At 71.0% G+C, this 57,318-nt stretch carries 45 protein-coding genes and 1 pseudogene (1 of these 46 only partly in view); 21 read left to right on the top strand and 25 right to left on the bottom strand.

Annotation, left to right across the window (positions count from 1 at the left end; translation table 11 throughout):
* A protein-coding gene (locus tag AB0E94_RS35975) for a histidine kinase (protein WP_360335768.1) crosses the window boundary here: on the bottom strand, window positions 1-817 show its 5' portion. 344 nt of this gene lie to the left of the window's left edge; only the first 817 of its 1,161 coding nucleotides appear in the window; the start codon lies at window positions 815-817; its stop codon lies off the left edge, out of view.
* A 166-nt stretch (window positions 818-983) separates the two neighbouring features.
* Here AB0E94_RS35975 and AB0E94_RS35970 point away from each other — a divergent pair, with 166 nt between their 5' ends.
* Window positions 984-3,170, top strand: a complete 2,187-nt coding sequence (locus tag AB0E94_RS35970) for an MMPL family transporter (protein ID WP_360335766.1) — start codon at window positions 984-986, stop codon at window positions 3,168-3,170.
* On the opposite strand, the gene AB0E94_RS35965 is transcribed toward AB0E94_RS35970, so the two are convergent.
* Entirely contained in the window at window positions 3,135-4,166 is a 1,032-nt protein-coding gene (locus AB0E94_RS35965) for a helix-turn-helix domain-containing protein (RefSeq protein ID WP_360335764.1), read from the bottom strand. The two genes, AB0E94_RS35970 and AB0E94_RS35965, sit on opposite strands and share 36 nt — an antisense overlap.
* A 93-nt stretch (window positions 4,167-4,259) precedes the next feature.
* Between AB0E94_RS35965 and AB0E94_RS35960 the strand changes: the two genes are divergently transcribed.
* Window positions 4,260-6,944, top strand: coding sequence for an AAA family ATPase (locus AB0E94_RS35960; protein WP_360335762.1), 2,685 nt, complete (start codon window positions 4,260-4,262; stop codon window positions 6,942-6,944).
* On the opposite strand, the gene AB0E94_RS35955 is transcribed toward AB0E94_RS35960, so the two are convergent.
* A complete protein-coding gene (locus AB0E94_RS35955; protein WP_360335760.1) occupies window positions 6,941-7,735 on the bottom strand; it encodes an alpha/beta fold hydrolase in 795 nt (264 codons plus the stop codon). The genes AB0E94_RS35960 and AB0E94_RS35955 overlap by 4 nt on opposite strands.
* Before the next feature lie 221 nt (window positions 7,736-7,956).
* Between AB0E94_RS35955 and AB0E94_RS35950 the strand changes: the two genes are divergently transcribed.
* Window positions 7,957-9,108, top strand: a complete 1,152-nt coding sequence (locus AB0E94_RS35950; protein ID WP_360335758.1) for an endonuclease — start codon at window positions 7,957-7,959, stop codon at window positions 9,106-9,108.
* A gap of 609 nt (window positions 9,109-9,717) precedes the next feature.
* Here AB0E94_RS35950 and AB0E94_RS35945 read toward each other — a convergent pair.
* Entirely contained in the window at window positions 9,718-10,692 is a 975-nt protein-coding gene (locus AB0E94_RS35945; protein WP_360335756.1) for a helix-turn-helix domain-containing protein, read from the bottom strand.
* Window positions 10,693-11,222: 530 nt separating this feature from the next.
* Here AB0E94_RS35945 and AB0E94_RS35940 point away from each other — a divergent pair.
* Window positions 11,223-11,522, top strand: a pseudogene (locus tag AB0E94_RS35940) (hypothetical protein); the annotation flags it as partial.
* A 276-nt stretch (window positions 11,523-11,798) separates the two neighbouring features.
* On the opposite strand, the gene AB0E94_RS35935 reads toward AB0E94_RS35940, so the two are convergent.
* Window positions 11,799-12,563, bottom strand: a complete 765-nt coding sequence (locus AB0E94_RS35935) for a PP2C family serine/threonine-protein phosphatase (RefSeq protein ID WP_360335754.1) — start codon at window positions 12,561-12,563, stop codon at window positions 11,799-11,801.
* Between the two features lie 46 nt (window positions 12,564-12,609).
* On the opposite strand from AB0E94_RS35935, the gene AB0E94_RS35930 reads away from it, so the two are divergent.
* From AB0E94_RS35930 to AB0E94_RS35920, 3 genes are all read left to right on the top strand, one after another.
* Window positions 12,610-14,580 (top strand): serine/threonine-protein kinase, encoded by a 1,971-nt coding sequence (locus tag AB0E94_RS35930; protein WP_360335752.1) that lies wholly within the window; start codon window positions 12,610-12,612, stop codon window positions 14,578-14,580.
* A gap of 113 nt (window positions 14,581-14,693) precedes the next feature.
* Window positions 14,694-15,011, top strand: coding sequence for a hypothetical protein (locus AB0E94_RS35925; RefSeq protein ID WP_360335750.1), 318 nt, complete (start codon window positions 14,694-14,696; stop codon window positions 15,009-15,011).
* Window positions 15,012-15,073: 62 nt separating this feature from the next.
* Window positions 15,074-16,420, top strand: coding sequence for a DUF6745 domain-containing protein (locus AB0E94_RS35920; protein WP_360335748.1), 1,347 nt, complete (start codon window positions 15,074-15,076; stop codon window positions 16,418-16,420).
* A 94-nt stretch (window positions 16,421-16,514) separates the two neighbouring features.
* Here AB0E94_RS35920 and AB0E94_RS35915 read toward each other — a convergent pair whose 3' ends face one another.
* The 10 genes from AB0E94_RS35915 to AB0E94_RS35870 form a co-directional block, all read right to left on the bottom strand.
* A complete protein-coding gene (locus AB0E94_RS35915; protein ID WP_360335746.1) occupies window positions 16,515-17,582 on the bottom strand; it encodes an STM4011 family radical SAM protein in 1,068 nt (355 codons plus the stop codon).
* On the bottom strand, window positions 17,579-18,880 hold the full coding sequence (locus AB0E94_RS35910; protein WP_360335744.1) for an STM4012 family radical SAM protein: 1,302 nt from the start codon (window positions 18,878-18,880) through the stop codon (window positions 17,579-17,581). Before AB0E94_RS35910 ends, AB0E94_RS35915 begins: the two co-directional genes overlap by 4 nt.
* The gene (locus AB0E94_RS35905; protein ID WP_360335742.1) at window positions 18,877-19,674 is read right to left on the bottom strand and encodes an STM4013/SEN3800 family hydrolase; all 798 of its coding nucleotides are present in this window, start codon (window positions 19,672-19,674) and stop codon (window positions 18,877-18,879) included. Before AB0E94_RS35905 ends, AB0E94_RS35910 begins: the two co-directional genes overlap by 4 nt.
* Window positions 19,662-20,924, bottom strand: coding sequence for an STM4014 family protein (locus tag AB0E94_RS35900; RefSeq protein ID WP_360335740.1), 1,263 nt, complete (start codon window positions 20,922-20,924; stop codon window positions 19,662-19,664). The genes AB0E94_RS35905 and AB0E94_RS35900 overlap by 13 nt, the downstream gene beginning before the upstream one ends.
* Window positions 20,924-21,847 (bottom strand): STM4015 family protein, encoded by a 924-nt coding sequence (locus AB0E94_RS35895; RefSeq protein ID WP_360335738.1) that lies wholly within the window; start codon window positions 21,845-21,847, stop codon window positions 20,924-20,926. Before AB0E94_RS35895 ends, AB0E94_RS35900 begins: the two co-directional genes overlap by 1 nt.
* A 363-nt stretch (window positions 21,848-22,210) precedes the next feature.
* Window positions 22,211-23,848, bottom strand: a complete 1,638-nt coding sequence (locus tag AB0E94_RS35890) for a sodium:solute symporter family protein (protein WP_360335736.1) — start codon at window positions 23,846-23,848, stop codon at window positions 22,211-22,213.
* Window positions 23,845-24,042, bottom strand: a complete 198-nt coding sequence (locus tag AB0E94_RS35885; protein ID WP_317792654.1) for a DUF3311 domain-containing protein — start codon at window positions 24,040-24,042, stop codon at window positions 23,845-23,847. Before AB0E94_RS35885 ends, AB0E94_RS35890 begins: the two co-directional genes overlap by 4 nt.
* A 149-nt stretch (window positions 24,043-24,191) precedes the next feature.
* The gene (locus AB0E94_RS35880; RefSeq protein WP_360335733.1) at window positions 24,192-24,542 is read right to left on the bottom strand and encodes a hypothetical protein; all 351 of its coding nucleotides are present in this window, start codon (window positions 24,540-24,542) and stop codon (window positions 24,192-24,194) included.
* A gap of 214 nt (window positions 24,543-24,756) precedes the next feature.
* The gene (locus AB0E94_RS35875) at window positions 24,757-26,172 is read right to left on the bottom strand and encodes a HAMP domain-containing sensor histidine kinase (protein WP_360335731.1); all 1,416 of its coding nucleotides are present in this window, start codon (window positions 26,170-26,172) and stop codon (window positions 24,757-24,759) included.
* A complete protein-coding gene (locus AB0E94_RS35870; RefSeq protein ID WP_360335729.1) occupies window positions 26,165-26,842 on the bottom strand; it encodes a response regulator transcription factor in 678 nt (225 codons plus the stop codon). The genes AB0E94_RS35875 and AB0E94_RS35870 overlap by 8 nt, the downstream gene beginning before the upstream one ends.
* 190 nt (window positions 26,843-27,032) lie before the next feature.
* Between AB0E94_RS35870 and AB0E94_RS35865 the strand changes: the two genes are divergently transcribed.
* The gene (locus tag AB0E94_RS35865; RefSeq protein WP_360335727.1) at window positions 27,033-31,247 is read left to right on the top strand and encodes a SpoIIE family protein phosphatase; all 4,215 of its coding nucleotides are present in this window, start codon (window positions 27,033-27,035) and stop codon (window positions 31,245-31,247) included.
* Window positions 31,247-31,549, top strand: coding sequence for an STAS domain-containing protein (locus tag AB0E94_RS35860; protein ID WP_360335725.1), 303 nt, complete (start codon window positions 31,247-31,249; stop codon window positions 31,547-31,549). The genes AB0E94_RS35865 and AB0E94_RS35860 overlap by 1 nt, the downstream gene beginning before the upstream one ends.
* 159 nt (window positions 31,550-31,708) lie before the next feature.
* On the opposite strand, the gene AB0E94_RS35855 is transcribed toward AB0E94_RS35860, so the two are convergent.
* From AB0E94_RS35855 to AB0E94_RS35845, 3 genes are all read right to left on the bottom strand, one after another.
* Complete coding sequence (locus tag AB0E94_RS35855) at window positions 31,709-32,281, bottom strand: hypothetical protein (RefSeq protein ID WP_360335723.1); 573 nt, start codon at window positions 32,279-32,281, stop codon at window positions 31,709-31,711.
* Between the two features lie 918 nt (window positions 32,282-33,199).
* Window positions 33,200-34,960: a serine/threonine-protein kinase gene (locus tag AB0E94_RS35850; RefSeq protein ID WP_360335721.1), complete on the bottom strand. Its 1,761-nt coding sequence runs from the start codon at window positions 34,958-34,960 to the stop codon at window positions 33,200-33,202.
* A 242-nt stretch (window positions 34,961-35,202) separates the two neighbouring features.
* Window positions 35,203-36,219, bottom strand: coding sequence for a LacI family DNA-binding transcriptional regulator (locus tag AB0E94_RS35845; RefSeq protein ID WP_360335719.1), 1,017 nt, complete (start codon window positions 36,217-36,219; stop codon window positions 35,203-35,205).
* A gap of 161 nt (window positions 36,220-36,380) precedes the next feature.
* Between AB0E94_RS35845 and AB0E94_RS35840 the strand changes: the two genes are divergently transcribed.
* From AB0E94_RS35840 to AB0E94_RS35815, 6 genes are all read left to right on the top strand, one after another.
* Window positions 36,381-37,685, top strand: a complete 1,305-nt coding sequence (locus tag AB0E94_RS35840; RefSeq protein WP_360335717.1) for an ABC transporter substrate-binding protein — start codon at window positions 36,381-36,383, stop codon at window positions 37,683-37,685.
* Window positions 37,685-38,599, top strand: a complete 915-nt coding sequence (locus AB0E94_RS35835) for a sugar ABC transporter permease (RefSeq protein ID WP_360335715.1) — start codon at window positions 37,685-37,687, stop codon at window positions 38,597-38,599. The genes AB0E94_RS35840 and AB0E94_RS35835 overlap by 1 nt, the downstream gene beginning before the upstream one ends.
* Complete coding sequence (locus AB0E94_RS35830; RefSeq protein ID WP_360335713.1) at window positions 38,596-39,423, top strand: carbohydrate ABC transporter permease; 828 nt, start codon at window positions 38,596-38,598, stop codon at window positions 39,421-39,423. The genes AB0E94_RS35835 and AB0E94_RS35830 overlap by 4 nt, the downstream gene beginning before the upstream one ends.
* Window positions 39,424-39,428: 5 nt before the next feature.
* On the top strand, window positions 39,429-41,636 hold the full coding sequence (locus tag AB0E94_RS35825) for a family 78 glycoside hydrolase catalytic domain (protein WP_360335711.1): 2,208 nt from the start codon (window positions 39,429-39,431) through the stop codon (window positions 41,634-41,636).
* A gap of 91 nt (window positions 41,637-41,727) precedes the next feature.
* Window positions 41,728-42,198 (top strand): SRPBCC family protein, encoded by a 471-nt coding sequence (locus AB0E94_RS35820; protein WP_360335709.1) that lies wholly within the window; start codon window positions 41,728-41,730, stop codon window positions 42,196-42,198.
* The gene (locus AB0E94_RS35815) at window positions 42,195-42,536 is read left to right on the top strand and encodes a metalloregulator ArsR/SmtB family transcription factor (RefSeq protein WP_360335707.1); all 342 of its coding nucleotides are present in this window, start codon (window positions 42,195-42,197) and stop codon (window positions 42,534-42,536) included. The genes AB0E94_RS35820 and AB0E94_RS35815 overlap by 4 nt, the downstream gene beginning before the upstream one ends.
* Window positions 42,537-42,544: 8 nt before the next feature.
* Here AB0E94_RS35815 and AB0E94_RS35810 read toward each other — a convergent pair whose 3' ends face one another.
* Window positions 42,545-43,600 (bottom strand): hypothetical protein, encoded by a 1,056-nt coding sequence (locus AB0E94_RS35810; protein ID WP_360335705.1) that lies wholly within the window; start codon window positions 43,598-43,600, stop codon window positions 42,545-42,547.
* Between the two features lie 301 nt (window positions 43,601-43,901).
* Here AB0E94_RS35810 and AB0E94_RS35805 point away from each other — a divergent pair, with 301 nt between their 5' ends.
* Genes AB0E94_RS35805 through AB0E94_RS35795 form a run of 3 tightly spaced genes read left to right on the top strand, consistent with a single transcriptional unit; the run spans window position 43,902 to window position 48,390 of the window.
* Window positions 43,902-46,682, top strand: a complete 2,781-nt coding sequence (locus AB0E94_RS35805; protein WP_360335703.1) for an FAD-linked oxidase C-terminal domain-containing protein — start codon at window positions 43,902-43,904, stop codon at window positions 46,680-46,682.
* 24 nt (window positions 46,683-46,706) lie between these two features.
* Window positions 46,707-47,837, top strand: coding sequence for an MFS transporter (locus AB0E94_RS35800; protein ID WP_360335701.1), 1,131 nt, complete (start codon window positions 46,707-46,709; stop codon window positions 47,835-47,837).
* A complete protein-coding gene (locus AB0E94_RS35795) occupies window positions 47,830-48,390 on the top strand; it encodes an AAA family ATPase (RefSeq protein WP_360335699.1) in 561 nt (186 codons plus the stop codon). The genes AB0E94_RS35800 and AB0E94_RS35795 overlap by 8 nt, the downstream gene beginning before the upstream one ends.
* 180 nt (window positions 48,391-48,570) lie before the next feature.
* On the opposite strand, the gene AB0E94_RS35790 is transcribed toward AB0E94_RS35795, so the two are convergent.
* Complete coding sequence (locus tag AB0E94_RS35790; RefSeq protein ID WP_360335697.1) at window positions 48,571-48,903, bottom strand: hypothetical protein; 333 nt, start codon at window positions 48,901-48,903, stop codon at window positions 48,571-48,573.
* 94 nt (window positions 48,904-48,997) lie between these two features.
* Here AB0E94_RS35790 and AB0E94_RS35785 point away from each other — a divergent pair, with 94 nt between their 5' ends.
* On the top strand, window positions 48,998-49,564 hold the full coding sequence (locus AB0E94_RS35785; protein ID WP_360335695.1) for a hypothetical protein: 567 nt from the start codon (window positions 48,998-49,000) through the stop codon (window positions 49,562-49,564).
* A 54-nt stretch (window positions 49,565-49,618) separates the two neighbouring features.
* On the opposite strand, the gene AB0E94_RS35780 is transcribed toward AB0E94_RS35785, so the two are convergent.
* The 3 genes from AB0E94_RS35780 to AB0E94_RS35770 are packed head-to-tail and all read right to left on the bottom strand — an operon-like array spanning window position 49,619 to window position 52,658.
* Window positions 49,619-50,785, bottom strand: coding sequence for an ABC transporter permease (locus AB0E94_RS35780; protein WP_360335693.1), 1,167 nt, complete (start codon window positions 50,783-50,785; stop codon window positions 49,619-49,621).
* Window positions 50,782-51,411 carry an ABC transporter ATP-binding protein gene (locus AB0E94_RS35775; RefSeq protein ID WP_360335810.1) on the bottom strand — a complete coding sequence of 210 codons (630 nt, stop codon included), beginning with the start codon at window positions 51,409-51,411 and terminating at the stop codon, window positions 50,782-50,784. The genes AB0E94_RS35780 and AB0E94_RS35775 overlap by 4 nt, the downstream gene beginning before the upstream one ends.
* A 32-nt stretch (window positions 51,412-51,443) precedes the next feature.
* On the bottom strand, window positions 51,444-52,658 hold the full coding sequence (locus tag AB0E94_RS35770; RefSeq protein WP_360335691.1) for a hypothetical protein: 1,215 nt from the start codon (window positions 52,656-52,658) through the stop codon (window positions 51,444-51,446).
* A 91-nt stretch (window positions 52,659-52,749) separates the two neighbouring features.
* On the opposite strand from AB0E94_RS35770, the gene AB0E94_RS35765 reads away from it, so the two are divergent.
* Together AB0E94_RS35765 and AB0E94_RS35760 are read left to right on the top strand one after the other, a co-directional pair.
* Window positions 52,750-53,436 (top strand): response regulator transcription factor, encoded by a 687-nt coding sequence (locus AB0E94_RS35765; RefSeq protein WP_360335689.1) that lies wholly within the window; start codon window positions 52,750-52,752, stop codon window positions 53,434-53,436.
* The gene (locus AB0E94_RS35760; RefSeq protein WP_360335687.1) at window positions 53,433-55,196 is read left to right on the top strand and encodes a HAMP domain-containing sensor histidine kinase; all 1,764 of its coding nucleotides are present in this window, start codon (window positions 53,433-53,435) and stop codon (window positions 55,194-55,196) included. The genes AB0E94_RS35765 and AB0E94_RS35760 overlap by 4 nt, the downstream gene beginning before the upstream one ends.
* Here AB0E94_RS35760 and AB0E94_RS35755 read toward each other — a convergent pair.
* Both AB0E94_RS35755 and AB0E94_RS35750 read right to left on the bottom strand, forming a co-directional pair.
* Entirely contained in the window at window positions 55,183-56,337 is a 1,155-nt protein-coding gene (locus AB0E94_RS35755) for a DUF6596 domain-containing protein (RefSeq protein WP_360335685.1), read from the bottom strand. The two genes, AB0E94_RS35760 and AB0E94_RS35755, sit on opposite strands and share 14 nt — an antisense overlap.
* A gap of 26 nt (window positions 56,338-56,363) precedes the next feature.
* Window positions 56,364-56,735: a YciI family protein gene (locus tag AB0E94_RS35750; RefSeq protein WP_360335683.1), complete on the bottom strand. Its 372-nt coding sequence runs from the start codon at window positions 56,733-56,735 to the stop codon at window positions 56,364-56,366.
* Window positions 56,736-57,318 lie beyond the last annotated feature (583 nt).

Below are 57,318 nucleotides of genomic sequence, written 5' to 3'. Positions count from 1 at the left end.
TCGTGTCCAGCCCGTCGAGCAGGTCGCCGAGCCGGTCCAGGCCGGGCGCCGGTTCGGTCGGGTCGGTCTCGTTGGGGTCGCGCAGCACGCTGATCACCGATTTGATCTCTTCGAGGACGGTGTCGGCGGCGCCACGGATGTGTTCCAGGACCGGCCACACCTCGTCCGGCCGGTCGCGCAGCGCGTGCCCGGCGGCGCCGGCGTGCACGCTGATCACCGCGATGTGGTGCGCCACCACGTCGTGCAGCTCCCGCGCGATGCGCAGACGTTCATCGATCACCCGCCGTCGTGCCTCCTGTTCGCGGGTCTGTTCCGCTTGGCGGGCCCGTTCGGTGACCTCGGTGATGTACGCCCGTCGCATGCGCGCCGAATCTCCCGCGCCGGCCCCGCCGAAGATCCACGCGAACAACCCGAACTGGTCCGGCCCCCACCAGTCCCCGAAGTTCATCACCGACCCGGTGATCACGACGGCGCCCCACACCAGTGCCGCGTGCCGCCACGGCCGGCGGCGCGGACTGAGCAGCGCGGCCGAGAACGTCAGCACCCCGAGCGTGATGAACCAGCCGGCCGCGCTGGTGCCGGTGATCAGAGTGAGCACCGCGACTCCGGTGGCCGCCCACAGGACCCGCTCCGGCCATCGGCGACGGGCCAGCACCGCGACCACGGCGAGGGCCGCCAGGACGACGTCCACCGGGTTCACCTTCGGCTCCATCTTGAGGATGAGAACCACCTGCGCGGCGGCGAGCAGCACGTCCCCGATCCAGGCCCGGTGCCGGTGCTGTTCCAGCCACGGCGGCAGCCACACCTCTTCTCGCATGGTCACGACGGTAGGTGCCCGGGCGGCGAGTCTCGTCCTGTTCCCGCGGTATCGGGGCCGGTGCGGGATACCACGTTCGCAGTACGCCGGTGTCTGCCCTGGCAGGACGACTCCACCACCGATTTTCGGGACCGTGATGGGGTCCCCGACGACATGGAGGAGTCACGTGGCGACCCTGTTGTACCGGCTGGGCCGGTTCTCGTTCCGGCGGCGCCGGTTCACCCTGGCAGCGTGGGTGCTGGTGCTGGCCCTTTTCGGTCTCGGCGCCTCGACCCTGTCGAAGCCGACCACCGGAGCGTTCGAGATCCCCGGCACCGAGTCGTCGCAGGCGATGGCGGTGCTGGCGGAGAAGTTCGGCGCCGGCGGCTCGGACGTGGCCACCGCCAAGGTGGTGTTCACCGCCGCGGACAGGATGACCGCGAAGAGCCTGGCCGGGGCGGTCACCGAGCTGAAGCAGGTCCCGCAGGTCGCCTCGGTCGCCGACCCGGTGTTCTCGGCCGACCAGCGCACCGCCTACGCGACGGTCACCTACACGGTCGCGCCGGCCGACGTCACCACCGCCTCGCGGGACGCGCTGCTCGCGGTCCGCGCCGGCGACGGGGTGGGCGTGGAGTTCTCCGGCGAGGTCACCCGGAACGCCGAGGAGAGCCACGCGGCCGAGGCGATCGGCATCGGGGTGGCCGCCCTGGTTCTGATGATCACCTTCGGGTCGCTCGTGGCCGCCGGGTTGCCGCTGCTCACCGCCCTGGTCGGAGTGGGCCTGGGGATGCTCGGCATCCAGATCGCCACCGGCTTCTTCGACCTGTCGTCGTCGACCGCCGCGCTGGCCACCATGCTCGGCCTGGCCGTCGGCATCGACTACGCGCTGTTCGTGATCTCCCGCTTCCGGCACGAGATCACCCGGACCGACGACCCGGAGGAGGCCGCCGGACGTGCGGTCGGCACCGCCGGATCCGCTGTCGTCTTCGCCGGCCTCACCGTGATCATCGCGCTGGCCGCCCTGTCGGTCACCGGCATCCCGTTCCTGACCGCGATGGGCCTGGCCGCCGCCGCGACCGTCGCCGTCGCCGTCCTGGTCACCCTCAGCCTGGTCCCGGCCGTCATCGGATTCGCCGGCCACCGGATCCTGCCCCGCCGGGCCCGCGGAGCCGCCGCCGCGACCGGAGCCGCCGCGACCGAAGCCGGAGCCGGGGCCGCCGCATCCGGAACCGGAGGCAGCGGCGGCCGGCCGGTTCTTCCCCGCCGGGGCAGGCGGGCGGCGGGCACTCCGTTCGGTGAGCGGTGGGCCCGGGGCGTGCTCAAGAACCGGGCGCTGGCCGTGGTGCTGCCGCTCGGCCTGATCGCCGCGGTCGCGCTGCCCGCCCTCGACCTGCGCCTGGCCCTGCCCGACGACAGCACCGCCGCCGTCGACACCACCCAGCGCAAGGCCTACGACCAGCTCGCCGCCGGTTTCGGCGCCGGGTCCAACGGGCCGCTGATCATCGTGGTCGACGCCGGGGCTGCGGCCGCCGCGCAGAAGGCGATCATCGGGCTGCACGACGTCGTCATGGTCACCCCGCCGGTCACCGACCCCTCCGGCGAGACCGCGATGCTCACCGTCATCCCGGCCAGCGCGCCCACCAGTGAGGCCACCCAGCAGCTCGTGCACGACATCCGGGACCTGGGCATCGCCTCCCTGGCGGTCACCGGCGCGACCGCGGTCAACATCGACGTCTCCGACAAACTCACCGGCGCGCTGGTCCCGTACCTGGCCATCGTCGTTGGTCTTGCGTTCCTGCTCTTGATGTTGGTGTTCCGCAGCGTGCTGGTGCCGATCAAGGCGACGCTGGGTTTCCTGCTGAGTGTGGCGGCGTCGTTCGGCGCGCTGGTCGCGGTGTTCCAGAACGGTCATCTGGCCGAACTGCTCGGCGTGCAGACGACCGGGCCGATCGTGAGCGTGATGCCGATCTTCCTGATCGGGATCCTGTTCGGCCTCGCCATGGACTACGAGGTCTTCCTGGTCACCCGCACCCGGGAGGAGTTCGTGCACGGCGCCGCCCCGAACGACGCGATCATCACCGGCATGCGGCACGGCGCCCGGGTGGTCACCGCGGCCGCCCTGATCATGATGAGCGTGTTCGCCGGATTCATCCTGGCCGACGACACGATCATCAAGAGCCTCGGCTTCGCGCTGGCCTTCGGCGTGGCGGTCGACGCCTTCCTGGTCCGGATGACGATCGTGCCGGCCGTGCTCAGCCTGCTCGGACGCTCGGCCTGGTGGCTGCCGCGCTGGCTGGACCGGCTGCTGCCGAACGTGGACGTCGAGGGCGAATCGCTGTCACGCAAGCGGGAGCTGGTGGCCGTCGGCGACTGAGCCGCCGGTGATCGAGCGGGCGTAGAGATGCGCCAGCTCGGCGACGAAACCCAGCTCGACCAGGGTCTCCATGCCGGGTGCGGCGAGCAGGTGGACCGCGCGGCGTGCGTCGGGGGACAACCCGGCGTACGCCGACGCGTATCGCCGCCAGACCGACAGGTCCCCGACGCTGAGCAGCGCCAGCCGCCGATCACTTTCGGCCAGCCGGCCGGCCAGATCGGCCATCGACCAGGCCGGCCGGACCGCCAGCCGGTTCGCCGCGGCCCGCAGTGCCAGCGGCAGATGCCCGCAGTGCCCGGCGACCGCCCGGACATGCCCGGAGTCCGGATGGCCGGTGATCGCGGTGAGCAGCCGCACCGACTCCGCCACCGTGAACGGCAGCAGCCGGATCGCGGTCCCGAGCCCGGGCAGCGGCCGCCGGCTGGTGATCACCACCGCCTGTCCGGCTGCCGTCGGCAGGCCCGCCGGATCCGCCACATCGTCGAGGATCAGCAGGTCACAGCGGTCGCCGACGCGGGCGATCCGGTCGGCGACCTCGTCCGGGGCAGCCGGTTCCGGGGTGCTGCCCCGGCAGTCCACGAAACACGCGCGGCCGGCGATCCGGGTCGCGGCGTGCACCACGAGCGCGGTCTTCCCGACCCCCGGCGGTCCGTGCACCACGGTGCGCGAACCGGGCCGCCCGGCCTCGGCGAGCAGCGCCAGCTCGGCCCGGCGTCCGGTGAAGTCGGGCAGGTCACGGGGGAGGGCACAGACCCCGGACGGCGCGTCGCGGGCCGGGCGGGCGGCCTCGGCCAGCGCCGATCGCCGGTCCGGGTCCAGGCCCAGGGCATCGGCGAGGGCCTCGAGAGTACGGCGTTGCGGCACCGCGCTGACCCCGCGTTCCATGTCGCTGATCGCCCGCACGCTGACCCCCGACTTCACGGCCAGCTCGTGCTGGGTCATCCGGGCCCGTCGGCGGTGGTCACGGAGCAGTGCGGCGAACAGCTGGCTGGTCATGGCGTCCAGCCTCGGCGACGGTCACCGCGACCGGCTTGAGTCGAACGACTGCGCGTCGCGAATGCGGTAACAGTCGAATGGCAGGATGCACGGGTGCATGCGGGGGCGGGACTGTTCGGGCGCGACGGCGAGGTGGCGCTGCTCGGCCGGTTGCTGGACCAGACCGCCGCCGAACGCGGCAGCGCCCTGGTCGTCCGGGGTGAGCCGGGGATCGGGAAGACGGCACTACTGAACTGGCTGGCCCGTACCGCTGAAAAGCGTGGCATGCGGGTCCTGACCGCGGCGGGTGTGGAAAGCGAATCGCGGTTGCCCTATGCCGCGCTGCACCAGCTGCTGTATCCGCTGTCGGCGGCGATCGGCGGCCTGCCGCCGGCGCACCGGGCCGCGCTGCGGGCCGCGTTCGGTCTCGAGGAGGGCCACCCCGACCTGTACGCGGTGGCGCTGGCCGCCCTCGACGTGATCGTCGACGCCGCCGTCGAACGGCCGATCGTGCTGGTCATCGACGACCTGCACTGGCTCGACAAGGCGAGCGCCGACGTGATGGCGTTCGTCGGGCGGCGGGTCGGCGCCGACGCCGTCCTCGCCGTCGGCGGCACCCGGACCGTCGCCCTCGACGACCCGCAACGCCGCGCCGACCTGCCCGATCTGGAGCTGGGCCGGCTCGCCGCCGCCGACGCGGCCGCCCTGCTCGACACACACGCGCCACAGCTGTCGCCGCCGGTCCGGGAACGGTTCCTGGCCGAGGCCGCCGGCAACCCGCTCGCCCTGGTCGAGTTGCCGCGCAGCGCCCCGCCGATCGCCACGGCCGGTCCGCTTCCGCTCAACAGCCGGCTGGAGGCGGCGTTCGCGGCACGCGCCGGCAATCTGGGCGTACGCGAGAGTGCGCTGCTGTTGACCCTGGCCGCGGACGCGGCGCTGGACGTCCGGCGGCTGCTCGCCGTCGCGTCGGAGGTGGCCGGCGAGCCGGTGACGCTCGGTGACGCCCAGCGGGCCATCGACGCCGCCCTGATCGAGGTGGCCGGGTCGTCGGTGCGGTTCCGGCATCCGCTGATGAGGTCGGCCGTCTACCAGCGGGCGCCGCTGACCGCCCGGCTCGACGTGCACCGGCGGCTGGCCGGCCAGCTCGCCGACTTCCCCGGCCGGCGGCTCTGGCACCTCGCGTCAGCCGCTCTCGGACCCGACCCGGACCTGGCCGCCGAGCTGGAACGGCATGCCGAACAGGCCCGGCAGCGCGGCGCCACCATGTCGGCCGTCGCCGCCCTGCACCGGGCCGGCGAGCTGACCGACCAGCCGGCCGCCGCGACCGCGCTGGTGCTGCGCGCGGCCGAACTCGCCAGTGAGGTCGGCGCCCGCCACGAGGTCGAACGGCTACTCACCGAGAGTGACCTGTCGGCCCTCGGCCCGATCGAGGAGGCCCGCCTCGCGAACGTGCTCGAAGTGGTCCGGTTCGGGCAGTACCGCGACCCGGCGGCCCGGGTCCGCGAGCTGATCGACAAGGCTGTCGCCGCTCGGGACGCCGGCAGCCGGCAGGCCTGCCTCCAGCTGCTGTGGCGGGCCGCGTCCCGCTGCTTCTTCCAGGCCACCGGCCCGGAGACGGCCGGCGCGCGGGCCCGGATCGCGGAGCTCGCCAGTGCCGAGGGCGATGATCCGCTCGCCCTGGCGCTGATCGCCTACACCCTCCCGGAGGAGCGCGGCGCCGAGATCCTCGAGCGGCTGCAACGCCTCGCGGCCACCGGCGGCGGACCGGACACGCTGCGTTTCCTGGGCAGCGCGGCACTCGTGCTCGGCGACTTCGACCGTAGTTCGGCGTGGCTGGACGCGGCCATCGCGGACGCCCGCGCCCAGGGCCGGATGGCCGTCATCGTCCGGCTGCTGACCAGCGCGAACTGGGGACGGCTGTGGCTCGGCGACTGGGACCAGGCGATCGCCGAGCTCACCGAGTCGGGGGTGCTCGCACGGGACACCGGCGAGGCGTTCTACGCGGTCGCCGCCCGCACCAGCATCGGCGCGATCACCGCGATGCGCGGCGACCTCGACACCGCCGAACGGCTCCTCGACGCGGTCGCCACCAGCCCGCTCGCCGCGGGCATGAGCTACATCCACTCCGCGCGGGTCCAGGCACGCGGTCTGGTCCATCTCTTCCGCGGGGAGAATCAGCAGGCGTACGCCGTACTGGCGCGCGCTTTCGACCCGGCGTCGCCCACCTACCACCGGTACATGCGGTGGTGGCTGGTGCCGGAGTTGCTCGACGCCGCTCTGGCCGCACAACGGGGCGCGGATGCCCGTACCCTCATCGCGGGTTTGTCTGATCTTTTCCCCGCGCCGATCGTGGCGGTCGCCGCCGAGTATGCCGCCGTCGTCCTCGACGACGCGCCGCTGGGGCCGGCCGTCTCCCGGTGGCCGCTCTACCGGGCGCGGTTGCAGTTGCACCGCGGCCGGGTGGAACGCCGCCGCCACCGCATCGCCCAAGCCCGTGACCTGCTGCGATCGGCGCGGGACACGTTTGACACGCTGGGCGCCGTGCCGTGGGCCGAGATGGCGCGGGCCGAGTTGCGGGCCACCGGCGAGAGCAGCAGCCGGCGGGTGTCGTCGGCCCGCGAGCAACTGTCCCCGCAGGAGCTCCAGATCGCCACGCTAGCGGCCGAGGGGCTGACCAACCGGCAGATCGCCGAGCGGCTGTTCCTGTCCCATCGCACGGTCGGCTCACACCTGTACCGCATCTACCCGAAACTCGGGGTGACCCGGCGAGCCCAGCTCGCCGGGGCCCTCCAAACCTAGGCCGCGTGGCGCAGGGCCCACTCCAGGGCGTAGTCGGCGACCGCCTCCCAGCCCGGCTCACCACAGGTCCAGTGTGAACGCTCCGGGAACTCGTGGAACTCGGTGACCGTGCCCGGCGCCTTGTAGTGGTTGGCGTTCGACCTGTTCACCGACGGCGGCATGATGTGGTCCTTCCCGCCCGCGATGAACAGCAGCGGCGCCCGGTCCGCGTTGTGGAAGTCCACCCAGGTCTCCTGCTTACCGGGCTTGAAGTTGGCGATCAGCCCGTAACTCCACACCCAGCTGCCCGGGGCCGGGATCGCGTACCGCTCGTACGCCTCCTTCGCGGCGTCCTCCGGCAGCGTGTTGGTGAACGCATAGTGGAACTGCTCCTGAGTGAAGCCGGCCGCCTGGTGCCGCTTCGCCGGGTTGTTCAGGATCGGGAACAGCGACTTCAACTGCGACGGTGGCGTCACCCGGATGCCCTCCGGCGGCGCCGAGTCGATCACCACACCGGCCGCGCCGTGCCCGCGGTCCAGCAGCAGCTGGGTCAGCGTGCCACCGAACGAGTGCCCGATCAGGATCGGCTTCTCCGGCAGTGCCGTGATCACCTTCTCCAGGTGGGCGACCGTCTCCGGGACGGTCAGCTCGGCGATCACCGCCGGGTCGGCCCGCAGAGCCTCGACCTCCACCTCGAAACCGGGGTAGGCCGGCGCGATCACCGTGTGGCCTTTGGCCTGGTAGTAGGGGATCCACTCCTCCCAGCTGCGCGGGGTGACCCAGAGTCCGTGAATGAGGACGATCGTGCTCATGTGCGTGTGCTCCCTTGTCGCGTTCTCCTCATCGAAACAGCGTTCCTTTGCCTGAGCCAGGCAGAACATCCGGCAGAACTTCACAGGATTCTGCGTATGACCGAAGTGGTATGAGACCGCCCGAAGCCCGTTCGCTCACACTGAAGCCTGTCTATACAGCCCGGCGAACGGAGCCCCCCATGCCCGGTCCCGCACCTCGACATCGGCGCATCGTCGCGCTGATGATTCCCGCCCTCACCGGCATTCTCGTCGCGACCATCACGGTCTTCGGGTTCCCCCAGCCCGCAGCCGCCGCCACTTTGACCGTCGCCCAGGCGATCAGCAGCCAGACCGGGGCCAGCGCCACGGTCAGCGGCTACATCGTCGGCGAACCCACCGCCACCGACACGGTCCGGTTCAGCAGCTTCACCGGGGACACCGCACTGGCCATCGCCGACAGCGCGTCGACGACCAGCACCGGCAGCATGCTGTACGTCCAGATCACCAGCTCGTACCGGGCGTCGTTCGGGCTGCTCACCAACCCGACGCTGATCGGCAAGAAGCTCACCGTCACCGGGACGCTCACCGCGTACTTCGCGCACGCCGGTCTCAAGTCGCCGACGTCGATGAGCCTCGGCAGCACCTCCACCACCAGCCCGACCGCCACCAGCACGGCAACCGCCTCGCCGACGGCGTCCAGCACCACCGACACCTACTACGCGTCGGCGCTCGGCAAGACCGGCACCAGCCTCAAGTCGGCGCTGCACACCATCACGTCGAGCGGTGTCACCAAGCTGTCGTACGACGGAGTCTGGGACGCCCTCAAGGTCACCGACCAGGACCCGTCCAACTCGTCGAACGTCAAACTGTTCTACTCCGGGATCAGCCGCTCCAAGACCCTCAACGGCGGCAGCTCCGGCAACTGGAACCGGGAACACGTCTGGCCGCAGTCCCACGGCGACTTCGGCACCAGCGCCGGACCCGGCACCGACCTGCACCACCTGCGGCCCGAGGACGTCACCATCAACGCGCTGCGTGGCAACCTCGACTTCGACAACGGCGGCAGCGCGGTCTCCGGCGCATCCGGCAACTACTCGGACTCCGACTCGTGGGAGCCCCGCGCCGCGGTCAAGGGCGACGTCGCCCGGATGCTGTTCTACATGGCGGTCCGCTACTCCGGCGACGACGGTTTCGCCGACCTCGAGGTCAACAACGTCACCGGTAACGGCAGCGTTCCGTACACCGGCAAGCTCTCGACCTTGATCGCCTGGCACAACGCCGACCCGCCGGACAGCGCGGAGAAGGCCCGCAACCAGCTCATCTACTCGTCCTACCAGCACAACCGGAACCCGTTCATCGACCACCCGGAGTGGGTCGCCTCGATCTTCGGCTGACCCGGCCCCCCAAGCGCGGCCACCGCCATCCCCGCGGCGGTGGCCGCGCCGTTTCCACTGGCCGCCCCTTTCCTCCCCGTTTCCGCTGGCCGCGCCCTTTTTCGCCGCGGTTTCCGGTGGCCACTCCCTTTCCGCCGTGTTTTTGGTGGCTGCGCCGTTTCTCGCGGCGTTTCCGCTGGCCGCGCCCTTCCCGCCGCGTTTCCGTTGGCCGTGTCCTTTTCCGCCGCGTTTCCGCTGGCCGCTCTCTTTCCGCCGTGCTTCTGGAGGCTGCGCCCCTTTTCTGCCGCGGTTTCCGGTGGTGGCGGTGCCCTCTCCGCCGCTGTTCCTTGCGGGAAGCGGCGGCCAGCCGAGACTTGCGGGAGGCGGTAGCTGACTGCTTGCGGTTTGCGGGAACGACGACGGGAGCACACGTTCGCCGATTGTGTGCGTTCATCCTCGCCGCCGCGTAGGTCAGGTCGCACGATCGGCGTTACGTGGACGCTCATCACCGCCATCGCGACGACCAACGCCCACGATCGCGCAATGTGTGCTCCCGCCGTCGCGACGACCAACGCCACGTTCCGCCGGACCGGACCAGGCCGACCAGCCTTCACCTGGGGTGGCGCAACCTCACAACATCGCCTGGCGGGGAGTGCGGCCGCGGAAGGTGGCCCGGTAGGTGTGCGGGCTGGCGCCGACGATCCGCTTGAAACGGTCACGGAACGCGGTCGGTGAGCCGAATCCGACCTGCCTGGCGATCGACTCGACAGGCTGATCGGTGGCTTCGAGCAGATGCTGCGCCCGCCGGACCCGGGCCCGGAGCAGCCATTGCAGCGGGGTGGTCCCGGTCTGTTCGCGGAAGCGCCGGTTCAGGGTCCGGATGCTCATCCCGGAACGCGCCGCCAGATCGTTCAGCGTGAGATCGACGCTGGTGTTGTCCTGCATCCACTGCAGCAGAGGTTCGAGGCCGGCCCCGCGCGGGGTCGGCGGAGCGGACGGAATGATGAACTGCGCCTGCCCACCCTCACGCTCCAGCGGCATCACCGACAGCCGCGCGGCGTCGGCGGCCACCGCCGAACCATGGTCCCGCCTGATCAGATGCAGACACAGGTCGAGCCCGGCGGCCGCCCCGGCGGATGTCAGGAACTGGCCGTTGTCGACATAGAGCACATCCGGGTCGACGTCGATCTCCGGGTGCCGGGCGGCGAGCTCGGCGGCGCCCAGCCAGTGGGTGGTGGCACGCAGCCCGTCGAGCAGCCCGGTGGCGGCGAGGACGAACGCTCCGGCACAGACGGAGGCGATCCGGGCACCGCCGGCGGCGGCTTTCCGCAGATGATCGACAACCTCCTGGGGTACGGCCACCCGCACATCCGCACACCCCGGCAGGATGATCGTGTCCGCGTCGAGCAGCACGTCGAGTCCCCAGGGCGCCCGCAGGGTGAACGCCCCGGCGTCGACCTCCGGAGCAGCGGCGCAGACCCGGACCTCGTAGGGCGTGCCGCCGTCACCGAGCCGAACCCGGCTGAACACCTCGATCGGCGTGGACAGGTCGAACGGGATCACACCGTCGAGGGCGAGCACGGCGACCAGGTGTGCCTTCTTCATGACCGGCACCCTACGTCGGTAGCTGGCCGGAATCCGTTGCAGGTGGGCAATCCTGCCAGTTCCAGCGGTTCAGAATCGGGCATAGCGTGCCCGACGTGACGAAGCTCCTGCTCTCCCTGCACGTCCTGGCCGCCATCATCGCGATCGGCCCGGTAACCGTGGCAGCCAGCATGTTCCCAGCGGTGGCCCGCCTCGCCGACCGCCCTCCCAACACCCGGACGGCACCCAACTCTGAAGCCCCTCCCACCGACGGGATGGCGTCGAACCGTGATGCCCCTCCCGTCGACGGGAGGGCGTCGAACTCCGAAGTGGCTCCCACCGACGGGATGGCGTCGAGCTCCGAAGCCGTTCCCGCCGCCCGGATGACACTCAGTCCTGAAGCCGCTACCGACGACCGGATGGCACCCAGTTCTGAAGCCGCTCCCGCCGCCCGTGCCGTTCTTGATGCCGGCTCCCGTGACGTGGCCGGGTCACACGGTGAGACCGGATCTCACGCCGAGTCCGTCACCCGGGACGGGGTCGCCGAGCGGTTGCGACTGCTGCACCGGATCTGTCGTGCCTACGCTGTGGTCGGGGTGGCTGTGCCGGTGTTCGGGCTGGCCACGGCGAGCAGTCTCGGTGTTCTCGGTGATGCCTGGCTGCTGACGTCGATCGCTCTCACGGTCGTCGCCGCGCTGATTCTGGGGTTGCTGATCATTCCCGGTCAACAGCGGGCGCTTGTTGATGGTCAGGCGGGTCGGCTCGGCATGTACACCGGGATCTTCAACCTGTTGTGGGCGACCGTCACGGTGTTGATGATCGTGCGGCCCGGCTCGACTGCGGGAGCATGACGGTGCGTCCGGCCGCATGGGTTGAGCTGGCTTCACTGTCAATACTGTTGATCAACCTGTACACCGTCCATATTGACGAGATCACGTCAATATGTGGACCTGTGCACGGGTGTGCGTACCTCATCGTCTTGATCTTGACCTTGAATCGGACGACCCTGCCGGTGCGCACGCGGCTACTCGGGTTGATCCCCGGAATCGGCGGGATGCTCGTGCTGCGGCAGATCAGTTGACCGGGCCGCCCGCGTTCCGGTGGACGACTTGACCTCGGCCGGTGGATCAGCTGACCTGGATGATCACGGCGGTGGCGTTGTCGTCGCCGCCTCCGTCCAGCGTCTCGGCCAGCAACTCCACCACGGTTGTCCGCTCGGTCAGGGCATCGGCCAGACGGCGGTCGTGTAGCTGGTCGGAGACTCCGTCCGTACACAATAGAAATCGGTCACCTGGACGCAGGCTGACGTTGAGCAGATCAGGCTCCGGCATGCCGGGATGGCCCGCGTAGCGGGTCAGGTGATGCCGATCGCGATAGGCCTCCCGCGAGTCCGGCGCATACCATCCGTTGAGAATCCCCAGCCAGGCCGCCGTGTGGTCGGACGTCAACAACTCGAACACGCCGTCGCGCAGCCGGTAGGCCCGCGAATCGCCGAGCTGCACCAGCCACGCCGAACCGTCGACGTCACCGGCAAAAGCGGTCAGCGTGCACCCCGTCAGCCCGGCGATGTCCCGGCCCGCCGCCCGGACCGCCCGCTGCACCTCGGCCACCGCGGACCGCAACACCGCCGGTCCGGTCCAGGCTGTCGGTGTTGCGCCGGCTGCCGAGAGAGTGCCGCCCGCCGTCTCCCGGACGAAGACCTCCACCGCCGTGCGCCCGGCCGCCGTGCTGCCCGGCCCGTCGCCCATCCCGTCCGCGACCACCGCGAGCGGCCGGCCCTCGTCCAGATGCAGCACGTCGAAGTTGGCCGGGTAGCGGTTACCGACGATGGTTGCCGCCGTTGCGCTGAGCAGTCGCTGCCCGAGAACCCAGTCCGATGCCGTGACCTCCATGACCGAAGGTTAGATCGCCGGCCGATGTGCGGTAGGTTGCCAACCCGTGGCAGATCCACTGCGACCCACCGATCCACGGTCGATAGGCCGTTATCGGACACTGCGCCGGCTCGGCGCGGGCGGGATGGGATCCGTGTACCTGGCCGAGGACCCGGCCGGGCGGCTCGTCGCGGTCAAGGTCATCCGCCCGGAGTACGCGCACGAGCCCGAATACCGCGCCCGGTTCCGCAGTGAGGTCAACCGGGCCCGCGAGGTGCCGCCGTTCTGCACGGCCGAGGTGATCGACGCCGACCCGGATCACGAGACGCCGTACCTGGTCGTCGAATATGTCGACGGTCCGAGCCTGGACGAGGTCGTCGGCGACCAGGGGCCGCTGACCGGAGGCAGCCTGCATGGGGTGGCCGTCGGCGTGGCTGCCGCGCTCGCCGCCATCCACGGCGCCGGTGTCGTGCACCGCGACCTGAAACCCCGCAACGTGCTGTTCGCGCTCGGCACTCCCAAGGTGATCGATTTCGGTATCGCCCGGCCGCTGGACCCGACGAGTTTCCACACCCGCGCCGACCAGGTGGTCGGAACGCTCGCCTACATGGCCCCGGAACGCCTCGACGCGGAGACCGACCGGCTGCCCACGCCCGCGGTCGACGTGTTCGCCTGGGGCGCGGTGGTCACGTTCGCCGGCACCGGCCGTACCCCGTTCGGTGGCGACAGCCCGGCCGTCACCGCCGCCCGTATCCTCACCCAGCCGCCCCGGGTCGGCGACCTGCCGCCCTACCTGGCCGAACTCGTCGCCGCCGCCCTGGAGAAGGAACCGGAGAACCGGCCCACCGCCCCGGAACTCCTCGACCGCCTGCTCGTCACCGGGGCGCCCAGCGCGCCGCCGCTCCCGGTCGAGTTGCAGCGTTCGGCCGAGGCCGCCCAGCAGTCCGGACGGTTCGACACCGGCCCCCGCAAGCGCCCGGCCCGCCGCCGGCTGGCGATGGTCGCGGCCGCCGCGGCGGTCGTCTCGGTGGCCGTGGCCGGCGGGATCCTGCTGCGCCCGACGTCCCCCGAACCGGAACCGCCCGCCGCGCCGCAGGTCGTCACCGGCCCGGCCGTGTTCGACGCGCTGCGCACCGACAGCCTCTTCACCGCGGAGAAGACCCAGGACGGGCGCTGCGCCTACGACGACGGGCTGCGGGTGACGGCGAACTCCGGCAACACCATGATGTGCGGCGAGTATCAGCGGATCGTCTTCCCGCCCAGCCAGAACGTCAGTGTGCGGGCCGTTCTCGGCGACCGGAGGTCCTGTGCCGTGATCGGCTTCCGGGCCGAGAGCGACGAGTTCTTCCCGGACGCCTACCAGGTCACCGTGTGCCCGGCCAGGGTGGGCCTGGCCGCGAGTCTCGACGGCGAGGCGTCACCGATCGCCGGTCTGGAGCGGGCCACCACCGCCGGGGCCGAACATCTCATCCAGGTCGTGGCAGGTGAACGGGAGGCCACCGTCAGCATCGACGGCGAGGTCGTCCTGACCGGGCCGCTCGACGAGACGTCGCTGGTCAGCGGGCGGGTGCTGCTCGGCGCCTCCGGTGGTTCGGTCACCTACACCGACGCGCAGCTGCGCTCCGGCGCCGACCCGGCGACACCGCGGGCACCCGAGTTCCTCACCGGCGACGCCGAACTGGTCGCCGCCATGCACATGGTCTACGACAAGGGCCGGGTCGCGATCGCCGAGCCGGCCGAATTCCCGACAGGCGCCGAGTACTGCCGGCGGCTCGCGCTGAACTCCGCCAAATGCGACAGCAAATACGTCCCGGTGGGCAGCGGCCTCCAGGCCAGCCTGCCGATCGCCGCTCGGCCGAAATATCTGGACTTCCGTCCCGACCAGCGGAAATGCACCGACCCGGCGACCCTGGCCGGGACCTGCCAGGTGAGTTTCAGCGACTTCTCCACCGTCTACGACGAGCCGTCGCCGTTCCCGGCCCTGGTCACCATCCGCGGCGGCAAGGTCACCGCGGTCGCCCGGATCAACCTGCACTGACCCGCACGGCCTCCGGAGCCGACTTTCCGCAGGTCAAGGCGCTGCCCGCCGAAACTGTCATACCCCGGCGATAGCGTTTCGCGCATCAGGGTCGGGCAGTGAGGGGAGGCCGGATGTACCGGCAGGGTGACGTGCTGATGATTCCGGTGACGCCGGCTGAGGTGCCGGCGAGCGCGCCGGTTCCCCGTGACCGCCGGGGGCGGATGGTGCTGGCCCGGGGCGAGGCGACCGGTCATGCCCATGTCGTCGGCGGGCCGGGGCTGCAACTGGTCGCCGACCTCGACGATCCGGATGCGATGTTCATCGAGGTGCCGTCGCACGGCCGGGTGACCCACGAGGAGCACGGGCCGATCTCACTGCCCGCCGGCCATTACCGGGTGGTGCGCCAGCGGGAGTACATCCCCGGTGCTTTCCGTCCGGTCGCCGACTGACCTGGTGTTTCTGTGAATCGATCGGTTGCGGGTTTCGGTTGCGGGTTGAAGGGGAGCGGGAGATGAAGCTGAGTCACGCCCAGGAGGCGATGGCTGCCGCCATCGAGGACCAGTGGCTGGCCGCCGCGGTTCAGACCGGCGATGCGGCACGGGCGTCTGCCGAGGCTGGCGTACGGGACTCGTATCGCCTGGCCGGACTTGAGGCCCCGGCCCGGATCTACTGGTTCGGTTCACCGCGCGCCGGGGCGGTGGCGGTGGCGCTGCTCTCCGGCCGCCTGCCGATCCCCGCAGCGCCCCAGCCGGGCGCGGACGCCGCTGATGCCCTCGCCGGTGGGGCATCGGTGCCTGACGTGTCGCCCGTTGACGGCGGGGCATCTCCCGGAGTGGGCCGCTCCGGATCAGTGGCGGCTGGCCCCGGATCAGTGGCAGCCGGCTCTGGATCGGTGGCGGCCGGCCTCGGATCAGTGGCGGCCGGCGCCGGAGTTCCGGAGTGGGTCGCCGAGGTGTGTGCCGAGCTGCGGCTTCAGGGCTGGTCGCCGGGGGAGACCGCCGGCCCGTCACTGCGGCGGCGGGTGCGGACGGAGCCGTGGGCGGCCGCGCGCAAGGCGGCCGTGGAAGCGCTCGGCAACGACGGGTGGGCGCAGCTCAGCGCCGCCGCCGGCCGCCGTTCGTGGGCCCTGGTGATGGACCTGATCGCCGGGCGGCTCCGGTCGCGTCTGGGTGACGACCTGGCGGCAGCCTTCCCCGGTGACGACAGCCGCGCCGCGCGGATGCCTGTGCTCGACGCGATTTACGGGCAGCACGACGGCACCTGGCTGTCCACCTTCGAGGCGGCTGACCGGCTGTGCCCGGATGCCGGGCTGATGACCGGCCTGACCGGCCTGGCCGAGGTGGCCCGGCACGCCGGCTGGTGGTGGGCGAATGAGAAGATCGCCGTTCTCACCGAGCGCCCATCCGCCCTGAACAGGGACAACGTCGGCCGGCTGCACAGGGGCGAGGGCGCCGCCCTGGAATTCCCGGACGGCTACGGTCTCTGGGCCTGGCGCGGCATGCCGATCCCACCCGAGCTGGCGTCCGAGCTGCCGACCCTGACCGTCTCCCGGATCCGTGAGGAGAACAACGCCGAGATCCGGCGGGTGATGCTGGAGCACTACGGCTACGACCGCTACTTGCGCGACGCCGGCGCCCGCAAGATGGGTTCCGACGAGACGGGCACGTTGTGGTACCTCGATCTGCCTGGCGACGAGCCCCTGGTCATGGTCGAGGTGGTCAACTCCACCCCCGAGCCGGACGGCACGAGCCGCATCTACTGGCTGCGGGTCCCCCCACGGACGAGGAGCGCCCGCGAGGGTGTGGCCTGGACGTTCGGCCTGACCGCCGAGGAGTACAAGCCGCTGATCCAGACCTGACCGCCCGCCCCGCCCTGGCCTGGCCCGCCCTGACCGGCCGCCCTGGCCTGGCCCGGCCGCCCGGCCCGCCCTGGCCTGACCCGGCCTGCCGTGGTCAGGGCCAGGCTGCGGGGATGCGTTCGAGGAGCCCGTCGGCGTAGACGTCCCGCAGACCCAGCGGTTTCAGGTGGACATAGCCGATGTGGCAGTCGCAGATCGCATTCGTGCACGGGCGCGGCCGGAGCGCCGTCCGCCACGTGCCGTCGTACAGGTTGCCGATCGGGGTCTTGATGAAGTGGCACCGGCGGACCGTGCCGTCACCGAGGACCGAGATCGCACTCTCCCCGGCGTGGCAGGGCAGTCCGAGCGACGGGTGCGGCCGGACACTGTCGCCGAACCGGGGATCCAGAGCGGTCCACAGCCGCTCCTCCTCGGAAGTGTAGACGTGCCCTTCGGCGGCGTTGACCCACAGATACACCTCAGGTGGCAGCGCGTCCCGCAACGCCACCGCCTCCGTGTGGTGTTCCGGCAGCCCGACCACGCCGACTGAGAAGCGGATGCCCAGGTCGAGGAGTTCCCGGCACCGGGCCAGGAACCGCTCCCGGGTCACCTGTCCCGGGTGGTAGGTCGCCCACAGCGCCGCCACCCGGGGATCGGCGGCGGCCAGCCAGCCGGTGCGGGCCGCGAGGTTCGTCTGGATCGCGACCCGGGCGACGTGTGGCAGGTGCGACAGCCGGACCATGGCATCCCGGTACCAGGACCGGGTCAGGCCCTCCCCCCACGGCGTGAACAGCACGGACAGCCGCCGGTCGGTGGTCGCCGCCACCCAGCCGGTGAAGCGTTCGAGGTCGGCCCGGTCAGCCCGCAACAGCTCCGGCGGATCCACCCGCTTCGCGAACGGACAGTACGGACAGTCGTAGTTACAGCTGGCCAGCGGCCCGCGATAGAGGACGTAGAGATCGTCGAACCGGCCCGGCACCGGCCGATGGCCCGGCAGTGGCCGATGGTCCGGCAGGGGCCGATGGTCCGCGACCGGCTGGTTGCCCGGCACCGGCAGACTGTCCGGCACCGGCAGACCGGCCGGCAGCGGCTGACGGCCCGGCACCGGCGGGACGGTCGGTACTGCCGCGCTGTCCAGCATCGGCAGGAGTGGGCGGCCCGCGGGGTCGAGGTGGCCGGTCATCGTGGGACGTATGTTCCCATCGCCTCGCGGACCTCGCCGGAGACCAGCCACGGGCCGATCGCGTCCGAGTGATCCAGGCCGGCCGGGGTGAGCACGGTCCGGGCGGCATCCAGCCAGCCGCGATCGACAAGTTCGCTGAGCTGGGGAAAATCGCCGGTGTGGTCGGTGCCGAAGCGGTCCCGGTAGGCGCCCGCATCGACACCCTCAGCCCGCAACAGGGACTTCAGCAGCCAGCGGCGCCGCTGCTCGACCTCATCCAGGTGGAAACCGAATTCGGCGTACCGGAAATCGTCTGAAGGCCGCGCCAGGTAGTCGGTGAGAACCGCGCGGACCTCGGGCACCGCCACCGCGTAATCGAACGAATAATGCAGGGTCGTCGTGTACGACCGGGCACCGCAGCCCAGCCCGACCATGCCGTCGTCCTGACAGCAATAGTCGGGGCCGTCCGGAACCGGCGCGTCGGCCCGGCGGAACTGGCGCATCGAATGCCGCACATAACCGGCGGCGGTGAGCACGTCGACCGCCTGCCGGTACAGGCCGAGGCGCTGCCGGTCCCAGTCGGCGCGGGCGTGGGCGCGCCGGCCCAGCCCGGTCAGTGGCCGCACATACAGCGGATACAGGTACAACTCCTCGGGCCGCCAGCGCAGCGCCTCGTCGAGTGAGCGCTGCCAGGTCTCCGCGGTCTGCCCGTCGATGCCGTAGATCAGGTCGATGTTGAGGACCGGGATCCGGGCGTCGCGGATCGCCTGGAGCGCCGCCATCACCTCGTCGAGCCGTTGCGGCCGGCCGGCGGCACGTGCCTCGGCATCCAGGAAACTCTGCACACCGATGCTGATCCGGGTGGTCCCGTGCGCGGCCAGCACCGCCAGCCGGTCCGGGGTGGCCGTGGCTGGCGACGTCTCCACCGACAGCGGAACCGGGCCGGCCCCGAACACGCCGGTGACGATGCCGAACAGCTCCTCCAACTCGGCGGCGGTCAGATACGTCGGGGTGCCGCCGCCGATCGCCAGGCGCGAGAACGACGCCTCCGGGCGGAGCGAGTCACGGATCGCGGCCGCCTGGCGGCGCAGCTGGGCCAGGTAGGCGGTGACCTGCTCGTCGGGCGGGTTGGCCCGGGTGAACAGGTTGCAGAAACCGCAGCGCATCTCACAGAACGGCAGGTGAACGTACCCGAAGAGGGAATTTTGTGGCTCGTCTGCCCAGACGTCCCGCAACAGCGGTCGAGGCTCGAGGCGGCGATAGGCGGTCTTGTGCGGATAGGCGTAGAGGTAACCCTGATAGGGGGAGTCGAGATTCACCGGGCGTCCAGGATGAAATCGGCGTACGGGACCGTCCACACGGACTCGTGGGCGACACGATGGCCGGTGTGGCCGTCCTCGCCGTAGAGCGTGCCGTGATCGGAGCAGAGAATCACCTGGCAGGGGCGGCCCCGGCTGGTGACCAGGGTGAACAGGCGATCGAGGAGGCCGTCGACGTACTCCAGGGCGGCCGCGTGCGTGGTCAGGTCGTCGTCGGTGGCGCCGGGCCGGTAGTGCCGGTTCGGCTGGTGCAGAGCGGCCACGTTGACGAACGTGAACAGTGGCCGCTCGGCCGGCAGCCCGCCGACGATCGTTTCGAGGCGGTCGATCTGGGCGCCGAAACAATCAGGCGCGGTCACCCCGAACGCCTTCTCCCAGTGCGCCTCGGCGAACAGCCCCGGCAGCACCCGGCCCAGCGGCGCGGCCGGATTGAAGAACCCGACCCCACCCAGGCAGACCGTGTGATAGCCGGCCGCGGCCAGCCCGGTGGGCAGGTCCGGCGCGTCGAACACGAACGTTGCCGGCCCGCTGGTCTCGCTGCCCCCGAACCGGGCCGCGAACATCCGCTCGTGCGGCCCCGGCGTCACCGGTGTCGGCAGGAACCCGGCGAAGAACGCATGATGGGCGGCGTAGGTGAAACTCGCCGGGGTGTGCCGCCGCTCCCACATCCCATCGGGCAGAACCTTCGCGAGGTACGGAGTACGCCCGCCGACCAGGCACTCCACTGCCACGTCGTAGCGCAACGTGTCGAGCGTGACGAACAGCAGGTCGTGACTCCCGATCAGCTCCCGCACGGCACACCCGCCAGATCCGGGTGGGCGACGGGTGACCAGCCGCCGGTGAGGGCGGCGATCTGGGCGCCGTAGGTGTCGAGACCGTCGGCCAGGACCCGGGGGAGCAGGTCGCCGAACGCGTTCACCTCGGCGACCGCGTGCTCGCGCCAGCCGGTGCGGAACATCAGGTCGACGCCGGCGTGCAGGGTCCCGGGGAAGCACGCCGCCACCCGCGCGCACGTCTCCATCGCCGCCGCCCAGGACCGTGCGCCCGCCGCGGCCCGGACCGCTGCCACATCGCCGCGGGCGTTGCCGAGGTGCAGATTCGTCATCGGGGAGCGGCTGGTCCGGACCACCACGTGCCGGGGCTCGCCGGCGATCACGACGACCCGCAGATCGAGGACCCGATCGTTGAGGGAGGCTTTCGGGAACCACCGCTCGACGTGCAGCCCGTCCGGCCCCAGGCGGTCGACGATCGCCCTGATCGAGGCCTCGTCGTCATAGCGGCGGACCCGGAGATTGTTGAAGAGCCGGTCACCGCTGAGCTCGACCGAGGTGACCGCGGACAGCCGCCGGCCGGCGACCGCGAAGGCGACCACACCGGAGGCGGACGAACCGTGGGCCGGTTTGACGAACACCCGGTTCCACCCGGCGTCGGCCATCGCGGCCCGCAGTGACTCGTAGCCGTGCACCTGCCGCAACGCGGGCGGCACCGGAACGCCCGCGCCGGCCAGCCGGGCGTGGCAGCGCGGTTTGTCGCTCATGGTGAGGATGTCGCCCGGCTGGTTGAGCAGCCGGCCACCACCGGCCACGACCCGGTCGAGGGCTATGCGGAGACCAGCGAACGCGGCCGCTGTCCCGACGATCTCGCCGTGCTCGGCGGCCACTGCCGGCCGCCCGCTGCCGAGCTCCCGCAGCAGCCGGTCGACCTCGGCATCCTCCCCGGGCGACTCGATCCGAACCGATATCCCCGGCCCGGGAACAGACCCGAGATCACCACGCTCCCGGACGGCGGCGCCCGGCGCGAGAGGACCGTCTGCGGTGAGGGCTCGGCCGGCCGGGCGAGTTGCCGCCGGTCGGCTCGGGGCGTCTCGCCGGTCCGGCCGGAGTCTCGCCGGCCTTTGCGTGGTCGGGGTGGGCCGGGGCAGGCTCGGCGACAGCACGTCGCGCCACGGGTAGACGACCGGGTCATCGAGGCCGGCCCGGCGGGCGGCCTCGGCGAACATGGTCACCCGGCGGTTGTCCGGGTTTCCGACGACGGCGAGGCGCACTACTCGGACACCGCCGTGTAGCGGCCCCACTCCTCTTCCTTCTGTGGGCTGGAGACATCCACCTCGACGCCGGGCAGCTCGTCGACCACCCGCTGCGCCGTCTCAGCCGACATGAAGTGGTGGCTGAGGTCGAGTTTGCGCAGGTGGGTGAGCGGCTGACCGGCCAGCAGGGTCTCCGCTCCGGCATCGCCGAGCACGCCCAGCGACAGGTCGAGGTCGGTGACGCGGGCGACGATCGGTGCGGCCGCGACAGCCGTGGCGATCTCCTCGGCGATCTCGGCGTTGCGCAGGCCCAGGTAGGTGAGTGCGGGCAGGGCACGGCCGGCCAGGATCGGGGCCAGGTCGTCGGCACGGGCGTCGCCGCCATACTGGTCGACGCCCAGCCACAGCTCCAGGTGGGTCAGGTTGGGCAGGTCGCTGGCGGCGACGGCCCGGACCACGTCGGCCGGGAGGCCGCCGGACTGGAAGACCAGCTCACGAAGACCCTCGTGGCGCACCGGCCGCAACTGGAGATCCTGGGCGCCGCGGACCCACAGCAGCTCCAGGGCCGGGAACGCCTCGATCAGCGGGGTGATGTCGGCCTGGTTGATCCAGGAGATCTCACACTCCTCGCCGGTGAGCTCGCCGATGAACAACGCCCGCAGCCCGCTCAGCCGGGCCACGTTGTCGGTGAGCAGCTGGTACGGGAAGGCGGTGTCGTAGGCAGACCCCCACTCGCCGACGATCAGCGCCGTCGGCCCGGCCGGCCCGGTGCGCTGGAGCAGCTGCTCGAACGCGGCCTCGAACTCCTCCGGCGGCGCCTCGAACTCCTCCATGCTGATCCGCCAGGCCACCGCAGCCGGATCAGCGACGGCGGTCTCCTCGTCATCGGCCGCGATGACGGGCAGCCCCGCGAATTCGTCCACGTGCTCGTAAATGCCCACAGGACTCCCCTAGTCCGTAATCGACGCTCACCGGAACAGTGCCGAGAACCTAGCAGCCCCCACCGACACTTTCGCGCCCCGCGTAACCCCGCAGGGCGACCCGCTGCTCACCCCATCCGAGGCACCAGAAGCGGCGGACCGCAGGAGCCGCGGGTGACTCGCGGCGGAGCCACCCGGGCGGTTGGCGCGGGGGCGGAGGAGCCGCGGGTGACTCGCAGCGAAGCCACCCGGGCGGTTGGCGCGGAGGGCCGGAGGGGCCGCGGGTGACTCGCAGCGAAGCCATCCGGGCCCTTGGAACGGTGGGCCGGAGGAGGTCGCGGTCCGGGTCGGCCGGGACCGGTGGAGGCAGGCCCGGCCGCATCCTCAAGGGACTCGCTGCCGGGTGCTCGGGGCGCCGGAGCTCCCCGTGGGGAGGCCGTCGATCAACTCGTCGAGGCGTTTCAGATAGGGGTCGCCCGCGTCGGCGTGGTAGTCGTCGGGGCGGGTGCCGTCGTTGCCGTCACGGACGCCGGCCGCCCGCACCAGCAGGGTGAGCAGAACCGTGACGATCAGGTTGACGCCGAGGGCGACGACGCCGACGTAGACGCTGCGGCCGTCGCCCAGCGACCAGCTGGAGCCACCGAAGTGTTCGGCGAGGACCCGGCCGCTGCCGTCGAGCTTGGGGATGTCCCAGAGCATCACCAGGCCGGTGACCAGGCCACTGATCAGGCCGGCGGTGAGCGCGGCCCGATGGAACCACGGGGTGAGCAGCCCGAGGAAGACGGCCGGGATGGTTTGCAGGATCAGCACCCCGCCGATCAGCTGAAGATCCACGGAGAAGGCCGGGTCCACGGCGAGGATGAGGGCGGCCGCGCCGAACTTGACGATCAGCGACACCCACCGGCTGGTCCACGCCTCGGCCTCGGGAGTGGCGTTCGGCCGCAGGTAGGTGCGGTAGAGGCTGCGGGTGAACGTGTTGGCCGCTGCGATCGACATGACGGCGGCCGGGATCAGGGCGGCGATGCTCAGCGCCGCGTACGCGACCCCCGCCGACCAGCTGGGGAAATACTCGTGAATCAGCCGTGGCACCACGGTGTTGAGATCGCCGTCGGCCGGTGTCACGCCCCGGGCCAGCGCGAAGACGCCCAGCATGGCCATCAGGCCCAGCGCCATGCAGTAGACGGGCAGCGCCGCGGCATTACGGCGGACCGTGTCGCGGTCCTTGGCGGCGAGCATCCCGACGAGCGCGTGCGGGTAGGCGAAGATGGCCAGCGCCGACCCGACGACCAGGGTCAGGAAACCCAGGTGACCGGTCTCCGGCAGCAGCAGCCCGTCGGCCGGGTTGGGGGTGGCGGCGAACCGTGTGGCGGCGCCGCGGAAGGCGCTGCCCCAGCCGCCGTACATGGCCACCATCAGCGCCGCGGTGATCAGCATCCAGGCGAGCAGCACGTCCTTGACGATCGACAGCAGGGCGGGCGCGCGCAGCCCGGAACGGAACGTGCAGATCGACACGAGCGTCACCGCGGCCAGCAGCGGCCACTCACCGCCGAACCCGACCGTCCGCAACACTGCCTGCAACGAGATGAGCTGCACCGCGACATACGGGATGGTGGCCAGGATGCCGGTGACCGCGACCAGCGCGCCGAGGCCCGGCGACCCGAATCGGGCGGCCGCGAACTCGCTGTGGGTGAGGAAGCCGTGCCGTCGCGCCACCGACCACGCCCGGGTGGTGAAGATGAAGGTCAGGGGCGTGGTGACGATCGCGAACGGCACGGCGAACCACCCGATCGCGCCGACGCCGTAGGTGAGCGCCGGGACGGCGATGAACGTGTACGCGCTGTACATGCTCCCGCCGAGCAGGAACCAGATCGTCCAGTTGCCGAACGCCCGCCCGCCGACACTCCACTCCTCGAGGTGGTAGGGGTCGGCGGGCCGGCGCCAGCGGGCGGCGCCGAAACCGAGCAGCACGACGCCCGTCATGAGGACCAGGAAGACGCCGACCTCGACGTCTCGATCGGTCATGGCCGGCCCTCGCGGGTGGCGAGGTAGACGACCGTGATGACGACCATCGCCAGCAGCGCGCAGGCGAACTGGTACCAGAAGAAGAACGGCACGCCGAACAGGGTCGGCTCGATCCGGTTGGCGAACGGGGTCAGCAGCGGCGCAGCGGTCGGTATGACCAGCAACCACTGCCAGTGACGGGAGCGGGGCGACATCTTCGTCTCCTGCTGTCGTGGGGTGCGGCGGGAGCCGCCGGAGGCCGGCCACGGCGAGGAGAACGCGGAACTTTTAGCACTGCTAGTGCCGAAACCGTGAAGATTGTTTTACCGCTCGATCTCCAAAGAGGAAAGACCCTGATAAAAACTCAGTCGTCGTCGCCGTCATCGTCCGTGTCCGCGGTTTTGGTCACGACCTGGAAGGAAGCGTCCAGATCGACATCCCACTCCTGACCGGCCGGATCACGGACCTCGGCCTCGTAGGCGACGCCCTGGTCGTCGGAGGCCTCCACCTCCAGGACGGTGCCACCGGTGACGGCCGCCCGGACGGCATTCTCCGCGGAGGTGCGCTCCTCGGCGCTCAGCACCCGATCATCCGGGTCCGGCCGGCCGCCCGCGTTGGCCGCCGTCGCCCACACGGTGCCGCCGGCGCCGAGAGCGGCCACGAGGGCGATCCCGCCGATGACGGTGCGCTTGCTGCGGAGCTTGCTGGTGTCCATGAGCTGTGCCTTTCTCGAAGGGAACAACGAGTACGGCGACAGCTTGCGCCGAGGTCCCTGAATCTCCCCTGAACGCACCTGAAAGGCCTTTCAGAAACCCCCGACGCCCGGGAAGGCCCGCGGCGACGCGGTCCGTCAGGCCGCCAGTGGACGGCGATCCGCCGGGCCGCCGGTGGAAGTGTGGTCCGTCAGGCCGCCGGTGGAGGGTGGTCCGTCAGGCCGCCGGCAGATGCACGACGAAACACGCCCCGCCCAGCACCGACGACGTCACCACCACCGTGCCGCCGTGCGCCGCCACGATCTCCTTGACGATGGCCAGTCCCAGCCCGCTGCCGCCGGCGTCCCGGTCGCGGGCCTCGTCGAGACGCACGAACCGCTCGAACACCCGCTCCCGCTCGCTCTCCGGGATCCCCGCGCCGTCGTCCTCCACCACCAGCTCGATGCCGTCCCGGTCCGGCCGGACGGCCACCGCAACCCTCGCACGGGCATGCCGGGCCGCGTTGTCGGCGAGATTGCGCACCACCTGGGCGAGCGCTGTCGCATCCCCCCGGACCCGCCCCGCCCCGACCCCGGACGTGTCGACGGTGAGCCCGGCCCGCCGGACCCGCCGAGCCTCGGCCAGCGCCAGATCGTCGACATCCACGTCGCGCAGTTGCCGCGCCCCGGCCCCACCGGTGCGGGTGAGCAGCAACAACTGCTCCACCAGCCGCTCCATCCGCGCCGACTCCTCGAGCACCGCCTCGGCCAGCTCACCCTCGGACAGCGCGCCCGGATGCGACCGGGCCACCTCGGCCGCCTGCCGGATCCCGGCCAGCGGCGACCGCAACTCGTGCGAGGCGTCGGCCACGAACCGTTGCTGCCGTTCCCGGGCGTCCTGAAGACGGCCGAGCATCCGGTTCATCGTGGCCGCCAGCCGATGGATCTCGTCGCGGGCCACCGGCTCCGGAACCCGCCGGTCCAGCCGCTCCCCGGTGATCTCCTCGACCTCCCGGCGGATCCGCTCGACCGGCGCCAGCGCTCCCGTCACCACCGCCCAGGTCACCCCGCCGACCAGCACGAGCGCCCCCGGCACCCCCATCAGCAGGGGGGTGGCCAGCGCTTTCGTCGCGTCGTCGACCTCGTCGAGCGAGGCGAAGACCACCACGGTGTACGGCCCGGCCTTCTCGGTGACGCGCAGAGACCTGTCGTCGAGCGGCTCCGACGCCCGCACCACGGTGCCGCCGGAATCCCGGATCTCCCAGGCGAAGTCGTCGTCCGCCTCGTCCTCCTCCTCAGAGGAAGACGACGACGGGAAGCCGGGAAGGGAGAGCGGCGAGGACGCCGGCGGGAAGGTGGGCGAGAGGGAGGACGGGAAGGCGGGCGGGAGGGATGCCGGCGAAGTGGGCGAGAGGGGGGACGGGGAGGTGGGCGAGGAAGACGGCGGTGAGGCGGAAGCAGCAGCCGGCAGGCCCGAGGACGAGATCTGGGCGGCGAGCACCTCGGCCCGGCTCTCCGCCGCGTCCTTGATGCCGCCCTCCAGCGACGCCCGGGTCAGCAGGACCAGCGTCACCGCCCCGATGACCACGGCCACCGCCATCACCAGCACCGCCAGCGCGGTGGTCCGCAACCGGATCGAGGCCCGCTCAACCACCGTCGCCGCCAAGCCGATACCCGGCCCCGCGCACGGTCTGGATCGCCTCCCGCCCGAACGGCCGGTCGATCTTGTTGCGCAGGTGTCGCACGTACACCTCGACGATGTTGGGATCGCCGTCGAAGTCGGCGTCCCACACCGCCTCCATGATCCGCTGTTTCGACACCACGTCGCCGGTGTTGCGGGCCAGGAACACCAGCAGCGCGAACTCCCGGGCGGTCAGGTCGACAGGCGTCTCGCCCCGCCACACCTTCCGGGACGCCGGATCGATCCGCAGGTCACCGGCGGTCAGCTGGACCGGGCGCTCGCGGGCGCCGCGCCGGGCCACCGCCCGCAACCGGGCCACCAGAACCGGATACGAGAACGGTTTCGTCAGGTAGTCGTCGGCGCCGGTGTCCAGGCCCTCGACCTGATCCCACTCGCCGTCCTTGGCGGTGAGCATCACGATCGGTGTCCAGTTCTCCTCGGCGCGCAGCGCGGCGCAGACCTGGTAGCCGTTGAGCTTGGGCAGCATCAGGTCGAGCACGATCGCGTCGTAATCGTTCTCCCTGGCCAGCCACAAGCCGTCGACGCCGTCAGGTGCGACGTCGACAGCGAAGCCCTCGGCCTCCAGACCCACCCGCAACGACCAGGCGAGCCGCTTCTCGTCCTCCACGACGAGTATCCGCATGCCGCCATGATTGCCCACCCAACCTGAAACCACCCTGAACGCCGAAGGAGCAACGCCGAAGGAGCAACGCCGCGGGAGGAACCGCCGGAGGAGCAACGCCGGGGGACGCCCCGCCCGACAGCCACCCCGCGCCGATGGTTAACGTCGTCGGTGGTTTCGACGACCAGTGGCAGGGGGACAAGCGGACGCGATGAACGCGTACTTCTCCGCCGACCCCGAGGTCGGCGCCGACCTCGCCGCGGTCGACTGGGAAGCGACCCCGCTCGGGCCGCCGGACAGCTGGCCGCAGAGCCTGCGGACCGCGGTGAGCATCCTGCTGTCCTCACGTTTCTCCATGTGGATGGCCTGGGGCCCGGAGCTCACCTTCTTCTGCAACGACGCGTACCGGCGCAACACGCTGGGCCGCAAGTACCCGTGGGCGCTGGGCCGCCCGGCCAGCGAGGTGTGGGCGGAGATCTGGGGCGACATCGGCCCCCGCATCGACACTGTGCTGCGCACCGGCGAGGCCACCTGGGACGAGGCGTTGCTGCTGTTCCTGGAGCGGTCCGGTTATCCCGAGGAGTCGTATCACACGTTCTCCTACAGCCCGCTGCGCGACGACGACGGCGCCCTCGTCGGGATGCTCTGCGTGGTCAGCGAGGAGACCGATCGGGTGATCGGTGAGCGGCGGATGGCCACGCTGCGTGAGCTCGGTTCGGACCCGAGCGTGGTCCGCACCCAGGAGGAGATGCTCGCCTTCGTCAGCCAGCAGCTCGACCGCAACCGGCGAGACCTGCCGTTCACCCTGACCTACCTGTTCAGCGAGGAGACGAACGGCGGCGCGGCAGCGAACGGCGGCGCAGCAACGAACGGCAGCGCGGCAGCGAACGGCGGCGCGGCAACGGAGGACGGCGCGGCAGCGACGGGCGGCCCGGCAACCGACGGCGGCGCGGCAGCGACGGGCAGCGCGGCAACCGACGGCGGCCCGGCGGCGAAGGACGGCGAGAGGGCGGACGGCACGGCCTGGCTCGCCGCGTCGACCGGGATCGACGCCGGGCACCCGGTGGCGGCGCCCGAGGTGTGGCCGGTGACCCGGCTGGCCGCGGGCGAACCGGTGCTGGCCGGCCTCGACAGCTGGGACGGGCTGCCCGGCGGCGACTGGCCCGGCCCGCCCATCCAGGCGCTCGCGGTGCCGCTGCTGCGCCAGGGCGGCACCCCGTACGGCTTCCTGGTCGCCGGGCTCAACCGGTACCGGCCGCTCGACGACGGCTATCGCGGTTTCGTCGAGCTGACCGCCGGTCACGTGGCGGCGGGGCTGGCCGGCGCCCGCAGCTATCTGGCCCAGCAGCGCCGGGCCGAGGAGCTGGCCGAGCTCGATCGCGCGAAGACCGCCTTCTTCTCGAACATCAGCCACGAGTTCCGTACCCCCCTGACGTTGATCATGGGTCCGGTGGAGGATCTCCTGGCCGCCGCCGGTCCGGAGACCCGGGCGGACCTGGAGGTCGTGCACCGCAACGGGCTGCGCCTCGGCAAACTGGTCAACACGCTGCTCGACTTCTCCCGCATCGAGGCCGGGAAGATGCGGGCCCGTTTCGAGTCGGCCGACCTGTCCGCCGCGACCGCCGAGCTGGCCAGCGTGTTCCGGTCGGCGATCGAACGGGCCGGGCTCACCCTCGACGTCGACTGCCCGCCGATGCCGCGGCCGGTCCACCTCGACCGCGGGATGTGGGAGAAGGTCGTCCTCAACCTGCTCAGCAACGCCCTCAAGTTCACCTTCGACGGCGGCATCACGGTCACAGCGCGTGCCGGCGGTGCCGACGCGGTGGTCACGGTTGGTGACACCGGGGTGGGGGTGGCCGAGGACGAGATGCCACGGCTGTTCGAGCGTTTCCACCGGATCGAGAACTCCCGCTCGCGGTCCAACGAGGGCAGCGGCATCGGCCTGGCCCTGGTCCGTGAGCTGGTCGGCCTGCACGGCGGCACGATCACCGCGGAGAGCGCGGCCGGGCGCGGCACGACGTTCACCATCCGGCTCCCGTTCGGCAGCGCGCACCTTCCGGCGTACCATCAGAGCTCTTCTGTCGAAAGCCATGCCGACTCGTATCTGCAGGAGGCCTTGCGCTGGTTGCCGGCCGGCGACGAGCCGGCGACGGCGGCCGAGCCGGAGGCCGTGCCGGACGGTGGCGCCGATCTTCTCGTCGCCGACGACAACGCCGACATGCGCGACTATCTGACCCGGCTGCTGCGTTCCGCCGGGCACCGGGTGACCGCCGTCGTCGATGGGCAGCAGGCCCTGGAGACCGCCCGGGCCACCTCGCCGGACCTGATCGTCAGCGACGTGATGATGCCGCGTCTCGACGGGTTGCAGCTGGTCACGGCCCTGCGCGCGGATCCGCGGACGGCGAGCACGCCGGTGCTGCTGCTGTCCGCCCGGGCCGGCCAGGAGGCCTCCATCGAGGGCCTGGAGGCGGGCGCCGACGACTACCTGTTCAAGCCGTTCTCCGCGGCCGAGTTGCTGGCCCGGGTGCGCGCCAACGTCGAGCTGGCCCGCCTGCGCAACCATCACGCCCGCTGGCGGAACGCACTGATCGACTCGTTGCAGGAGGCGTTCTTCGTCTGCGACGAGAACGGCGCGGTCATCGAGATCAACAGCGCTTTCACCGACATTCTCGGGTACGGGCCGGACGAACTGCCGTACCTGCCGACCCATCCGTGGTGGCCGGACGCCACGACCGACGCCGACGCGCACCGGGTGGTCGTCAACGCGTTCGCGATGCTGATGGAGGAGCCGCACGGCACCTACACCATCCCGGTCGTGCACCGGGACGGGCGTCGGCTGTGGGCGGCCGCCTCGTACAACCAGGTCCACGACCCGGACACCGGCAAACGGGTGATCGTCGGCACATTCCGGGACGTCACCGCCGAGCACTACTCGGTGCAACGGGACAGCGCCCTCGCCGCGCTCGGCATGCGCCTCGCCGAGGCCGAGAACCTCCCCGGCGCGTTGCAGGCGGTCCTGCGCGAGCTCAGATCGATCTGGCAGGCACGGTACGTGTTGACGGCCGTCTTCACCGATCGTGGCGACCCGTTGGTGACCGCCACCGACCCCGCCCTGACCTGGGAGAACCTCTCCACCGAGACCCGCCTGTCGATCCTCGGGCTACGCGACCGCCCGGCGTTGACCCCGTCCGGCTCCGGCATCGTCCTCGACCACCCGCACGGCGCCATGGCGCTGTGGATCGAACCCGGCCCGCAGCGCCCGTTCACCGCGCCCGACGAGACCCTTCTCGCCCTGCTCGCCGGCCGGCTCGGCCAGGGCCTGCGCCGTATCGACCAGATCGACCAGCAGCGGGAGACCGCGCTCGCCCTGCAACGGGCCATCCTCGGCCCGGACAGCCTGCCCAGCGGGTTCGCGGTCCGCTACGAGCCGGCCACCCGCCCGCTGAAGGTCGGCGGCGACTGGTACGACACGATCGAACTGTCCGACGGCCGGATCGGCATCGTCGTCGGTGACTGCGTCGGCCACGGCCTGCAGGCGGCGACCGTGATGGGCCAGCTTCGCAGCGCCTGCCGGGCCCTGCTGCTCCAGGACACCAGCCCGGCGCACACGCTGATGGCGCTCGACCGGTTCGCCGCCAAACTGCCGGGCGCCGGCTGCGCCACGGTGTTCTGCGGAATCCTCGACCCCGGCACCGGCCATCTCGTCTACTCCAGCGCCGGCCACCCGCCGGCGATCGTCGGCCGGCCGGACGGGACCACCCAGCTGCTCGACGGTGGCCGGTCCCGCCCGGTCGCGGTCCGGCCCGGCATGGCACGCCCGGACGCCGAATACGTCGTCCCGCCCCGGGCCACCCTGCTGCTCTACACCGACGGGCTGGTGGAACGCCGTCGCCGCCCGCTGTCGGCCGGCATCGGCGAGGCCAGCACCGCCGTCCAGCACGGCCTGGCCACCCCGATCGAGGACCTGGCCACCGAGATCATGACCAGGATGGCCCCGGAAAGTGGCTACGACGACGACGTGGCGCTGCTGCTCTACCGGCATCCGGGGCCGCTCGAACTCGAGTTCCCCGCCGAATCGACCCGGCTCGCCCCGGTCCGCTCGGCTCTGCGCGGGTGGCTCGACAGGTGCGGCATCGACCCGCACCTCGTGCAGAACGTGCTGGTCGCCGCCGGTGAGGCGTGCGCCAACGCGATCGAGCACGGGCATCGCGAGCACCCGGGCGGCCGGATCCGGCTGCGCGCCGCCGCGACCGCCGCCGATCTGCGCCTGACCATCTCCGACACCGGTCGATGGAAGACACCCGATCCGTCCGCCAATCCGTACCGCGGCCGGGGGATCAAGCTCATGCGCGCCTTCATGCACACTGTCACCGTCACCTCCGGAACGACCGGCACCGTCGTCGACATGCAGGCGAGGCTTACCTGATGACCACCGAGCTCAACCTCACTACGGGCCCCGGCCCGGACGGTGCCGTCGTCCTCACCGCCTCCGGAGAGATCGACATGAGCAACGCCGAAACCTTCGCCGGCGCCCTGACCCAGGCGGTCGCCGGCGCGGCCGGCGCCCGCCTGGTGGTCGACATCACCGCGGTCCACTACCTGGACAGCGCGGGTCTCGCGGCGCTTTTCGCCCAGGCCGATCACATCGAGTTGCGTACGGGGCCCCTGCTCGCCCCGCTGCTGGAGATCTCCGGCCTGTGCGACCTGACCACTGTCCACCGCACCTGACCCGTCCCGGATTCGGTCAGGAATCGAGAAGCCCAGTCCGCGGCCCGGTGAATAGCGTTCGTGCTGTTCCCGAGCCCGGAGGCCCTGATGATCATCCGCCGTATTCACCGCTGGACGTCCGCCGTCTTCACCGCGACGGTCGTGCTGACGTTCGTCGCCCTAGCCCAGAAGGACCCGATCGTCTGGGTCTCCTACCTTCCGCTGCTTCCGCTGGCCGTGCTGATGCTCACCGGCCTGTACCTGTTCGTCCTGCCCTTCCGGCGCCGCCGCCAGCCGCTTGATCAGTGACCGGATCACGATCAACGGCACGATCCCGAACACGCCGAACGACATGTCGATCAGCGTCCACCCGAACGGCAGCTCCCGGACCGGTCCGGCGATCAGCGCGAGCGGGATGATCCCGGCGCAGCACACCATGCCCCACTCGATCACCCAGACGTTGCGGACCGGGTCCCGCCACGGCCCCCAGAACGCCACCGCGATGACCAGGTGGGCGAAGGCGAGCCAGTCCGTCCCGTACGCGATGAACGGGTGATCCCGCCCGGTCGCCACCAGCCCGTCCCGGATCCGGTCCACCCAGACGACGAGCCAGTCCGGTGACAGCGACGTCGAATGCAGCAGCCCCGACAACAGCCGAACCTCAGTGACCAGCGGAAACGCCGTCAGCCCACTGAGCACGAGCACACCGGCGAAGAAGGCCAGCCAGATCCGGATCCACTTGAGAGTCCCCATGCCGAGAACGTAGGCCGCTCCCACCCCGCCCCGCCCGCCCGAACACACCTCCTCCACACCCCCTACCCGGCTCCTCCCCACCCGATCCTCGCCCAGCCGGTTCCGCCCGGAGTGCGCGTGAGATCTCCCGCACTCCGGGCGCGGGCATCGAGCACCTGCGGAGCATCGGCACGCCCGGATTCGTCGGCGCGGTCACGGCCGACACACCGCGAGCCGTCGCTCAGCACTGGAATACGGGCGGTTTTACCGCGCTGAGCGACGGCCGGGGTCCGTGGCCCGTTCCGCGGAACCTGCTGTGCCCGGTTTGCAAGCGTCGCGGTCTGTGGCCAGGTTTGCCAGCGTCGCGGCTCGACAGCGGCAGGCAGACGGGGTGGTCGCGGAACGAATTGCGGCAGATCCGGCAATGTGTGCCGGCAACGGTGACCAGCGCACACAATGGCCGATCGTGTGCTCCTGTCTTGCCCCCAGCAGGGGCGGAAGCACACGCAAGGCCGATCGTGAGCGTTCATCCACGCCGGGACGACTACCCGAACACACACAACGCCAACGTGTGCGCCCGTCACCGCTACGGCCACGTCTACCTGGGCGCACTCGGCACGTCGAGGCGGCGAAAGCCCCGCAGAACGGCCCGCAGCGCCCACCGGCCGCAGCGCCCGCCGGCCGTGGCGCCCGCCGGCCGTGGCGCCCGCCGGCCGTGGCGCCAGCTGGTTGTGGCGCCAGCTGGTTGTGGTGCCCGCTGGTTGTGGCGCCCCGCCGGCCGTCGCCCAGCGTGGTAAAGCCGCCCGTATTCCAGTGCTCAGCGACGGCTCGTGGTCTTGGCCGGGACCGAGCTGGACTCGGCTGGAACCGAGGTGGTCTCGGGCGGGAGCGAGGTGGTCTCGGCCGGGACCGCGGCAGATGTCTGGTCGGCGGTGCGGGTCAGCTGGGAGCGGGGGAGGGCAGGGGGCCGCGGTCCACGAAACTGAACGTGGTCAGCGGCGGGGCGTCGCCCACCTGCTCGACGAAGAAGCTGCCGGCTCCCTCGTTGGCGTCCTGGTCCCACTGCACGAAGCCGTACGCATCGTTGTAGAGGTGGAAGCGGGGACGGTTCTTGTCGTCCTTCAGCTTGGTCGGGATCAGCTCGAACAGGGTTCCGACACCTGTCGCGCACTCGGTCGCGACAAGTTTCGCCGACGCGTCGGCGAGGAGCCGGACGCCGACGCAGACCTCCTCCTCGTCCGGGGCGTACAGCGCCCGGATCAGGTAGTCGACACCCATCGGGATCAGGATGAACTCGGACCTGGACCCGGTGCCGTCGCCCGCCTCGACCTCGCTGAACGGGCCGTCGAGCGCCAGGTCGTGGTCGATCTCGGCGACGTGGATCAGGGCCTTGTTCTTACCGGCCTTGATGGCCACCAGCCGCTCCTCGGCGGACGGGGTGCGGCCCGGCTTCGGCGAGGCCGACGTGGGGGCCTGAGCGGAGGCCGACGCCGACGCGGGCGTCTCACCCGGCCCGCCCGCCGACTGGTCGGGTGCGGACAGGCCGTTGTACCTGATCAGGACACCCACGGCGGTGGCGAGCAGAACGGCGATCGCGGTGGTGACGACCGCGATGGTACGGCGCCGGCGCGGCCGGTCGGGTGCGACCGCCGGGTAGACCTGGGATGCTGCCGTCGGCACGAGCGGGGCGGCGTGCCATGCCGGGGCGGCCGGAGACGTCGGCGCGGCCGGGGCGAACGCCGGAGACGTCGGTGCTGCCGCCGGCCGAGGGCCGAACGGCTGAATCGGCGCCGCGTGTGAGGACGGCGCGGTTGATGACGGTGCGGGTGAGGACGGCGCGACGGTCGGCAGCATGATCGTGTCGGCGGCCGGTGGCCGCGCGGACTGCCCGGGCAGCAGGAGATCCAGCAGCTCACGGGCAGTGGGCCGGTCATCCGGATGCTTGGCCAGCGCCCGGGACACCGGGCCGCGCAACGATTCGGGCAGGCCGGTGAGATTCGGCGGCTGAGTGAGGATGCGCATCGCGGTGGCCGACGCGGACTCGCCGGCGAACGGGGTACGCCCGGTGGCGGCGTAGGCGACCACAGCGCCCCAGGCGAAGATGTCGGCCGCCGCGGTGAGCGGCCGTCCCTCGACCGGGTCGAAACGTTCCGGCGCCATGTACGTGACCGTGCCCACCACCTGGTCGGTGCGAGTGTGCTGGCTGGTCGCCTCGAAGGCCTGGGCGATGCCGAAGTCGATGACCTTGATGCCGCCCCGGGCGAACAGCACGTTGCCCGGCTTGAGGTCGCGGTGGATCACGCCGGCGCCGTGGATCGCGGTGAGTGCGGTGGCGATGCCGACGGCCACCCCGTGCAGGGCGGAGCCGGACAGCGGGCCCTTCGCCTTCACCTCGTCGGCCAGGCTGGGCCCGTCCACGAACTCGACGACCAGGTAGGGCGGCTCGTGATCGGGATCCGCGTCGAGGACCTCCGCGGTCGAGAACGGGGGCACCTGCTTGGCCCGGGCGACCTCGCTACGGAACCGGCCGCGGAACTCGCTCTCGTTGGCGAACTCGGGCCGGACCATCTTGATCGCCACCGGCCGGCCGTCCGGGTCGCGGCCCAGGAACACCGTCCCCATGCCGCCTTCGCCGAGCCGGCCGACCAGCTCGTACCGGCCGAGGGCGACCGGGTCTCCCGGACGCAGCGGCATGTTCATGTGGTTCTCATCCCTTCGGGCCGTGGCGCCCCGGGAGTCTACTCAAGGTGATCACGCTTCTTGGTTACCGCACCGATGTCGGTTTGACGACGGAATGCCCGCCGCGGGCGAAGGACAGCCGCCGATCTCGTGGAGTTCGGCGAGACAGGCGTGCTCGAAGTCCACAAGATGGCGCCGGAGCGGGCGGCGAGCGGCGAGTGGCGGACAGCGAGTGGCGGTGGTGGGCGGACGGGTGCGGGATGTCAGGACGGCGGCCGGATGCTGGAGCCGCGCACGTGCAGGTTGGTGGCGGCCACGTACCGGCGTGGCTCGGTGCGGCCCTGGAGCCGTTCCAGCAGCATGGTGGCGGCCTGGGCGCCCATCTCGACGCCCTGCTGGTCGACCGAGGTCAGGTCGATCAGTGGATGCGCGGCCAGGTCGGTGTTGTCGTATCCGGTGACCGCGATCCGGTCGCGCAGGCCCGCGGTGACGACCGCGTCGAGGGCGTCGAGAGCGATGTCGTCGTGTCCGGCGAACAGGGCGGTCGGCGGGTCCGGTTCGGCGAGGAGCTCGGCGGCGGCCCGGGTGGCGGGCACGGCGTTGTCGTGGCGGCGGGCGACCCGGGTCAGGTGGCCGAGCCCGGCTTCGGCCATGCACTGGCGGTACACCTCGAGCCGGATCGAGTGGGGGGTGCCGGATCCGGGTGCGGTCACCTCCTCGGGCTCGGTCAGGTGCGCGATGCGGCGGTGGCCGAGCTCGAACAGGTGGCGCATGACCGCGCGGGCCCCGGCGTGGTCGTCGCCGATGACCGTGTCGTAGCCGTGCGGGTGATCGTGCCGGCCGAGCATGACGACCGGCACCCGGCCGGCCAGATTTTCCAGCCAGGCCGTGTCGACCAGGGGGGAGACGGCGATGATGCCGTCGACCAGCCCGTCGGCCAGCGACTCGAGGGTGCTGTACTCGGGGCCGTCGGCGGGGGCGAGTATCACCTGGTAGGGCGTGCCGGCGACGGCCTGCTTGGCGCCCTGCATGATCTGGCTCATGAACCGCGCGTTGATGTGTGGGGTCTCCAGGCCGAGCCGGTAGCTGGAGCCGCGCAGCGCCCGGGCGGCCACGCTGGGCCGGTAGCCGAGCTCCTCGATCGCGGTCTCGACGCGGGCGCGCATGCCGGGGCTGACCCCGTAGGCGTTGCGGATCACCTTGGACACCGCGGCGCGGGAGACTCCGGCGGCCTCCGCGACGTCACTGATGGTGACCGAGCGACCCCTCTTGATCGACATATGCCTCACTGTAGACCGTTCTCCGCGAGCCGGAACAGCGGGTCAGGCAATCTTTGAAACGTTTCGAGTTTTGTCTTGTGTCGCTGACGTAGACCGGTCTACTGTGACGGCTGTTACACGCGGAGACCGATCTACAAACATGCGCGAAACCGGAGGTTCATATGAGGCTCGGTGCGGCGGTGCTGCTTGCGGGCGCCCTTTCCCTGTCGGCCTGCAGCGCCGGATCCCTGGGATCCAGCGACGACGCGGCCGGCGGCAAGACCCAGATCACCTTCCTGACCAACAACGACCCGGCCAACGTGAAGGTGGCCGAAGCGGTCATCGCCGCCTTCGAGGCCAAGAACACCGACGTCGACGTCAAGCTCGACACCCGGCCGCAGGGCAGTGAGGGCGACAACCTGGTCAAGACCCGGCTCTCCACCGGCGACATGGCCGACGTCTTCGAGTACAACTCCGGCTCGCTGCTCCAGGCCATCGCCCCGTCGACCAACCTGACGCCGATCACCGGCGAGTCCTGGGTCGGCGACCTGGACGAGACGTTCAAGAAGGTCGTCTCCAGCGGGACCGAGGTCTACGGCTCGCCCTGGCAGACCATCTCCGGCGGCGGCATCCTCTACAACAAGCCGCTCTACGCCAGACTCGGCCTCCAGGTTCCGAAGACCTGGGCCGATTTCATGGCCAACAACGCCAAGATCAAAGCTGCGGGTACGGCGCCGGTCGCCCAGACCTACAGCGAGACCTGGACGTCGCAGATCCTGGTGCTCGCCGACATGCACAACGTGTCCGCCGCCGACCCCGGCTTCGCCGAGAAGTACACGAACAACCAGGCCAAGTACGCGACGACGCCGGCCGCCCTGGCCGGTTTCCAGCACCTGGAGGAGCTGAAGAAGGCCGGCTACTGGAACGACGACTACGCCTCGGCCAAGTACAACGAGGGCCTGGCCGCCGTGGCGAACGGCACCGCCGCGCACTACCCGATGATCACGTTCGCGGTCACCGCCATCGACACCGCGGCCCCCGGCAAGACGAACGACGTGGGCTTCTTCGCGCTGCCCGGCACCGACGCGGCCAAGAACGGCGTGACCCTGTGGGAGCCGTCGGGCATCTACATCCCGAAGAGCACCGAGGGTGACAAGCTCACCGCGGCCAAGAAGTTCCAGGCGTTCCTGGCCTCGCCGGACGGCTGCGCGGCCCAGGCGACCGCGACGTCGCTGGGCGGCCCGTTCGCGGTCAAGACCTGCAAGCTGCCGGACGACGTGGCGACCGCGGTCAAGGACCTGAGCGTGTACGTGGACGCGGGCGCCGCCAGCCCCGCGCTGGAGTTCCTGTCCCCGATCAAGGGCCCGGCCCTGGAGCAGATCACCGTCGAGGTCGGCTCCGGCATCCGCCCGGCCGCGGACGGCGCGAAGCTGTACGACGAGGACGTGAAGAAGCAGGCGCAGCAGCTCGGACTCCAGGGCTGGTGATGACGACCGTCACCGAGACGGTGACTGAGGCTCCGGCGACCACGGTCCCGGAGCCCGGCCGCCGCAAGAGTCCGTATCCCTACTGGTTCATCCTCCCGGGCGGTGTCGTCTTCACCGTCTTCTTCCTGGTGCCGTCGGTGATGGCGTTCTGGTTCAGCCTCACCCGCTGGACCCTGTTCGACCAGGAGTTCATCGGCCTCGACAACTACGTGCAGTTCTTCCGGGAACCGGCGCTGGCGTCCGGGCTGTGGCACACGCTGGTCTACGCGGTGACCACCTCGGGGATGAAGGTGGTCCTCGGGATGGCGCTGGCCGTGCTGCTGACCGGGCCGATCCTGGGCCGCGGCTTCATGCGCTCAGTGGCGTTCTTCCCGGTGCTGGTCAGCACGATCGGTGTGGGCCTGACCTTCCAGATCCTGATGCACCCGACCCGGGGCGTCATCAACCAGGCGCTCGACCTGATCGGCATCACCGGCCCGGCCTGGCTGGTCGACCCGGACTGGGCGCTGCTGTCGGTCGCGTTCGTCGACGTCTGGCAGGGCGTCGGCCTGGCCACCGTCATCTACATGGCCGGCATCCTGTCGATCCCCGGCGAGTACTTCGAGGCCGCCAAGATGGACGGCGCCGGAGCCTGGCACCGCTTCCGGAACGTCACCCTGCCGCTGGCGAAACCGGCGACCGTGTCGGTGATCCTGCTGTCGCTGATCGGCGGGCTGCGCAAGTTCGACCTGATCTGGGCGATGACCAAGGGCGGCCCGGGTTTCACCTCCGACGTGATGGCGTCGGTGATCTACAAGCAGTACCAGGCCGGCTTCTACGGGCTCTCCACGGCCGGGAACGTCGTGCTGTTCCTGCTGGTGATCCTGATCGCGCTGCCGCTGTTCTGGTTCTTCAACCGCAAGGAGGACGCGTGAAGACCCGGACCAGCTATCCGCTGAGCGGCCTGGCGATCGTCCTGTTCGGCGTCGTGTTCCTGGTCCCGTTCGCGTTCATCGTGCTCACCGCGGGCAAGACCGCCCAGGAGTCGGCGCTGCTCGACTTCTCCTGGCCGACGCAGTGGGCGTTCATGGCGAACCTCCAAGCCGTGATCGAGGCCCGCGACTACCTGCTGATCATCGCGTTCATCAACAGCACGATCCTCACCGTCGCCAGCGTGACGGTGGTGGTGATCCTGGCGGCGATGGCCGGGTTCGTCCTCCAGCGCCGTAAGAGCCGGTTCACCCGGGCGGCGAACCTGATCATCCTGTCCGGACTCGTCCTGCCGCCGGCCGTCGTTCCGACCATCTGGGTGCTCCAGAAGATCGGCCTGTTCAAGACGATGCCCGGCCTGATCCTGGTCGAGATCGCGTACGCCATGGCCTTCTGTGTCCTGCTCTTCCAGGCGTTCATCGCCGGCATCCCGAAGGAGATGGACGAGGCCGCCACCATCGACGGCGCCGGGCCGCTGAGCCTGTTCTTCCGGGTCGTGTTCCCGCTGCTGCGGCCGATCATCGTGACCGTCGTGGTGGTGCAGACGGTGTTCATCTGGAACGACTTCACCAGCCCGCTCTACTTCCTGCCCGGCGACGAGAACGCCACCGTGCAGCTGACCCTCTTCAACTTCCAGGGCCAGTACGCCAGCTCCTACAACCTCCTGTTCATGGACATCCTGCTGGTCACGGTCCCCCCGCTGATCATGTTCATGATCTTCCAGCGCCAGATCGTGTCCGGCATGGTTGCCGGCTCGGTGAAAGGTTGAGCCACATGCAAGGTCGGATGATCACCCCGGTCAGCGAGCTGGGCAGCGCGCCGCTGTTCCGGACCGAGATCACGCTCGACGACGGGCACGGGCCGGTGACCACCGCGACACTGCGGATCAGCAGCCTCGGCGTGCACGAGGCCCGGATCGACGGGCAGCCGGTCGGCGACGACGTGCTGAGCCCCGGCTGGAGCTCCTACGAGCACCGGCTGCGCTACCTCACCCACGACGTCACCGCCCTGCTGAACAGCCGGAGCGTGCTCACCGTGCTGGTCGGCAACGGCTGGCACCGGGGGCGGCTCGGGTTCATGGGCGGCCGCGCGTTCTACGGCGACCGGCTCGGGGTCATCGCCGACCTGGAGATCACCTTCGCGGACGGGCACCGGCAGACCGTCGTCACCGACGAGACGTGGACCGCCGGCGGCTCCGACGTGCTCGCCGACGACCTCTACGACGGGCAGACCGTCGACGCCCGGCGGCGCTCCGCGAAGTGGCACGTGGCCGGGGGCGAGCCCGAGTGGTTCCTGCCGGTCAAGGCCCTCGACTTCGACGCGAGCGTGCTCACCCCGTACCTGAGCAATCCAGTGACCAGGCAGGATGTCGTCGCGCCGCAGGAGGTCTGGCTGTCGCCAACCGGGCGGATCCTGATCGATTTCGGGCAGAACCTGGTCGGCTGGCTGCGATTCACGGCGACCGGGCCGGCCGGATCGGAGATCCGGATCCGGCATGCCGAGGTCCTCGAACACGGCGAGCTCGGCGCGCGGCCGCTGCGCGACGCGCAGGCCACCGACCGATTCATCCTCAGCGGCGCGGAGGACTTCTTCGAGCCGACCATGACGTTCCACGGATTCCGGTACGCCGAGATCACCGGCCTGTCTCTCGAGGAGGCCCGTCGGGTCGAAGCCGTGGTCGTGCACACCGGCCTGCGTCGCACCGGCACCTTCGCATGCTCCGACGACCTGCTCAACCAGCTGCACAGCAACGTCGTGTGGAGCACCAAGGGCAACTTCCTGGACCTGCCGACCGACTGCCCGCAACGCAACGAGCGCCTCGGCTGGACCGGTGACATCGCCGTGTTCGCCCCGTCGGCCGCCTACCTGTTCGACACCGGGTCGTTCCTCGCCGACTGGCTGGCCGACCTGGCCGCCGAGCAGCGGGCCGCCGGCGGGCTGGTCCCGTTCGTCATCCCGGACGTGCTGAAATACCTGCCCGACGTGCCGGAGTTCCCCACCCCGGACAGCACCGCCTTCTGGTCCGACGCCGCGGTCTGGGTGCCGTGGACGCTCTGGCAGGCCTACGGCGACCGGGCGATCCTGGCGAGCCAGTACGAGTCGATGACCGCCCACGTGCGCCGGGTCGAGACGCTGCTGTCGCCGGCCGGGGTGTGGGACACGTCGTTCCAGTTCGGCGACTGGCTCGACCCGGACGCGCCACCGGACAACCCGGCCAAGGCCAAGGCCGATCCGGGGGTGGTCGCGACCGCCGCCTTCTACCGGTCGGCGACGATCACCGCCGAGACCGCGGCGCTGCTCGGCCGGGACCAGGACGCGGCCGAGTTCGGTGAGCTGGCCGCGCGGATCCGGGCGGCGTTCAACGAGCAGTACGTGTCGGCCGACGGCACGATCGTCTCGGACTGCACCACGGTCTACACGCTGGCGCTGGTGTTCGGGCTGGTCGACGACGAGGCGGCGGCCGGGCGGCGGCTGGCCCGGCTGGTGGCGGAGAGCGGGCACCGCATCTCGACCGGGTTCGCCGGCACGCCGTACATCCTCGATGCTCTGACCCGGACCGGACATCTCGATGTCGCCTACCGGCTGCTCCTGGAACGGGGATGCCCGTCCTGGCTCTACCCGGTGACGATGGGCGCGACGACGATCTGGGAACGCTGGGACTCGATGCTGCCCGACGGCTCGATCAACCCGGGCGAGATGACCAGCTTCAACCACTACGCGCTCGGCGCGGTCGCCGACTGGATGCACCGGGTGATCGGCGGCATCGCCCCGCTGGAGCCCGGCTACTCCCGGGTGCTGATCGCGCCCCGCCCCGGCGGTGGGCTGACCTGGGCCCGTGCCGGTCTCGACACGCCGCACGGACGTATCGAAGTGTCCTGGCGCCTGGTCGACGGCGAGCCGGCCGTCGACGTCACCCTGCCCGCGGGCGTGACCGGGGTGCTGTCGCTGCCCGGGAAGGAGGACATGGAGCTTTCCGGCTGAGGTGGTCCCGGGACCCATGCGCAACTAATGGTTGCGCATGGGTCCCGTGCGATCTAGAGTCATACGCAACCAATGGTTGCGGGAGGTTGAGATGGAGTACGGAAGCATCGAACGCGAGATCTACATCGAGGCGACGCCGGAGATCGTGTTCCAGGTGGTGAGCGACCCCGGCCACGTGAAGCGGTGGTGGCCGGACGACGCGGAGTACGACGTCGTGCCGGGCGCGACCGGCCGGATCGTCTTCGGCGACTGCGCCCACGGCGGCACCGCCGAGCAGCTCACCGTCGTCGACGTGCGGCCGCCGAAGACGTTCTCGTTCCGGTGGACACACCCGGCCGGAGAAGCCGCGGCGGTGGCCAACTCGCTGCTGGTCACCTTCGACCTCACCCCGCAGGGTGACGGGACGCTGCTGCGGATGACCGAGTCCGGGTTCCGCGAGCGCGGCTGGAACGACGCCGTCGTCGAGCAGTGCTTCAACGAGCACGTCACCGGGTGGGACTTCTTCCTGCCGCGCCTGGAGGCCTACGCGGCCACGGTCCAGCCCTCGAACGTCGGGTCATGATCGTCGACGACGATCTCTGGTCGGCGATCGGTGACCCGACCCGCCGCCGGATGCTCGACCTGCTGCTGACCGACGGCGGGGGCACCGCCACCACACTCGGGCACCGGCTGTCGGTCACCCGCCAAGGCGTGGCCAAGCACCTGGTCGTGCTGGAACGCGCCGGTCTCGTGCACGGCGTCCCGGCCGGGCGGGAGCGGCGCTACCGGGTCGACGACGCCCAGCTGGCCCGCGCGGTGGCCCAGCTGTCGTCGGTCGGCGCCGCCTGGGACGCCCGTCTCCAGCGGATCAAGCGCATCGCCGAGGCAATCGCGAATCCCCCGGCCCCGCCCGGACCGTGAGCCGTCGCTCAGCGGCGGGTTCGGCCCCGGCCGGACTGGTCGGTGGAGCTGATCTCCAGGTAGCCGACGCCGGCCACCGCGTCGACCTCCAGGCCGGTACCACTGTCCAGGTCGCCGGAGCGGACGACGGCGCCGGGCGCGGTGCCGCCGTTCTCGTCGCCGTACAGGACCACGTTCCCGGCGCCGTCACCGACCGTGACGCGTGCCGGGACGCGGCCGTCGGTCCAGATCCGCCAGTTGCTCACCCCGCCGGTCATCCGGATCGGCAGGACCCCGGACACCCGGCCGAGCACCAGGTTGAAGCTCTCCGCGCCGCCGTCCAGGTCGATCCGGCTGACCGAGCCCGACGTGGTGTCGAACCGGGCCGATTTCACCCCGGCCGAGAGCTGGAGACCCCAGACGATGCGGTTGCTGAGCCGGACCTCGACCGCCCCGTTCGAACCGGCCGAGTTGATCTCGATGCGCAGCACGCCGTCGGAGAACGTGGTGGTGGCGTCGACCTCGGAGCCGTCCGGCGAGCCCACGTCGAACGGCAGGTCACCCAGATCGTCGATGCGCACCGACAGGTCGGTGACGCCGGAGACGAACTCCAGGCGCGCCGACCGCACATCAGGCGGGCTGCTCGGCGTGGCCGAGACCGACGGCGGCGGGGTGGGGGAGAGCAGCAGCGGCGGCGGCATCGGGGCGGCGGTGATCTGCGGCTCGATGGCGACCGCCGACGGCGGCAGGGCGGCCCGCTGCTGGCGGATCTCCGACTCGGCGAGCGGGCGGGCCAGCAGCATCGTCCCGGCGACCACGGTCAGGGCGAGCACGCCGGTGAGCACGACCGGCCACCGCCGGTCCAGCGTGCCGGAGGCGCTGCGGACCTCGACGTCGACCGAGGAGAGGGCGTTCGGCGAGACTGAGTTCGACGAGACGGCGTTCGGCGGCAGCGGGAGGAAGCCCTCCCACGGGGCGCGCAGCCGGTGCGGCGCGTCCGGCCAGTAGTCGGAGATGTTCGGCAGCCGGTCACCCGGCTCGACCGGGTCCGGAGCGCGGTGGCGGGGCGCCCGGCGGGTCGTCACATAGCCGCCGACCCTCAGCGTTGAGGGACGCCGGCCTTCATCCGAGGAAGGCTCTTTCCGCCCCACACGCGTCTCCTTGCGGCGCTTGAAACCGATCTTCTGTGGAACGTACGCGCAGGAGGTTATCGCCCTTTTGTCGAGTTGCCAACAGTGCTGCTCCCGATTGCCGATCTCACAGCGAAACCGGCGCTGCGCAGGGCGTGAATCGGCGGCGACTACCATGACGGCGACGTCCCGAAGCAGGTTCACCGCCGCACGCTGCCCAAGGCGGACCAGCCCGAAGACAGCCTTGGAGTTCCGCGTGACAAACGACCTCGCCGCCCGGCTGCACCGGGCGGGCGTCACCGATGTCCTCACCGATGCGGCGCACCGGTCGGCGTACGCGAGTGACGCCTCCCTCTACCGGATCGTGCCGCAGCTGATCGTCCGGCCACGGCACGACGACGACGTCCTGGCGACGCTCGCGGTCAGCCGGGAGACGGGCGTGCCGATCACCGCCCGGGGCGCCGGCACGAGTGTGGCCGGCAACGCGATCGGGCCGGGCATCATCCTCGACTTCAGCCGCCACATGAACCGGGTGCTCGAGGTCGACGGCGACGCGCGGACCGCCCGGGTGCAGGCCGGCACGGTCCAGGCGACCCTCCAGGCGGCGGCGAAACCGTTCGGGCTGCGGTTCGGGCCGGACCCGTCGACGCACACCCGCTGCACGATCGGCGGCATGATCGGCAACAACTCGTGCGGCTCACGCACCCTGGGCTACGGCCGGACCTCGGACAACACGCTGGGCCTCAAGGCGTACACGATCGACGGCGACGAGCTGTCCACGTCGAAGAGCGTCGAGCAGCTGCGTGAGGTGATCGGGGCCAACCTGGCGATCGGCCGCACCGAGTTCGCGCGGTTCGGCCGGCAGGTCTCCGGCTACGCCGTCGAGCACCTGCTCCCGGAGAACGGGTTCAACCTCACCGAGTTCCTGGTCGGCAGCGAGGGCACCCTCGCGGTGATCACCGAGGCGACGGTACGGCTGGTCGCCGACCCGGCCCACCGGACGCTGATCGTGCTCGGCTACCCCGACTTCGGCACCGCCGGCGACATCATCCCGAAGATCCTGGAGTTCGCCCCGACCGCCTGTGAGGGCCTCGACCACCGCATCTGTGACCTGGTCCGGTCCCGTCGCGGCCCGGGTGCGGTGCCGCCGCTGCCGGCCGGCGCCGCCTGGCTGATGGTGGAGATCGCCGGCGACGACCTCGACGAGGTCCGCGAGCGGGTCGCCAAGCTGGCCGAGGTGGCCGAGGCGGTCGATCACCGGATCGTCGAGGACACCGCCGAGGCGGCCCCGCTGTGGAAGATCCGGGAGGACGGCGCCGGCCTGGCCGGGCGTGCGCCGAGTGGTCTGCCCGCGCACGCCGGCTGGGAGGACGCCGCGGTCCCGCCCGCCCGGATCGGCGCCTACCTGCGTGACTTCGACACCCTGTGCGCGCGGCACGGGCTGTCCGTCATGCCGTACGGGCATCTCGGCGACGGCTGTGTCCACGTGCGACTGGACTTCCCGCTGGACAAGCCGGACGGCCCGGCGCTGTTCCGCTCGTTCCTGGAGGACGCGGCCGACCTGGTGGTCGGCTACGGCGGTTCGCTCTCCGGCGAGCACGGCGACGGCCGGGCCCGGTCCGAGCTGCTGTCACGGATGTACTCGCCCGAGGCGATGGGCCTGTTCCGGCAGATCAAGGGCGTCTTCGACCCGCGTAACCTGCTTAACCCGGGCAACCTGGTCGACCCCGATCCGGTCGACGCCAACATCCGGGTGTCGCAGGCGCGCAAGGTGACAGTCCCGCTGGCACTGGCCTACCACCACGACGGCGGGGACTTCAACCAGGCCGTGCACAGGTGTACGGGCGTCGGCAAATGCCGCGTCGACACCCGTGTCCTCGGCGGGGTGATGTGCCCGTCCTTCCTGGCCACGAAGGACGAGAAGGACTCCACCCGGGGGCGCGCCCGCGTGCTCCAGGAGATGCTCGACGGTGACCTCGCCCCGAACTGGCGCGCGGAGGCCGTACACGATGCGCTTGATCTTTGTCTGTCCTGCAAGGGTTGTGCGTCGGATTGCCCGACCGGAATCGATATGGCGGCCTACAAGGCCGAGGTTCTGCACCAGAGTTTCAAAGGCCGGGTGCGGCCGCGGTCGCATTATTCGCTCGGCTGGCTACCCCGCTGGTCGCGGCTCGCGTCGAAGATGCCGGCGCTCGCCAACCTGGCCACCAGCCTGCCCGGCATCAAGGGCATCGCGCTGTGGATCGCCGGGGTGGACAAGCGCCGCAACATTCCGGCTTTCGCGCCGAAGACGTTCCGGTCGTCGTTCCAGCCGGTGCCGACCGGAAAGCCGGTGGTCCTTTTCGTCGACAGTTTCACCGACCATTTCTCGCCGGAGATCGCGCGGGCCGCCGTCGACGTGCTGGTCGACGCCGGTTACGCGCCGCAGGTGGCGAGCCGAAAAGCGTGCTGCGGCCTGACCTGGATCTCCACCGGCCAGCTCGACGCCGCCCGGCGGATTCTCGGCGGCACGGTCGCCGAGCTGCACGAGTCGGTGAAGAAGGGCATCCCGATCGTCGGCCTGGAGCCGTCGTGCACCGGCGTGCTGCGCCAGGACGCGGTCGAGCTGGTGAACAACGAGGCCGCCAAGGCGGTCGCCGAGGCGACCATGACGGTGGCCGAGCTGCTAGCCGCCACTCCCGGTTACACGCCGCCAAACCTCGATGGGGTACGGGTGATCGCCCAGCCGCACTGCCATCACCACGCCGTGATGGGCTGGGACGCCGACGCGAAACTGCTCAAGCAGGCCGGCGCGACCGTGAAACGGCTGGGCGGCTGCTGTGGCCTGGCCGGCAACTTCGGTGTCGAACGTGGTCACTACGAGGTGTCCGTGCAGGTGGCCGAGCAGCAGCTGCTGCCCGCGCTGGCGCAGGCCGAGGAGGGTGACGTCCTGCTCGCCGACGGTTTCTCCTGCCGCACCCAGGCCGACGACCTGGCCGGGGTCTCCGGGGTCCACCTCGTTCAGCTGTTGCAGCAGAAAATTCACGAGCGCCGATAGCCCCGGACCCGGTACGAATTCTTCGTGCCCCTACTGACACTGGTGTCCGCGATCCTGCTGTTCGGGATCGCGGAATCGATGGTCAACTCGTACATCATCCTGTTCGGCGCCGATGTGGCCGGGATGTCGCCACTCCAGCTCGGGGTGTGGACCTCGGCGTTCGCGGTCGGCGGCATCACGATCAGCTGGACGCTGGGCCGGATGTTCGACAGGCGACCGTCCCGCACGTACGCGATCGCGGTGATCGTGCTCGGCGCGGGCGGGTACGTGGTGCTGCCGCAGGTGACGAGTTTCCCGCTGCTGCTCCTGATGGCGGCCACCGTCTTCGCGTCGTTGAGTGCGGCGTTCCCGCAGCTGTTCGCGCTGGGCCGGGCAGTGCTCGGGGAGGGCCGTTCGACACCGTTCCTGCGGGCGTCCTGGTCGATGGCGTGGGCGGTCGGCCCGCTGATCGGTGCTCTGGTGCTGGCCCGGGGCGGTTACCCGTGGCTGATGTGGACCGCGGCCGGGGCGTACCTGATCGCCGCCCTGACCGTGCTGCTGGTGCCCCGCCCCGGCCCGGCTCCGGTGGCGGCCACCACCACCTCCACCGCCGGCGCCACCCCGGTTCTGCTGACCGCGAGCGTCACCCTGTTCTTCACCGCGATGTTCGCCGGGGGCATCGCCCTGGCACTGTTCGTGACCCGGGGCCTGAACCAGCCGGCCGAGTCGATGGGTGTGCTCTTCAGCGTCTGCGCCGCCGTCGAGGTGGTGGCCACCCTGGCGCTGGCCGTACTGCCGGCGCGAACCAGCCAGCTCGCGCTGATCCTCGTCGGTTTCGGCTCCTTCGCCGCCTATCACTACTTGACGGTGGCGGCGACCGGCATGCCGCTGCTGATCGCCGGACAGGCGCTGCGGGGCATCGCCATCGCGATCGTCGCCACCGCCGGGATCCGTTACTTCCAGGACCACCTGGCCCCGGCGACGGGCCGGGCCACCACGCTGTTCGCCAACGCGTCCACCACCGGCCTGCTGATCTCCGGCATCCTGTCCGGTGTGGCGGTGGAACAGTTCGGATACCGGACGACCCTGGTCCTCTGCGGAACCGCGGCGCTCATCGGCGGCGTGCTCTTCGCCCTGGGCGCCCGCCGGAAGACAGAAACCCTCTCCCATGCCTGAGCCACCCACCCTGGTGATCATCCGCGGCAATTCCGGCAGCGGAAAGACCACGACAGCCCGGGAGGTACGCCGCAGGTACGGCCGGGGTTGTGCCCTGATCGAGCAGGACCAGCTGCGGAGAGTGCTACTCCGCGAACACGGCGGCCTGGGCGACGACGCGATAGCCCCCGGTTTCATCACGGCGACCACCAGAGCCGCCCTGGACTCGGGGTACCACGTGATCCTGGAAGGCATCCTGCACACCGGGGAGCACGCCACCCACCTGAGAAACCTGGCCGAGTCCCACCAGGGGCCGGTTCGCTGCTTCTATTTCGACATCCCGTTCGAGGAGACGGTGCGAAGGCACCGGAGCAGACCGGAACTGGCGCATGTGACAGCCGACATGATGCGGGACTGGTACACGAAACGGGACCTGCTCGGAGTGCCCGGGGAAACGGTGATTCCGCAGGAGGCCTCCTTCGAACAGGCCGTGACCACCGTCCTGCACGACAGCGGCCTCGGCCGGACCGCACCGCGGACCCCCTGCCCGACGAATTGCCCGCGCTGCCGCTGAAGACGGTGGCCGATCTTCCGCCAGCCGCGGCCGCCGGCGTTCGGCCCCCGGGGGCCGGAGGGTGACTGCCCGTCGGTAGTCGTGCGCTGACCATCGCTGTGGCCGGTGGGCCCGCCCTCAGTGGTCGTGCAAGAGCCGGCGGAGGAAAAGTGGGTCACTCTCGTGGGGTGGTCACCGGCTTCAGTCCTCCACTGTGTAGGCGGTGAAGTTGTAGACGCCAGGGGCCTGTTTCTCCACCTCGGCGCCGACCCTGACGCCCTGGTCGGCCCAGGCTCGGTCCTGGTCCTCCCGGACGTCGTCGGGCATGTGCTGGTAGCCGTATTCGGAGTAGAGCAGCACCCCGAGGGCCAGCGGCTCGTAACCGTCGTAGTCGTAGACGCGTGGCACCGCGCGGGGCAGGCCCAACCGGGCGGTGGCGGCACGGATGTGGGTGAGGATCGCCGACTGCTCGCCCTCGGGAAGGGGCGCGCCGTCGGCGCGGGACACGAACAGGGCGGGGCCGAACGCAGACATGGACGCTCCTGATCGAACCTGACGACTTCCTGATTATTGCTCGTCAGGCTGTCCGGCGCGGCGGGGATCGGCCCCGCCGGACAGGAGGTTCCCCATGCGGAGGAATGCCGCGCTCATGTTCGCCGTGCTCGCGTTGACCGCGCTGCCGGCCTGCGGTTCCCCGGACACCCCCGAGGCGGGTGGCGCGCCGCGGGTGGCGACGTTGCAGAGCGCGGCCGCCACGCCTTCGGCGGCGGCGTCCAAGAAGGCGGAACGGCCCCGGGAACGGCTGGACATGACGCCTGAGGAGTACGAGGTGCTGCTCGAGCCGTACAACAAGTGCATGCGTGAGCAGGGCTTCGATCCGGTCGACGCGCGCAAGAAGGCCGAGGTGGCGGTGCCCGGCTCGGAGGCGGAGAAGAAGGTGGAGAAGGCGAATCAGATCTGTGAGCCGCAGTTCCTGCCGCTGCCGCCGTGGGAGAAGGACCCGGCCAATCCGGAAGCCCGGGACTTCGCGCTCGACGTGGTGAAGTGCCTCAAGCGGGAGGGTGTCGAGTTCGTCGAGGTCAGTGAGGACGGCATCTCGATCGCGCTGGGCGGCGACCAGAACGACTCGCGGTCGATCACCCTGGGCATGGACCGCATCCCGGACTGCGAGCGCGAGGCCGCGGCCAAGAACTGAGAACGTCGGGAGAACGGCGGCCGGGAGAACCCGGCCGCCGTTTCATGTGAGGAGTCAGTGCAGGGCCTGTGCCGGCGGCAGCCGAGCGGCGCGCACGGACGGGTAGACCCCGGCCAGGACACCGATGACCACGGCCCCGCCCACGCCGGCCGCGGCGGATTCGAGCGGCACCACGATCGGCCAGCTCTGCCAGCGGGCGTAGCCGACCGTGGCCAGCAGTCCCAGCACCGTTCCGGCCAGGCCACCGGCGGTGGAGAGCACCATCGACTCGGTGAGGAACTGCCCGCGGATCTGTCCACGGGTCGCCCCGAGCGCCCGCCGCAGGCCGATCTCCGAGCGTCGTTCCAGCACCGACACCACCATCGTGTTGGCCACCCCGATCCCGCCGATCACCAGCGCCACCGCGGCCAGGGCCAGGAACAGCACGGAGAAGCTGCTCTCGGTGGCCCGTTTGGCGGCGAGCGCGTCGGACGGGCGGGTGACCAGGACCTGGCCGGGCCGTTCCGGGTTGATCGACTCGGCCAGCACCGACCGGACCGTCTCCAGCTGGGACTCCTCGGCCCGCAGGTAGACGACCGTGGGCCGGCCGTCGAACCGCAACTCGGCACGGGCCGCCTCCCAGCCGACCAGCACCGACCGGTCGATGTCCGGCGACAGCGGAGTGGCCGCCAGGATCCCGACGACGGTGAACCAGCGGTCGCCGATCAACACCTGCTGGCCCGCTGTCACCGAGGTGATCCCGAGGCGGGTGGCGGCGACCGAGCCGAGCACCACGGTCGGGAACCCGGCCCCGGCCGCGGTCAGCCAGTGCCCGTTCTCGACCCGGGCGCCGATCACCGGCAGCAGATCGAGGCGCGCCGCGAGCACGGTCAGGCCGGTGCCGCTGGTGGGTTCGGCGCGGTCGCTACGGCGTACCGGAGCATGGGTGTTGCCGACCGCGCTGGCGAGACGGACCGGGCCGATCCGCTTGGCCATCGCGACCGCTGATTCCGGCAGCCGCGCCGGCGGCTGCTGGTCGGGGACCGGCATCACCTGGAGGGTGTCGGTGCCGAGCGCGGTCAGTTCGCGGACGAGGGCGGCCTGGCTGGACGCGGGAATGCCGGTCACCACGATCATCGTGGCGATGCCGATCGCGATGCCGAGGCCGGAGAGCAGGGCCCGCAGTGGCCGGGTACGCAGCCCGACGACGCCGAGGCCGAGCAGGTCGACCGGGTTCATCATGCGATCAACCGCCCGTCGCGGATCTCGACCCGGCGGGGCAGCGCGGCCGCGATCTCCCGGTCGTGGGTGATCAGGGCGATCGTGGCGCCTTCGGTGTTGAGCCGGTGCAGCAGCGCCAGCACGGTCTGCCCGGTGGCGGTGTCCAGGGCGCCGGTCGGTTCGTCGGCGAGGATCAGGGCCGGGCTGTTGACCAGGGCGCGGGCGATGGCGACCCGCTGCCGTTCGCCGCCGGACAGCTGGTGGGGCCGGTGGTCGGCGCGGTGGGCGAGGCCGACCCGGTCGAGGGCCTGGAGCGCCATCGTCCGCCGTTGGCGGCGCGGCACCCCGGCGTAGAGCAGGCCGGTGGCGACGATGTCGGTGGCGGCGAGGCCGTCGGTCAGGTGGAACTGCTGGAAGACGAAACCGATCTCGCGGGCCCGCAGCGCCGACAGCCGCCGGTCGGAGAGGGTCGTGACGTCCTGCCCGGAGATGTGGACCGTGCCGGAGGTCGGCCGGTCCAGCGTGCCGATGATGTTGAGCAGGGTGGATTTTCCCGAGCCGGAGCGGCCGACGATCGCCACGAACTCGCCCGCGTGGATGTCGAGGTCGATGCCGGACAGGGCGGTCACACCACCGGGGTAGACCATGCCGGCCCCGCGGACCGAGAGCACGGGAGCCGTCACGACGCCACCACCACCTCGTCGCCTTCGGCGAGACCGTCGCCGGTGATCTCGACCCAGCCCTGCGCGAACATTCCGGTGGTCACCGCGACAAGACCATGCTGCGTCTGTACGGCGTACCCGCCCTCGGCCAGCGCGATCAGGGCCTCGACCGGCGCCGCCAGGACGTTCTCGCGCGCTTTGCCGGTGAAGCTGACGGTCACCTCGGCGGAGTCGATCTTCGCGATGGCGGCCGGGTCGTTCACCGTCACCGTCACGGTGAGTTGTGGGGTGCTGTCGCCGACCGCGCCTTCCGGGGCGGCCAGGGTGCGGCCGACGGACAGCACGCGGGCCGGCACCTCGGTCTCGTCGGGCAGGATCACCGTGACGTTCGCGCCGCGCTCGATCGACGCGGCCTCGGCCATGGCGGCGGACACGGTGATCACCTTGCGGGTGGGGGTGACCGACATGAGCGGGCCGTTCGCCGGGGCGCCGGGTTGCACGGCGACCGCGTCGACGCGGACCGCGCCGGCGAGGATCTCGACGTCACCGACCGCGATCGCGCCGGTCTCGGGGAGGCCGAGGTCGCGCTGCCACTTCTTGATCGCCGTGATCATCGAGGAGGTGAGGACCCCCTCGTCCTTCTTGATCTTGACCGGCGAGGGCGGCGGCGCGGACGAGGCCGATGATTCGGGTGATCCGGTCGATTTCGGCGCAGGCCCTTCCTGGGTGGCCTCTCCCTGGCCCGCTTCTCCCTGGGCGGCGGATTCAGGTGCGGGCGGGGTCACCCAGGAACCCTCGCGGGGCCGGTAACCCAGCGAATAGCCGAGTTTCTCCAGATTGTTCGCGATGATCTGCACGTCGCGGCCGACCAGGTTCCGGCCCTTGATCGACCGGTACAGCGGCATCCCGCCGTAGAACAGCGGCACCGGCCGATCATCGGCACGGTACAACTGCTGCCCCCGCTTGATGCTCGCACCGGGCGCCGGCAGCCACGTGACAGTCGCCTCCTGGTGGCCCTGCACAGCGCGCGATTGCCCGTACCCGATGGTCCCGGGAATGGTCTTTGACGTGCTCAGATCGCGTCGCTCCAGCTTGGCGGAGGAGACCGCCTCCGTCGCGGCCGGTGTGGGCTGCGCCTCCGATCGCGGCTGGAGCCAGAAGAACGCGCCGGCGGAGACGGCGGCCACGACCAGGCCGATCCCGATCCGCCGGAGATGAGAGTGAGCAGGCATGGCGGAGAGCCTGGGCGGAGATCGTCAGAAAGCTGTTAGGTCTGCCGCGGAGACGGGCCCGGGGGTGGCGCCCGCACCTATAGTCGCCGCCATGTGCGCACATGTGCTGGTCGCCGACGACGACCCGAGGCAGGCCGAGGTGGTCCGCCGCTACCTGCAGGCCGACGGCCACGAGGCGACCGTGGTGCACGACGGCCGGCAGGCGCTGGAGCAGGCCCGCCGGCTGCGCCCGGACCTGCTGGTGCTGGACGTGATGATGCCGGAGCTGGACGGCCTGCACGTGTGCCGGACGCTGCGCGCCGAGTCGGAGGTGCTGGTGCTGATGCTGACCGCCCGCACCGGCGAGGACGATCTGCTGCTCGGCCTGGAGCTGGGCGCCGACGACTACCTGACCAAGCCGTACAGCCCGCGGGAGCTGATGGCCCGGGTGCGTACGCTGCTGCGCCGGGCGAACCGGTCCGCGCCGAAACCGGCGCACACACTGGGCCGGGTGACGCTGGACCCGGAGACGCACCGGGTGACCGTCGACGGCGAGCCGATCGAGTGCACCCGCGGCGAGTTCGCGATCCTGGCCGCCATGTGTGAGCAGCCGGACCGGGTGTTCAGCCGCGCGCAGTTGCTGCACCACACCCGGGGCATCGACCGGAGCTCCACCGAGCGGACCATCGACGTGCACGTGATGAACCTGCGCCGCAAGATCGAGATCGACCCGCAACGGCCGGTGCAGCTGCTCACCGTGTACGGGGTGGGCTACCGGCTGACGGCGGGCGCGGCATGACCCGGGTGCCGTGGCGGCACAGCCTGGTGACCCGCCTGCTCGCCACGTCGGTGCTGATCGCGGTGGCCGCCATCGGGGCGACCGCGTGGCTGGCGGTACGCACCGCGACCCGCGCGATCAACCAGGAGCAGGGCCGGTCGCTCACCGACGACAAGGGCGTCTACGACATGCTGGTCGCCTACGCGGCCGAGCATCCGGACTGGTCGGAGGCGCCGCAGCTGATCCGGGACCGGGCTGCGAAACTGGGCCGGCGGATCACCCTGATGACCGAGGACCGTCAGGTGATCATCGATTCCGGGCCGGGCCCGTCGCTGGCCACGGCCCGCCCGTCGGCCGTCGTCGACCCGCTGAATCTGGACCTCGGCCTGACCGGCGGCACCGAGCGGATCGACACCCGGGCGGTCGGGCCCTACCTGCTGCCGGCCGCCGAACGGGCCAAGCTGCGCGACTACGCCCTCAAATCGAAGTCGTGCCTCGACGACGAAGGGGTGTCCGGCCGGATCATCGACCTTCCGAGCGGCCGCCCGGCCCTGGAGCTGACCGTGCCCGATACGACAGGTGTCCTGGGCCGGTGTTCGGGCGGGCTCGACGAGGAGGTCACCGACACCGAGCGGAAGGCGCTGGCCAGCCTCGGGAAGATGACGAGCGCCTGCCTGGGCGGAGTGAACGGTGGCACGGTGATGGTGTCGCCACGGTTCAGCGCCTACGTGCTCACCGACAAGGAGGCGCAGGACCGTACCGTCGTGCCGATCATCCCCGCCGAACACAAGGGCGCGGTGGCCGGCCGTACCGCCCGGGTCCGGACCTGCCTGGAGAAGTCGCGCCGCACCCAGCTGCAACCCTTCGTCGCGCCGCCCGCCCTGCTCTTCGTCACCGACCCGGACACCGGCGCCGACGAGACCACGTTCACGCTGTCCGAGGAGAACACCGTCCGGATCGTCACCACCACCGGCGCGGTCCTGTTCGCCACCATCCTGGTGACCGTCCTGGCCGGTCGGCGGCTGGTCCGGCCGTTGCGGGCGCTGACCGAGGCCGCCGACCGGCAGGCGCCGATGGTGGTGTCCGGCCGGGACGAGATCGCCCACCTGGCCCGGGCGCTGAACGCGTCGGCCGAGCAGCGGCGGGCCATGGTCAACGACGTGGCGCACGAGCTGCGCACACCGCTGACCAACATCCGCAGCTGGCTGGAGGCGGCCCAGGACGACCTGGCGCCCACCGACGCGCAGCTGGTCGACCTGCTGCACGAGGAGTCGGTGCAGTTGCAGCACCTGATCGACGACCTGAGCGACCTGGCCGCGGTCGACGCCGGGACGCTGCGGGTGCATCCGGAGCCGATCCGGGTGCGGGACGTGATCGAACAGGTCGTCGAAGCCCACCGGGGGACCGCCGCGGTGCGCCTGGAGACGTCGGTCGAGGGCGATCCGGTGGTCACGGCCGATCCGGTACGGCTGCGGCAGGTCGTCGGCAACCTGGTCTCCAACGCGATCCGCTACACCCCGCCGGGCGGCTCGGTCACGGTCACCGCGGCACGGACCACCATTTCGGTACGCGACACCGGCATCGGCATCAGCGCGGACGACCTGCCCCGCGTGTTCGACAGGTTCTGGCGTGCCGACGAGTCACGCAGCCGGGCCACCGGTGGCAGTGGCCTGGGCCTGGCGATCACCCGGAAGCTGGTCGAGGCCCACGGCGGCGTCATCGACGTGCGGAGCGAGGTCGGCCGGGGAACCGTCTTCACCGTCCGCCTCACCGCCTCCTGATCAGGAACTCCCGCTCGGCGTCGTCGTGGGTCAGGGCGATCGCCCGGTCGTACTCGGCCGTCGCCTCCGCCTGCCGCCCGAGCCGCCGCAGCAGATGAGCCCGGGTCGCGTGCGCGGGCTGGAAACCGTCGCCGGCCAGACCATCCAGCACGGCGAGCCCGGCGGCCGGGCCGTCGGCCTCGGCGGTCACCGCGGCCAGCGCGACGCCACCACCCAGCGACGGCGCGAGATCGTTCAGGATCACATGCAGATCCCGCAGCGTACGGGCATCCGCCGCGCCCGAGCAGTGCAACGCCTGGATGGCCGCCTCCACCTGGAACCGGCCCAGCCGTCCGAGCCGGTGCGCGACCCGCAGATGCTCGTGTGCCCGCCCGATCAGCCCGTGGTCCCAGCGTGCCGGATCCTGCTCGCCGAGCGGCACGAACCGTCCGTCCGCGCCGATCCGGGCGCCCGCCCGGGCCGCCGACAGCTGCACCAGCGCGGCCAGCCCGTGCACCTCCGGATCGCCGGGCGCCAGCGTGGCCAGCACCTCGGCCAGGTGCAGCGCCTCGGCCCCGGACCGGTCGAGCGCATACGCTCCGTAGGCGGCTTCGAGCACCGCCGTCATCCGGGCCGGCAGGTCCGCCCGGTCCGGGATCCGGAACGGGATGCCCGTCGTCCGGATCCGCTTCTTCACCCGCACCAGCCGCGTCGCCATGGTGGCCGCCGGCACCGAGAACGCCCGCCCGACCTGCTCGGCGGTGAACCCGAGCACGGTGTTCAGCATCAGCGGCGTGTGCATGGCCGGGTCGATCGCCGGATGCGCGCAGACCAGCATCAGCTCCAGCCGCCGGTCCGGGATCGCGTCCACGTCGAGGTCGTCCAGGTGGGCCGGGGCGTCCCGGTCCACGTCGAGCGCCACGGTCCGCCGGAACTCGGCCGCCCGCCACCTGTCCCGCAGCCGGTTGCGGGCCACGGTCAGCAGCCAGCCGCCGGGGTTGCCGGGCACACCCTGCTCCGGCCAGGTGCGGACGGCCGCCTCGTAGGCGTCGGCGAGCGCGTCCTCGGCCGCCGGGATGTTCCCGGACCCGGCCGCGAGCAGGGCCAGCAGCCGCCCGTGCCAGTCACGGGCGGCTGCGGCGGCCGCAGTCAGCGGGTCCATCCGCTGGTCTCCGTCACCTGTCTGGGTCAGCGGGTCCATCCATCGTCCAGGAACGACGTCGACACCGGGCGGATCTCGATCGAGCCCCATTGGGCGGCCGGGTTCTGCTGAGCCCAGCCGATCGCCGCGTCCAGGTCCGGCACGTCGATCAGGAAGATCCCGGCCAGCGCCTCCTTCGTCTCGGCGAACGGCCCGTCCTGCACCCGCGGCGTCCCGTCCCGGCGGGTCACGGTGGTCGTCGACCCGGTCGGCTGGAGCACGTCCGCCGACAGCAGGACACCGGCCTGGGCGAGCGCTTTCGCGTACACGTCGAAAGCCCGCTGGGCCTCGGCGATCACCTCGGCGTCGAGCTCGCCGTCAGCCGGCTCGTGGTGGTGCATCAGTAGCGCGTACCGCATGGTCTGTCTCCCTTGCCGTCGGAAACCGTCACCGTGATGACGACCCAGCCGTCCCCGAATCGTCACCGCAACAACAATCCCCCCACATCCGGTCGATCGCGGCGGCCCGCTGTCTCGGGTCCGGTTCCGTGGCGGTGGGCGTCCCGCCTTCGGCCGACCCGTTGGCGCCGGGCGGATCCCGTAGATCTTGCACGATTCTCCACGTTTGTGGCGATCATGCACGATTCTTCATGCCCAGCCGCGGTTCATATTGCAAGATCCATTTCGCGGTTGGGATCTTGCAGCCTCCTTCCGGCGGGGAAGCTTCTTCAAGGCCTTCGCTGGATCCGGGGCCAATCCATCTGCTGTGCGTTGTTTCCGTCGAGCGTTCGGGCTATTGCGCCGATCACGCAGGCGATTCAGACACCAGCCCGATGCCGGAAATGTCGCATTAACGAGTTGATTTCTCCCCGTCAGTCTTATAGATCTTGCACGGTTCTCCTCCCCGTCAGCGACGCTTCTATAGGTGGGCCGGTTCCGGGAGGGGTTGGTATCGGTAGGGTTCGGCACCGGTGATCTACGAGTGACTCATGCAAGATCTGGC

Origin of the sequence: Actinoplanes sp. NPDC026670 (genome assembly GCF_040638175.1) — a bacterium.
In the GTDB taxonomy this organism is placed as follows: Bacteria; Actinomycetota; Actinomycetes; order Mycobacteriales; family Micromonosporaceae; genus Actinoplanes.
Note: the sequence above shows the minus strand (reverse complement) of the source record. Positions and strands in the feature narration are given on the sequence as shown.

What these genes read in the sequence shown, in the direction of transcription:
- AB0E94_RS35790 (WP_360335697.1), bottom strand. Translation starts at nt 48,903, where the DNA reads ATGTCTGCGTTCGGCCCCGCCCTGTTCGTGTCCCGCGCCGACGGCGCG.
- AB0E94_RS35965 (WP_360335764.1), bottom strand. Translation starts at nt 4,166, where the DNA reads ATGACCAGCCAGCTGTTCGCCGCACTGCTCCGTGACCACCGCCGACGG.
- AB0E94_RS35770 (WP_360335691.1), bottom strand. Translation starts at nt 52,658, where the DNA reads ATGCCTGCTCACTCTCATCTCCGGCGGATCGGGATCGGCCTGGTCGTG.
- AB0E94_RS35845 (WP_360335719.1), bottom strand. Translation starts at nt 36,219, where the DNA reads ATGTCGATCAAGAGGGGTCGCTCGGTCACCATCAGTGACGTCGCGGAG.
- AB0E94_RS35840 (WP_360335717.1), top strand. Translation starts at nt 36,381, where the DNA reads ATGAGGCTCGGTGCGGCGGTGCTGCTTGCGGGCGCCCTTTCCCTGTCG.
- AB0E94_RS35760 (WP_360335687.1), top strand. Translation starts at nt 53,433, where the DNA reads ATGACCCGGGTGCCGTGGCGGCACAGCCTGGTGACCCGCCTGCTCGCC.
- AB0E94_RS35870 (WP_360335729.1), bottom strand. Translation starts at nt 26,842, where the DNA reads ATGCGGATACTCGTCGTGGAGGACGAGAAGCGGCTCGCCTGGTCGTTG.
- AB0E94_RS35855 (WP_360335723.1), bottom strand. Translation starts at nt 32,281, where the DNA reads ATGGGGACTCTCAAGTGGATCCGGATCTGGCTGGCCTTCTTCGCCGGT.
- AB0E94_RS35865 (WP_360335727.1), top strand. Translation starts at nt 27,033, where the DNA reads ATGAACGCGTACTTCTCCGCCGACCCCGAGGTCGGCGCCGACCTCGCC.
- AB0E94_RS35920 (WP_360335748.1), top strand. Translation starts at nt 15,074, where the DNA reads ATGAAGCTGAGTCACGCCCAGGAGGCGATGGCTGCCGCCATCGAGGAC.
- AB0E94_RS35935 (WP_360335754.1), bottom strand. Translation starts at nt 12,563, where the DNA reads ATGGAGGTCACGGCATCGGACTGGGTTCTCGGGCAGCGACTGCTCAGC.
- AB0E94_RS35795 (WP_360335699.1), top strand. Translation starts at nt 47,830, where the DNA reads ATGCCTGAGCCACCCACCCTGGTGATCATCCGCGGCAATTCCGGCAGC.
- AB0E94_RS35815 (WP_360335707.1), top strand. Translation starts at nt 42,195, where the DNA reads ATGATCGTCGACGACGATCTCTGGTCGGCGATCGGTGACCCGACCCGC.
- AB0E94_RS35915 (WP_360335746.1), bottom strand. Translation starts at nt 17,582, where the DNA reads ATGACCGGCCACCTCGACCCCGCGGGCCGCCCACTCCTGCCGATGCTG.
- AB0E94_RS35850 (WP_360335721.1), bottom strand. Translation starts at nt 34,960, where the DNA reads ATGAACATGCCGCTGCGTCCGGGAGACCCGGTCGCCCTCGGCCGGTAC.
- AB0E94_RS35945 (WP_360335756.1), bottom strand. Translation starts at nt 10,692, where the DNA reads ATGAAGAAGGCACACCTGGTCGCCGTGCTCGCCCTCGACGGTGTGATC.
- AB0E94_RS35780 (WP_360335693.1), bottom strand. Translation starts at nt 50,785, where the DNA reads ATGATGAACCCGGTCGACCTGCTCGGCCTCGGCGTCGTCGGGCTGCGT.
- AB0E94_RS35925 (WP_360335750.1), top strand. Translation starts at nt 14,694, where the DNA reads ATGTACCGGCAGGGTGACGTGCTGATGATTCCGGTGACGCCGGCTGAG.
- AB0E94_RS35765 (WP_360335689.1), top strand. Translation starts at nt 52,750, where the DNA reads ATGTGCGCACATGTGCTGGTCGCCGACGACGACCCGAGGCAGGCCGAG.
- AB0E94_RS35955 (WP_360335760.1), bottom strand. Translation starts at nt 7,735, where the DNA reads ATGAGCACGATCGTCCTCATTCACGGACTCTGGGTCACCCCGCGCAGC.
- AB0E94_RS35885 (WP_317792654.1), bottom strand. Translation starts at nt 24,042, where the DNA reads ATGTCGCCCCGCTCCCGTCACTGGCAGTGGTTGCTGGTCATACCGACC.
- AB0E94_RS35785 (WP_360335695.1), top strand. Translation starts at nt 48,998, where the DNA reads ATGCGGAGGAATGCCGCGCTCATGTTCGCCGTGCTCGCGTTGACCGCG.
- AB0E94_RS35750 (WP_360335683.1), bottom strand. Translation starts at nt 56,735, where the DNA reads ATGCGGTACGCGCTACTGATGCACCACCACGAGCCGGCTGACGGCGAG.
- AB0E94_RS35755 (WP_360335685.1), bottom strand. Translation starts at nt 56,337, where the DNA reads ATGGACCCGCTGACTGCGGCCGCCGCAGCCGCCCGTGACTGGCACGGG.
- AB0E94_RS35950 (WP_360335758.1), top strand. Translation starts at nt 7,957, where the DNA reads ATGATTCCCGCCCTCACCGGCATTCTCGTCGCGACCATCACGGTCTTC.
- AB0E94_RS35860 (WP_360335725.1), top strand. Translation starts at nt 31,247, where the DNA reads ATGACCACCGAGCTCAACCTCACTACGGGCCCCGGCCCGGACGGTGCC.
- AB0E94_RS35775 (WP_360335810.1), bottom strand. Translation starts at nt 51,411, where the DNA reads ATGGTCTACCCCGGTGGTGTGACCGCCCTGTCCGGCATCGACCTCGAC.
- AB0E94_RS35820 (WP_360335709.1), top strand. Translation starts at nt 41,728, where the DNA reads ATGGAGTACGGAAGCATCGAACGCGAGATCTACATCGAGGCGACGCCG.
- AB0E94_RS35825 (WP_360335711.1), top strand. Translation starts at nt 39,429, where the DNA reads ATGCAAGGTCGGATGATCACCCCGGTCAGCGAGCTGGGCAGCGCGCCG.
- AB0E94_RS35890 (WP_360335736.1), bottom strand. Translation starts at nt 23,848, where the DNA reads ATGACCGATCGAGACGTCGAGGTCGGCGTCTTCCTGGTCCTCATGACG.
- AB0E94_RS35880 (WP_360335733.1), bottom strand. Translation starts at nt 24,542, where the DNA reads ATGGACACCAGCAAGCTCCGCAGCAAGCGCACCGTCATCGGCGGGATC.
- AB0E94_RS35835 (WP_360335715.1), top strand. Translation starts at nt 37,685, where the DNA reads ATGACGACCGTCACCGAGACGGTGACTGAGGCTCCGGCGACCACGGTC.